This is a genomic window from Novosphingobium clariflavum (assembly GCF_026420865.1).
In the GTDB taxonomy this organism is placed as follows: domain Bacteria; phylum Pseudomonadota; class Alphaproteobacteria; order Sphingomonadales; family Sphingomonadaceae; genus Novosphingobium; species Novosphingobium clariflavum.
Genome location: NZ_JAPCWC010000011.1, coordinates 54,767 through 107,445, shown reverse-complemented (window position 1 = coordinate 107,445; position 52,679 = coordinate 54,767). Strand labels below are relative to the sequence as shown.

At 65.3% G+C, this 52,679-nt stretch carries 65 protein-coding genes and 1 tRNA gene (2 of these 66 running past the window's edge); 18 read left to right on the top strand and 48 right to left on the bottom strand.

Going from position 1 to position 52,679, the window contains the following annotated elements:
- From pepN to OKA11_RS15045, 7 genes are all read left to right on the top strand, one after another.
- Positions 1-2,524, top strand: partial view of an aminopeptidase N gene (gene pepN, locus OKA11_RS15075; RefSeq protein WP_267221787.1) — the 3' portion only. The gene continues 110 nt to the left of window position 1, outside the view; only the last 2,524 of its 2,634 coding nucleotides appear in the window; its start codon lies beyond the left edge, outside the window; it ends in the stop codon at positions 2,522-2,524.
- Positions 2,517-3,302, top strand: a complete 786-nt coding sequence (pgeF, locus tag OKA11_RS15070) for a peptidoglycan editing factor PgeF (protein ID WP_267221734.1) — start codon at positions 2,517-2,519, stop codon at positions 3,300-3,302. The genes pepN and pgeF overlap by 8 nt, the downstream gene beginning before the upstream one ends.
- 337 nt (positions 3,303-3,639) lie before the next feature.
- The gene (gene petA, locus OKA11_RS15065; RefSeq protein ID WP_142636768.1) at positions 3,640-4,173 is read left to right on the top strand and encodes a ubiquinol-cytochrome c reductase iron-sulfur subunit; all 534 of its coding nucleotides are present in this window, start codon (positions 3,640-3,642) and stop codon (positions 4,171-4,173) included.
- Positions 4,174-4,196: 23 nt separating this feature from the next.
- A complete protein-coding gene (locus OKA11_RS15060) occupies positions 4,197-5,489 on the top strand; it encodes a cytochrome b (RefSeq protein WP_267221731.1) in 1,293 nt (430 codons plus the stop codon).
- Between the two features lie 28 nt (positions 5,490-5,517).
- On the top strand, positions 5,518-6,330 hold the full coding sequence (locus OKA11_RS15055; protein ID WP_267221730.1) for a cytochrome c1: 813 nt from the start codon (positions 5,518-5,520) through the stop codon (positions 6,328-6,330).
- A 93-nt stretch (positions 6,331-6,423) separates the two neighbouring features.
- Positions 6,424-6,960 carry an adenine phosphoribosyltransferase gene (locus OKA11_RS15050; protein ID WP_267221728.1) on the top strand — a complete coding sequence of 179 codons (537 nt, stop codon included), beginning with the start codon at positions 6,424-6,426 and terminating at the stop codon, positions 6,958-6,960.
- A gap of 104 nt (positions 6,961-7,064) precedes the next feature.
- Positions 7,065-7,138, top strand: a tRNA-Gly gene (locus OKA11_RS15045).
- Here the strand turns inward: OKA11_RS15045 and OKA11_RS15040 are convergent.
- The 16 genes from OKA11_RS15040 to OKA11_RS14965 form a co-directional block, all read right to left on the bottom strand.
- Positions 7,107-8,723 carry a recombinase family protein gene (locus tag OKA11_RS15040; RefSeq protein ID WP_267221726.1) on the bottom strand — a complete coding sequence of 539 codons (1,617 nt, stop codon included), beginning with the start codon at positions 8,721-8,723 and terminating at the stop codon, positions 7,107-7,109. The genes OKA11_RS15045 and OKA11_RS15040 overlap by 32 nt on opposite strands.
- Positions 8,724-8,742: 19 nt before the next feature.
- Positions 8,743-8,892: a hypothetical protein gene (locus tag OKA11_RS15035; protein ID WP_267221724.1), complete on the bottom strand. Its 150-nt coding sequence runs from the start codon at positions 8,890-8,892 to the stop codon at positions 8,743-8,745.
- Positions 8,889-9,617 (bottom strand): DNA-methyltransferase, encoded by a 729-nt coding sequence (locus tag OKA11_RS15030; RefSeq protein ID WP_267221721.1) that lies wholly within the window; start codon positions 9,615-9,617, stop codon positions 8,889-8,891. The genes OKA11_RS15035 and OKA11_RS15030 overlap by 4 nt, the downstream gene beginning before the upstream one ends.
- Positions 9,617-9,889, bottom strand: a complete 273-nt coding sequence (locus OKA11_RS15025) for a hypothetical protein (protein ID WP_267221719.1) — start codon at positions 9,887-9,889, stop codon at positions 9,617-9,619. Before OKA11_RS15025 ends, OKA11_RS15030 begins: the two co-directional genes overlap by 1 nt.
- Positions 9,886-10,890, bottom strand: a complete 1,005-nt coding sequence (locus OKA11_RS15020; protein ID WP_267221718.1) for a hypothetical protein — start codon at positions 10,888-10,890, stop codon at positions 9,886-9,888. Before OKA11_RS15020 ends, OKA11_RS15025 begins: the two co-directional genes overlap by 4 nt.
- A gap of 115 nt (positions 10,891-11,005) precedes the next feature.
- Positions 11,006-11,311 (bottom strand): hypothetical protein, encoded by a 306-nt coding sequence (locus OKA11_RS15015; protein WP_267221717.1) that lies wholly within the window; start codon positions 11,309-11,311, stop codon positions 11,006-11,008.
- Positions 11,311-11,709 (bottom strand): hypothetical protein, encoded by a 399-nt coding sequence (locus tag OKA11_RS15010; RefSeq protein ID WP_267221715.1) that lies wholly within the window; start codon positions 11,707-11,709, stop codon positions 11,311-11,313. Before OKA11_RS15010 ends, OKA11_RS15015 begins: the two co-directional genes overlap by 1 nt.
- 26 nt (positions 11,710-11,735) lie before the next feature.
- Positions 11,736-12,089: a hypothetical protein gene (locus tag OKA11_RS15005; protein WP_267221713.1), complete on the bottom strand. Its 354-nt coding sequence runs from the start codon at positions 12,087-12,089 to the stop codon at positions 11,736-11,738.
- 2 nt (positions 12,090-12,091) lie between these two features.
- Positions 12,092-12,271, bottom strand: a complete 180-nt coding sequence (locus OKA11_RS15000; protein ID WP_267221711.1) for a hypothetical protein — start codon at positions 12,269-12,271, stop codon at positions 12,092-12,094.
- Positions 12,265-12,459: a hypothetical protein gene (locus tag OKA11_RS14995; RefSeq protein ID WP_267221709.1), complete on the bottom strand. Its 195-nt coding sequence runs from the start codon at positions 12,457-12,459 to the stop codon at positions 12,265-12,267. The genes OKA11_RS15000 and OKA11_RS14995 overlap by 7 nt, the downstream gene beginning before the upstream one ends.
- On the bottom strand, positions 12,459-12,638 hold the full coding sequence (locus tag OKA11_RS14990; RefSeq protein WP_267221707.1) for a hypothetical protein: 180 nt from the start codon (positions 12,636-12,638) through the stop codon (positions 12,459-12,461). Before OKA11_RS14990 ends, OKA11_RS14995 begins: the two co-directional genes overlap by 1 nt.
- On the bottom strand, positions 12,638-13,162 hold the full coding sequence (locus tag OKA11_RS14985; protein ID WP_267221705.1) for a hypothetical protein: 525 nt from the start codon (positions 13,160-13,162) through the stop codon (positions 12,638-12,640). Before OKA11_RS14985 ends, OKA11_RS14990 begins: the two co-directional genes overlap by 1 nt.
- Positions 13,159-15,804 carry a toprim domain-containing protein gene (locus OKA11_RS14980; RefSeq protein WP_267221702.1) on the bottom strand — a complete coding sequence of 882 codons (2,646 nt, stop codon included), beginning with the start codon at positions 15,802-15,804 and terminating at the stop codon, positions 13,159-13,161. The genes OKA11_RS14985 and OKA11_RS14980 overlap by 4 nt, the downstream gene beginning before the upstream one ends.
- 115 nt (positions 15,805-15,919) lie before the next feature.
- Positions 15,920-16,294, bottom strand: coding sequence for an ogr/Delta-like zinc finger family protein (locus tag OKA11_RS14975; protein ID WP_267221700.1), 375 nt, complete (start codon positions 16,292-16,294; stop codon positions 15,920-15,922).
- Entirely contained in the window at positions 16,291-16,749 is a 459-nt protein-coding gene (locus tag OKA11_RS14970; RefSeq protein WP_267221698.1) for a hypothetical protein, read from the bottom strand. The genes OKA11_RS14975 and OKA11_RS14970 overlap by 4 nt, the downstream gene beginning before the upstream one ends.
- Entirely contained in the window at positions 16,746-17,087 is a 342-nt protein-coding gene (locus OKA11_RS14965) for a YdaS family helix-turn-helix protein (RefSeq protein WP_267221696.1), read from the bottom strand. Before OKA11_RS14965 ends, OKA11_RS14970 begins: the two co-directional genes overlap by 4 nt.
- 85 nt (positions 17,088-17,172) lie before the next feature.
- Between OKA11_RS14965 and OKA11_RS14960 the strand changes: the two genes are divergently transcribed.
- Both OKA11_RS14960 and OKA11_RS14955 read left to right on the top strand, forming a co-directional pair.
- Positions 17,173-17,832, top strand: coding sequence for an XRE family transcriptional regulator (locus OKA11_RS14960; protein ID WP_267221693.1), 660 nt, complete (start codon positions 17,173-17,175; stop codon positions 17,830-17,832).
- Positions 17,833-18,693: a hypothetical protein gene (locus OKA11_RS14955; RefSeq protein WP_267221691.1), complete on the top strand. Its 861-nt coding sequence runs from the start codon at positions 17,833-17,835 to the stop codon at positions 18,691-18,693.
- An 18-nt stretch (positions 18,694-18,711) separates the two neighbouring features.
- Here OKA11_RS14955 and OKA11_RS14950 read toward each other — a convergent pair whose 3' ends face one another.
- From OKA11_RS14950 to OKA11_RS14915, 8 genes are all read right to left on the bottom strand, one after another.
- The gene (locus OKA11_RS14950; protein WP_267221689.1) at positions 18,712-19,707 is read right to left on the bottom strand and encodes a contractile injection system protein, VgrG/Pvc8 family; all 996 of its coding nucleotides are present in this window, start codon (positions 19,705-19,707) and stop codon (positions 18,712-18,714) included.
- Positions 19,707-20,111, bottom strand: a complete 405-nt coding sequence (locus tag OKA11_RS14945; protein ID WP_267221686.1) for a phage tail protein — start codon at positions 20,109-20,111, stop codon at positions 19,707-19,709. Before OKA11_RS14945 ends, OKA11_RS14950 begins: the two co-directional genes overlap by 1 nt.
- Positions 20,111-22,357 carry a phage tail tape measure protein gene (locus OKA11_RS14940; RefSeq protein ID WP_267221684.1) on the bottom strand — a complete coding sequence of 749 codons (2,247 nt, stop codon included), beginning with the start codon at positions 22,355-22,357 and terminating at the stop codon, positions 20,111-20,113. Before OKA11_RS14940 ends, OKA11_RS14945 begins: the two co-directional genes overlap by 1 nt.
- Positions 22,354-22,488 carry a GpE family phage tail protein gene (locus OKA11_RS14935; RefSeq protein ID WP_267221682.1) on the bottom strand — a complete coding sequence of 45 codons (135 nt, stop codon included), beginning with the start codon at positions 22,486-22,488 and terminating at the stop codon, positions 22,354-22,356. The genes OKA11_RS14940 and OKA11_RS14935 overlap by 4 nt, the downstream gene beginning before the upstream one ends.
- On the bottom strand, positions 22,488-22,844 hold the full coding sequence (locus OKA11_RS14930) for a phage tail assembly protein (protein ID WP_267221680.1): 357 nt from the start codon (positions 22,842-22,844) through the stop codon (positions 22,488-22,490). Before OKA11_RS14930 ends, OKA11_RS14935 begins: the two co-directional genes overlap by 1 nt.
- 135 nt (positions 22,845-22,979) lie before the next feature.
- A complete protein-coding gene (locus tag OKA11_RS14925) occupies positions 22,980-23,489 on the bottom strand; it encodes a phage major tail tube protein (RefSeq protein WP_267221678.1) in 510 nt (169 codons plus the stop codon).
- Positions 23,490-23,526: 37 nt separating this feature from the next.
- Positions 23,527-24,684, bottom strand: coding sequence for a phage tail sheath subtilisin-like domain-containing protein (locus OKA11_RS14920; RefSeq protein ID WP_267221676.1), 1,158 nt, complete (start codon positions 24,682-24,684; stop codon positions 23,527-23,529).
- Positions 24,684-25,046 carry a GPW/gp25 family protein gene (locus OKA11_RS14915; RefSeq protein ID WP_267221674.1) on the bottom strand — a complete coding sequence of 121 codons (363 nt, stop codon included), beginning with the start codon at positions 25,044-25,046 and terminating at the stop codon, positions 24,684-24,686. The genes OKA11_RS14920 and OKA11_RS14915 overlap by 1 nt, the downstream gene beginning before the upstream one ends.
- Positions 25,047-25,181: 135 nt before the next feature.
- Here OKA11_RS14915 and OKA11_RS14910 point away from each other — a divergent pair, with 135 nt between their 5' ends.
- Positions 25,182-25,730 (top strand): phage baseplate assembly protein V, encoded by a 549-nt coding sequence (locus OKA11_RS14910; protein WP_267221672.1) that lies wholly within the window; start codon positions 25,182-25,184, stop codon positions 25,728-25,730.
- A gap of 133 nt (positions 25,731-25,863) precedes the next feature.
- On the opposite strand, the gene OKA11_RS14905 is transcribed toward OKA11_RS14910, so the two are convergent.
- The 19 genes from OKA11_RS14905 to OKA11_RS14815 all read right to left on the bottom strand — a co-directional run bounded on the left by OKA11_RS14905 (position 25,864) and on the right by OKA11_RS14815 (position 38,420).
- Entirely contained in the window at positions 25,864-26,481 is a 618-nt protein-coding gene (locus OKA11_RS14905) for a hypothetical protein (RefSeq protein WP_267221669.1), read from the bottom strand.
- A complete protein-coding gene (locus tag OKA11_RS14900) occupies positions 26,481-26,954 on the bottom strand; it encodes a lysozyme (RefSeq protein ID WP_267221667.1) in 474 nt (157 codons plus the stop codon). Before OKA11_RS14900 ends, OKA11_RS14905 begins: the two co-directional genes overlap by 1 nt.
- Positions 26,947-27,120, bottom strand: a complete 174-nt coding sequence (locus tag OKA11_RS14895; RefSeq protein WP_267221664.1) for a hypothetical protein — start codon at positions 27,118-27,120, stop codon at positions 26,947-26,949. Before OKA11_RS14895 ends, OKA11_RS14900 begins: the two co-directional genes overlap by 8 nt.
- Positions 27,117-27,479, bottom strand: a complete 363-nt coding sequence (locus OKA11_RS14890; protein ID WP_267221662.1) for a hypothetical protein — start codon at positions 27,477-27,479, stop codon at positions 27,117-27,119. The genes OKA11_RS14895 and OKA11_RS14890 overlap by 4 nt, the downstream gene beginning before the upstream one ends.
- On the bottom strand, positions 27,476-27,811 hold the full coding sequence (locus OKA11_RS14885; protein WP_267221661.1) for a hypothetical protein: 336 nt from the start codon (positions 27,809-27,811) through the stop codon (positions 27,476-27,478). The genes OKA11_RS14890 and OKA11_RS14885 overlap by 4 nt, the downstream gene beginning before the upstream one ends.
- 40 nt (positions 27,812-27,851) lie before the next feature.
- Positions 27,852-30,062, bottom strand: a complete 2,211-nt coding sequence (locus tag OKA11_RS14880; protein WP_267221659.1) for a hypothetical protein — start codon at positions 30,060-30,062, stop codon at positions 27,852-27,854.
- Between the two features lie 36 nt (positions 30,063-30,098).
- Complete coding sequence (locus OKA11_RS14875) at positions 30,099-31,130, bottom strand: gp53-like domain-containing protein (protein ID WP_267221658.1); 1,032 nt, start codon at positions 31,128-31,130, stop codon at positions 30,099-30,101.
- Entirely contained in the window at positions 31,130-31,759 is a 630-nt protein-coding gene (locus OKA11_RS14870) for a phage tail protein I (RefSeq protein WP_267221656.1), read from the bottom strand. The genes OKA11_RS14875 and OKA11_RS14870 overlap by 1 nt, the downstream gene beginning before the upstream one ends.
- Positions 31,756-32,751 (bottom strand): baseplate assembly protein, encoded by a 996-nt coding sequence (locus tag OKA11_RS14865; protein WP_267221654.1) that lies wholly within the window; start codon positions 32,749-32,751, stop codon positions 31,756-31,758. Before OKA11_RS14865 ends, OKA11_RS14870 begins: the two co-directional genes overlap by 4 nt.
- Positions 32,752-32,890: 139 nt before the next feature.
- Positions 32,891-33,163, bottom strand: a complete 273-nt coding sequence (locus OKA11_RS14860; protein ID WP_267221652.1) for a BrnA antitoxin family protein — start codon at positions 33,161-33,163, stop codon at positions 32,891-32,893.
- Positions 33,160-33,405, bottom strand: coding sequence for a BrnT family toxin (locus tag OKA11_RS14855; RefSeq protein WP_267221651.1), 246 nt, complete (start codon positions 33,403-33,405; stop codon positions 33,160-33,162). Before OKA11_RS14855 ends, OKA11_RS14860 begins: the two co-directional genes overlap by 4 nt.
- A 59-nt stretch (positions 33,406-33,464) precedes the next feature.
- Entirely contained in the window at positions 33,465-33,944 is a 480-nt protein-coding gene (locus OKA11_RS14850; protein ID WP_267221649.1) for a phage virion morphogenesis protein, read from the bottom strand.
- A gap of 4 nt (positions 33,945-33,948) precedes the next feature.
- On the bottom strand, positions 33,949-34,437 hold the full coding sequence (locus OKA11_RS14845; RefSeq protein ID WP_267221647.1) for a phage tail protein: 489 nt from the start codon (positions 34,435-34,437) through the stop codon (positions 33,949-33,951).
- Positions 34,438-34,440: 3 nt separating this feature from the next.
- Positions 34,441-34,662: a tail protein X gene (locus tag OKA11_RS14840; protein WP_379489357.1), complete on the bottom strand. Its 222-nt coding sequence runs from the start codon at positions 34,660-34,662 to the stop codon at positions 34,441-34,443.
- The gene (locus OKA11_RS14835) at positions 34,653-34,871 is read right to left on the bottom strand and encodes a hypothetical protein (RefSeq protein ID WP_267221645.1); all 219 of its coding nucleotides are present in this window, start codon (positions 34,869-34,871) and stop codon (positions 34,653-34,655) included. Before OKA11_RS14835 ends, OKA11_RS14840 begins: the two co-directional genes overlap by 10 nt.
- Positions 34,871-35,365 carry a head completion/stabilization protein gene (locus OKA11_RS14830; RefSeq protein WP_267221644.1) on the bottom strand — a complete coding sequence of 165 codons (495 nt, stop codon included), beginning with the start codon at positions 35,363-35,365 and terminating at the stop codon, positions 34,871-34,873. Before OKA11_RS14830 ends, OKA11_RS14835 begins: the two co-directional genes overlap by 1 nt.
- 119 nt (positions 35,366-35,484) lie before the next feature.
- A complete protein-coding gene (gene gpM, locus OKA11_RS14825; protein ID WP_267221642.1) occupies positions 35,485-36,243 on the bottom strand; it encodes a phage terminase small subunit in 759 nt (252 codons plus the stop codon).
- 163 nt (positions 36,244-36,406) lie between these two features.
- Positions 36,407-37,528 (bottom strand): P2 family phage major capsid protein, encoded by a 1,122-nt coding sequence (locus OKA11_RS14820; protein ID WP_267221640.1) that lies wholly within the window; start codon positions 37,526-37,528, stop codon positions 36,407-36,409.
- A 49-nt stretch (positions 37,529-37,577) separates the two neighbouring features.
- Complete coding sequence (locus OKA11_RS14815) at positions 37,578-38,420, bottom strand: GPO family capsid scaffolding protein (RefSeq protein WP_267221639.1); 843 nt, start codon at positions 38,418-38,420, stop codon at positions 37,578-37,580.
- Between the two features lie 180 nt (positions 38,421-38,600).
- Between OKA11_RS14815 and OKA11_RS14810 the strand changes: the two genes are divergently transcribed.
- From OKA11_RS14810 to OKA11_RS14800, 3 genes are all read left to right on the top strand, one after another.
- Positions 38,601-40,535, top strand: coding sequence for a terminase large subunit domain-containing protein (locus OKA11_RS14810; protein WP_267221637.1), 1,935 nt, complete (start codon positions 38,601-38,603; stop codon positions 40,533-40,535).
- 11 nt (positions 40,536-40,546) lie between these two features.
- Positions 40,547-41,623: a phage portal protein gene (locus OKA11_RS14805; RefSeq protein ID WP_267221635.1), complete on the top strand. Its 1,077-nt coding sequence runs from the start codon at positions 40,547-40,549 to the stop codon at positions 41,621-41,623.
- 142 nt (positions 41,624-41,765) lie between these two features.
- The gene (locus OKA11_RS14800; RefSeq protein ID WP_267221633.1) at positions 41,766-42,578 is read left to right on the top strand and encodes a DNA adenine methylase; all 813 of its coding nucleotides are present in this window, start codon (positions 41,766-41,768) and stop codon (positions 42,576-42,578) included.
- Positions 42,579-43,398: 820 nt separating this feature from the next.
- Here the strand turns inward: OKA11_RS14800 and OKA11_RS14795 are convergent.
- Positions 43,399-43,584: a hypothetical protein gene (locus OKA11_RS14795; protein ID WP_267221631.1), complete on the bottom strand. Its 186-nt coding sequence runs from the start codon at positions 43,582-43,584 to the stop codon at positions 43,399-43,401.
- A 357-nt stretch (positions 43,585-43,941) separates the two neighbouring features.
- On the opposite strand from OKA11_RS14795, the gene OKA11_RS14790 reads away from it, so the two are divergent.
- A complete protein-coding gene (locus OKA11_RS14790) occupies positions 43,942-44,535 on the top strand; it encodes a peroxiredoxin (RefSeq protein WP_267221783.1) in 594 nt (197 codons plus the stop codon).
- A gap of 37 nt (positions 44,536-44,572) precedes the next feature.
- Positions 44,573-44,947, top strand: a complete 375-nt coding sequence (locus OKA11_RS14785; protein ID WP_267221629.1) for an ArsR/SmtB family transcription factor — start codon at positions 44,573-44,575, stop codon at positions 44,945-44,947.
- 28 nt (positions 44,948-44,975) lie between these two features.
- On the opposite strand, the gene OKA11_RS14780 is transcribed toward OKA11_RS14785, so the two are convergent.
- Together OKA11_RS14780 and OKA11_RS14775 are read right to left on the bottom strand one after the other, a co-directional pair.
- On the bottom strand, positions 44,976-46,571 hold the full coding sequence (locus OKA11_RS14780) for an amino acid ABC transporter ATP-binding/permease protein (RefSeq protein WP_267221628.1): 1,596 nt from the start codon (positions 46,569-46,571) through the stop codon (positions 44,976-44,978).
- Entirely contained in the window at positions 46,568-47,812 is a 1,245-nt protein-coding gene (locus tag OKA11_RS14775; RefSeq protein WP_267221626.1) for an ATP-binding cassette domain-containing protein, read from the bottom strand. The genes OKA11_RS14780 and OKA11_RS14775 overlap by 4 nt, the downstream gene beginning before the upstream one ends.
- Positions 47,813-48,247: 435 nt before the next feature.
- On the opposite strand from OKA11_RS14775, the gene OKA11_RS14770 reads away from it, so the two are divergent.
- From OKA11_RS14770 to cydX, 3 genes are read left to right on the top strand one after another with little or no spacing between them, the layout of a single operon-like run.
- Positions 48,248-49,834 carry a cytochrome ubiquinol oxidase subunit I gene (locus OKA11_RS14770; protein ID WP_267221623.1) on the top strand — a complete coding sequence of 529 codons (1,587 nt, stop codon included), beginning with the start codon at positions 48,248-48,250 and terminating at the stop codon, positions 49,832-49,834.
- A 13-nt stretch (positions 49,835-49,847) separates the two neighbouring features.
- Entirely contained in the window at positions 49,848-50,996 is a 1,149-nt protein-coding gene (gene cydB / locus OKA11_RS14765) for a cytochrome d ubiquinol oxidase subunit II (RefSeq protein WP_267221620.1), read from the top strand.
- A 10-nt stretch (positions 50,997-51,006) separates the two neighbouring features.
- Positions 51,007-51,123: a cytochrome bd-I oxidase subunit CydX gene (gene cydX, locus OKA11_RS14760; protein ID WP_267221618.1), complete on the top strand. Its 117-nt coding sequence runs from the start codon at positions 51,007-51,009 to the stop codon at positions 51,121-51,123.
- A 271-nt stretch (positions 51,124-51,394) separates the two neighbouring features.
- Here the strand turns inward: cydX and OKA11_RS14755 are convergent, their stop codons facing one another.
- The gene (locus OKA11_RS14755; protein ID WP_267221616.1) at positions 51,395-52,003 is read right to left on the bottom strand and encodes a hypothetical protein; all 609 of its coding nucleotides are present in this window, start codon (positions 52,001-52,003) and stop codon (positions 51,395-51,397) included.
- A 3-nt stretch (positions 52,004-52,006) separates the two neighbouring features.
- A protein-coding gene (locus OKA11_RS14750; RefSeq protein ID WP_267221615.1) for a sensor histidine kinase crosses the window boundary here: on the bottom strand, positions 52,007-52,679 show its 3' end. Its footprint extends 695 nt past the window's final position; only the last 673 of its 1,368 coding nucleotides appear in the window; its start codon lies off the right edge, out of view — the gene reads right to left on this strand; it ends in the stop codon at positions 52,007-52,009.

Sequence of the window (52,679 nt, the reverse complement as noted above, 5' to 3'; positions counted from 1 at the left end):
TGCGCTGGACTTCCGGCTGGGCATCGATGCCACGCATGTGACCGCGAAGCTCTCGGTAACGCGTAATCCGGCCGGCGAGGGCGGTTCGACCCTGCGCCTCAACGGCGATCAGATCGCCCCGCTCGCGGTGCGGGTCGACGGCGAGGCGGTGAACGACTGGCGGCTCGACGGCTCCGACCTGCTGGTGGCGCTTTCGGGCGAGGCGCACGAGGTCGAGGTCGAAACCGCGATGAACCCGGCGGGCAACAGCCAGCTCATGGGCCTCTATGCCTCGAACGGGATGCTCTGCACCCAGTGCGAGGCCGAGGGCTTCCGCCGCATCACCTTTTTCCCCGATCGCCCCGACGTGCTCTCGACGTATTCGGTGCGCATGGCGGGCGACAAGGCGCAGTTCCCGATCCTGCTGTCCAACGGCAACTGCACGGCCACGGGCGAGAATGCCGATGGCACGCACTGGGCGCAATGGCACGATCCCTGGCCCAAGCCGAGCTATCTCTTCGCGCTGGTGGCGGGCGACCTGGTGGCCAACCATGCGCAGTTCATCACGCAGTCCGGCCGCAAGGTCGATCTCAACATCTGGGTTCGTGCGGGCGACGAGCAGCGCACGCAGCATGCGATGGATTCGCTGATTGCCTCGATGAAGTGGGATGAGCAGGCCTTCGGGCGCGAGTACGACCTCGACCTGTTCAACGTGGTCGCCGTGTCGGACTTCAACATGGGGGCGATGGAGAACAAGGGCCTCAACGTCTTCAACACCCGCTACGTCCTCGCCGAACCGGAAACCGCCACCGATGCCGATTACGACGGGATCGAGAGCGTGATCGGCCACGAATACTTCCACAACTGGTCGGGCAACCGCGTGACTTGCCGCGACTGGTTCCAGCTTTCGCTCAAGGAAGGCTTCACGGTCCTGCGCGACCAGCTGTTCAGTGCCGACATGGGCAGCGAGCCGGTCAAGCGGATCGAGGATGTGCGCACCCTGCGCGGCGGCCAGTTCCCTGAGGATTCCGGCCCGCTCGCGCATCCGATCCGCCCGGATTCCTATCAGGAAATCAGCAATTTCTACACCGCGACCGTCTACAACAAGGGCGCCGAGGTGATCCGCATGATGCGGACGATGGCAGGCACTGAACGGTTCCGCCAGGGCACCGACCTCTACTTCGACCGCCACGACGGCGAGGCGGCGACCTGTGAGGACTTCGTCAAGGCGATCGAGCAGGGCACCGGGCTGGACCTCACGCAGTTCCGCCTCTGGTATTCGCAGGCGGGGACGCCGCAAGTCTCGGTCTCGCTCACCCACGAAGGCGATGTGGCGACGCTGACCCTGGCGCAGACCGTCCCCGCCACGCCGGATCAGGCGGACAAGCAGCCAATGCCGATCCCGCTGCGCATCGCGCTCTACGACCGCGATACCGGCTGCCATGCGGGCGAGCGGCTGATCGTGCTCGACAAGGCTAAGGAGAGCTTCGCGTTTGGTGGCTTCGCGCGCCTGCCGGTGCTGTCGATCAACCGCGGCTTCTCGGCCCCTGTCGCCATCGAGTTCGAGCGCGATGCCGAGGATCTGGTGTTCCTCGCCGCGCGCGATGACGATCCGTTCGCCCGCTACGAGGCCATGCAGAGCCTGGTCGTCCAGCACCTCGTCGCGGCGGTCGGCGGCGGGCTGGCCGATGCGGAGCGGGCCGCCGGGCGCGCGGCCATCGGCAAGGCCTTTGCCGCGATCATCGCCGACGAGGCGCTCGACGACCTGATGCGCGGCGAGCTGATGATGCTGCCGACCGTCGCCTATCTTGCCGAGCAGGTGCTGGTGGCCGATCCATACGCGATCCACGAGGAGCGCGAGGCGCTCAAGCACTGGCTGGGCGGCGAACTGGCAAGCGAACTCACGGCATTGCACGACCGCGTTTCGGCGGTGCCCTATGGCCGCGACGCGGCGGCACGCGGGGCCCGCAAGGCCAAGGCGCAGGCGCTGATTCTGATCGCCTCGGGGGATGCCGCCGAGGGCGCGGCCCGCGCCATCGCCCAGTACCGCGCGGCCGACAACATGACCGACCGCCAGTCGGCGCTCACCGTCCTGTGCAACCTCGAGGGGCCCGAGCGGGACGAGGCCCTCGCCGACTTCCACCAGCGTTATCAGGGCAATGCCCTGGTGATCGACAAGTGGTTCCAGCTTCAGGCAAGCTGCTTCCACCCGCAGGTCCTGAACCATGTGAAGGCCTTGGCCGGGCATCCCGATTTCACGCTGTCCAACCCCAACCGGGTGCGCGCGCTGTTCATGTCGCTGGCGCTCAATCCCAAGGGTTTCCATGATGTGAGCGGGGAGGGCTACCGCCTGATCGGTGACCTGATCCGCCGCCTCGACCCGCTCAACCCGCAGACGACGGCGCGGTTCGTGCCGCATCTCGGCCGCTGGCGCCGGATCGAGCCGGTGCGCGCGGCGATGATGCGCGCCGAGCTGGAAGCGATCATGGCGCAAGGCGAACTCTCGCGCGATGTGCGCGAACAGGTGGGCAAGAGCCTTGGTTGAGCCCGCCCCGTTCCAATCCGTCGAAGTCCATCGCGCCGGGCTGCTCGAAGGTCTGCCGCACGGTTTCCTCGGCCGCCGCGGCGGGGTGAGCCTCGGGGAGGTTTCCGGGCTCAACGTCGGCCTCGGCTCGGGTGACGATCCGCAGGCGATTGCCGAGAACCGCCGCCGTGCGGTTGGCGCGGTACTGCCGGGCGGGCGGCTGGCGAGCCTCTACCAGGTCCATTCGCCCGATTGCGTGGTGGTGGGCGCAGATCCGTGGAGCGATGCCGAGCGCCCACATGCCGATGCCCTCGTCACCGACCGTCCCGGCGTGGTGCTGGGGGTGCTGACCGCGGACTGCGCACCGGTCCTGCTGGCCGACCGCGAGGCGGGCGTGGTCGGTGCCGCCCACGCCGGCTGGAAAGGGGCGATCGCGGGGGTGACGGACCGGACCATTGCGGCGATGGTGGCGCTTGGCGCGGAACCGTCGCGCATCGTGGCCGCTGTCGGCCCCTGCATCGCTGCGGTTTCCTATGAGGTGGACGATGGGTTTCGTGCCCGTTTCCTGTCTGAGGCCGCTCGCAACGAGGCCTTTTTTGCCGAAGGGCGGGCCGGGCACTGGCAGTTCGATCTCGAGGCCTATGTCGCGGCGCGTCTGCGCGCTGCCGGAATCGCCGGGGTCGAGTGTCTTGGCCTCGATACTTATGCGCAGGTGGAGCGATTCTATTCGTTCCGCCGCGCGACGCACCGCCAAGAAGCGAGCTACGGGCGGCAGTTCTCGCTGATCGCGGCCGGCTGATCGCCCCGGGGATCGATGCCGCTTCCGCGCGGTTGCGGTGCGTTCCCCGAGTCGCCGGATTTTCGCGCCTGTTCGCTGCAGTGCCGATCGGCAGGCCCGGTTCGTGCCATCGTCGTGCCAAAAAGGCGATTGGCTTGCTGGATTTTCGTGTATATCAGCCCAATTAGGTCGGTATTCGATCCGGGGCAGGCACAGCGATGTGTCCGGATATCCAGACCCTTTGCGGGGGATACCAGACTAGAAAACAGAATGTGGTCAGGATCTGGGCTCGTTTTCCGGATTATGCCGGGGCGGGTTGTCGATAAGAACAAGTCAATAACGTAGGGCAAGGGCAAACATGGCTGAGGCAGACGGCGTGCGCCGGCGCGATTTCATCAATATCGCCGCAGTAAGCGCGGCGGGAGTTGCAGGCGTCGGGGTGGTCGTTCCGCTCGTCAGCCAGATGTCCGCTTCGGCAGACGTGCTTGCCGCAAGCTCGACGGAAGTCGACATTTCCTCGATCCAGCCGGGACAGGCGATCAAGGCGATCTTTCGCAAGCAGCCGGTCTTCGTGCGCAACCTCACCCCTCACGAGATCGAGGAAGCCAACAAGGTCGACGTCTCCAGTCTGCGCGATCCGCAGACGCTGGAAGAGCGGACCAAGGAAGGCAAGGAGAACTGGCTGATCACGATGGGGGTCTGCACCCATCTGGGCTGTGTGCCGCTGGGCGCCGGGGAGGGCGAGCCGCGCGGCGAATTCGGCGGCTACTTCTGCCCCTGCCACGGCTCTTCCTACGATACCGCCGCCCGTATCCGTAAGGGCCCTGCGCCCAAGAACCTCGAGGTTCCGGCATACGAATTCTCCACTGACACGGTCGTCAAGATCGGCTGAGGCGAAGCGAGAGGATAACGAAAATGAGCTTTCCCTGGGCCAAGCAGTACACGCCAAGCCACCCCTTCATGCAGTGGATGGATGAAAAGCTTCCCATCCCGCGCCTCGTCTACAACGCGGTCGGCGGTGGCTACGAGGTGCCACGCAACCTCAACTATTTCTGGAACTTCGGTTTCCTTGCGGGCCTCTGCCTCGTGCTGCAGATCGTCACCGGTGTCATCATGGCCATGCACTATGCGGCCAACACCGCCGTGGCCTTCGACACAATCGAACAGACCATGCGCGACGTGAACTGGGGCTGGCTGATGCGCTATGCCCATGCCAACGGCGCCTCCGCCTTCTTTGTGGTCATCTACATCCACATCTTCCGCGGCTTCTTCTACGGTTCGTACAAGGCCCCGCGCGAGATGGTGTGGCTCTTGGGCGTGGTGATCTTCCTCTTGATGATGGCCACCGCCTTTATGGGCTACGTGCTGCCGTGGGGCCAGATGAGCTTCTGGGGCGCCAAGGTCATCACCGGCCTGTTCAGCGCCATTCCGTTCATCGGCGAACCGCTCCAGCAGTGGCTGCTCGGCGGTTTCGCGCCGGACAACGCCGCGCTCAACCGCTTCTTCTCGCTGCACTTCCTGCTGCCCTTCGTGATCCTGGGCGTGGTGATCCTGCACATCTGGGCCCTGCACATCCCCGGCTCGTCAAATCCGACCGGCGTCGAGGTCAAGAGCGAGAGCGACACGGTTCCCTTCTATCCCTACTACGTCGCCAAGGACGGCTGGGCGATCGGCGCTTTCGCGATCCTGTTCTGCGCGGCGGTGTTCTTCTTCCCGAACTACCTCGGCCACCCGGACAACTACATTCCGGCCAACCCGATGAGCACGCCGGCACACATCGTCCCCGAATGGTACTTCTGGCCATTCTACGCGATCCTGCGCGCCTTCACCCAGGACTTCCTGTTCATCCCGGCCAAGCTGATGGGCGTGCTGGCGATGTTCGGCGCGATCATCGTGTGGTTCTTCCTGCCCTGGCTGGACAAGTCGCCGGTGCGTTCGGGCGCTTACCGCCCGCTCTATCGCAAGTTCTTCTGGATCCTGGTGCTGGACATGCTGGTGCTGTTCAAGTGCGGCGGCGCCCCGGCAGCCGAGCCCTACGTCATGATCAGCCAGCTTGCGGCGCTCTACTACTTCGCGCACTTCCTGATCATCATTCCGATCGTCTCGGCCATCGAGAAGCCGGATCCGCTGCCCTTCTCCATCACCGAGGCCGTTCTCGGCGCGGATGAAGAAGCCAAGCTCGCTCCCGCCGCCGCGCCGGAAGCCTGATCAACAGCTGGAACGAAAGACGAAAGACATGGCACGCATTCTCTCGATCCTCGTCGGGCTGTTCTTCACGGTGGCTCTGGCCTGGTCCTTCGGTGTGGGGTTCTACACCTGGGCCACCGAGCCGCCGGCGCCCACCGCCGAGCATGAATTCCACATCAAGCCCGAGGAATTCCACTTCGCCAGCGATGGGCCCTTCGGCAAGTTCGATCGCCAGCAGCTCCAGCGCGGCTTCCAGGTCTACAAGGAAGTCTGCTCGGTCTGCCACGCGCTGCGCCACGTTGCCTTCCGCGATCTTGCCGCGCTCGGCTACAACGAGGCGGAAGTGAAGGCGATCGCCAAGGGCTTCCAGGTTCCGGTCTACAACCCGGCGACTGGTGAAGTGGCGACGCGCGAAGGCGCGGCGACCGATTACTTCCCGCCGGTGGTCTATGGCGGCCAGGGCAGCCCGCCGGATCTCTCGCTGATCGCCAAGGCCCGCGAGGAAGGTCCGCAATATGTCCGCTCGCTGCTCAACGGCTATCGCGACCAGCCGGCCGAGCTTCTGAAGCAGTTCCCGGATTCCAAGACGCCGGACGGCCTGCACTACAACCCGTACTTCGCGAACCTCAATCTCGCGATGCCGCCGCCGCTCACCGCCGATGGGCAGGTGACCTATTCGGATGGTACCAAGGCGACCAAGGAGCAGATGGCAACCGACGTGGCCGCGTTCCTGATCTGGACCGCCGAACCCAAACTGGAAAAGCGCAAGCAAACCGGTTGGGCGGTGCTGGGCTTCCTGCTCTTTGCCACGGTGCTGGGGTACATGTCCTACCGGAACATCTGGGCCGGCAAGAAGCACTGACGGCCCGGCCGCGCCATGAAATCGAAGGCCCCGCCTCCTCTTGGGACGGCGGGGCCTTTTGTTTGTCACGTATAGGGGGTAGGGGCCGGGGCCATGACACTCGACGAGATCAAGGCGATCGTCCGCACCGTTCCGGACTTTCCCAAGCCCGGCATCCTGTTCCGCGACGTGACTACGCTGGTCGGCAACGGTCCGGGTTTTGCTGCTGCGGTCGAACTGATGGCCGAGCGGGCCCGCGCCGTCGGGGCCGAGGCCATTGCCGGGATCGAGGCGCGGGGCTTCATCTTCGGCGCTGCGATTGCCTCACGTCTGGGCCTGGGCTTTGTTTCGGTGCGCAAGCCGGGCAAGCTGCCGGTGCCGGTGCTCGCCATCGATTACGCGCTGGAATACGGTACCGACACGCTGGAGGTCGATCCCGAGGCGGTGGCCGAGGGGCAGCATGTCGTCCTGGTCGACGATCTGCTGGCAACCGGGGGCACGGCGCTGGCGGCAGTCGAACTGCTGCGCAGGGCCGGCGCACGGGTTGACCATGCGCTGTTCGCCATCGATCTGTTTGAGCTGGGCGGCGGCGAACGGCTGAAGCGAGCAGGTGTGGCGGCCGATGGGCTGCTCGCCTTCGAGGGCCACTGACCCTCATTCACGAATTTTCACAAGAGAAGCGTTGACGAGCCGCCGCTTCTCGTGGCAAGCGCCTGCCTCTGGCGGCGCAAGCCCCATCGGCAGGTTCCGAGCGGGCGGGTATAGCTTAGTGGTAAAGCTCCAGCCTTCCAAGCTGGCTATGCGGGTTCGATTCCCGCTACCCGCTCCAACTTCACAGTCACATCGCCGGTGACCTTCTTTCCCGTAGCCAGAGCGACGATTGCCGCGAGGCGGCCTTCCACTTCGATCTCGATGCCGCGCTCGCCCTTTGCGGGGCGCAGGACGATGCGGTCGATCAACTGGCGAATCGCCGGCACCGCGCCGTCGCGGGCAGAGGGATCAGCGATCGCGGCGGTCAGTTCTTGGATTTGCCGCCGATACTCGTCCACCACTGCGGGGTGCAGGGTGATGACGGGCAGGGCCTCAAGCTCAGCGAGCTGGGCGGCGGCGCTGTCGCGATCGGCCTTGGCGCTGGTCAGCGCTTCGCGGATTTCCTGAAACTCGCCGGCGCCGCCCGCGATCGCTTCGACCAGGCGCTGCACCTTGGCGGCCGATTCGTTGAGCTTGCGTTCCAAGGTGCGGCGTTCACGCGTCATTTCGGCCGTGCGGCGGGTTCGCTCTTCGTGGAATTCCTTCACCCAGATCGCGACCAGGCGCGGATCCAGCATGTGGCGCTGCAGCCCTTCCAGCACGCGCGCCTCATAGTCTGATGTTTTCACGGTGCGGTTGTTGGAGCAATTGTTGCCCTCGCGGCGGCCGGTGCAGGCCCAATACTCGCGGGTGCGGACGACATATGCGCTTCCGCACTCCCCGCAGAAACCTAGGCCGGAAAGCATGTGGCGCGCGCGCCGGGCCTTGTGAGCGGGCACACCCTCAAGGCGTTGCAGGCCGCGCTGCACGTCGTCCCACAGTTCCTGCCCGATGATTCGCAGGTGTGGGACTTCCTCTATGATCCATTGTTCGGGCGGGTTAGGGCGAATGCGCTTCGTGCGCGTTACCGGCTCTTCCACCTTGGACGTTCGGTTGTGGATGATGCGGCCGATGTAGAGCTGGTTTTGCAGCAAGCCGTTGCCGCGCGTGCGATCCGGCCGGAGAGTCGTGGCGCGCCAGCGGTCACCGCGCGGGCCGGGAATGTTCTCGGCATTCAGGCGCTGCGCGATTGCAACGGGGCTGATGCCTGCCGCGTAGTCGCTGAAAATCCGGCGGACGACTTCGGCCTGTTCTTCGTCGATCTCGCGCAGGCCGCGCACGGGGCGGCCATTCGCATCGATGCGGTTGGCGGTGCGGTAGCCATAGGCAATGCCGGCGGGCGAGCGGCCCTGTGCAACGGTATCGCGCTGGCCGCGCTTGATGTTGTGGCGCAGCTCGACGCGCTGCTGTTCGTCCAGGAGGCCCTTGATCGCGCCCTTGAAGCGGTCGATCTCGCCATCGCCGAGCGTGAAAAGTCGCGCGCCCCAGAAGTTGAGGCGGTCGCGGATATGGTGGCTGTCGCCTTGATTGCGGGCGATGCGGCTCGTTGTATCTACAAGAACCTGCTCGATATCGCCCTCTTCGACGCGAGCGAGCATGGCCGCCAGCCCCGGACGCTGGGCGTCTCCGGTGCCGGCGCCGCCGCCGATCGCGTAGTCGGTGAAGATATCCACCACGGTCCAGCCTTCGCGCAGCGCGCGTTCCTGACAGACCTCGACCTGTTGGTCGATCGAGCGGCTGCTTTGCAGGTGGCTGGAATACCGTGCGTAGATGAGAGTGCGCATTTGAAGCGGAGAACCGTGGTTAGATGTGGGTGTCGTTGCTCGCCCCGGCGGTGCGGGGCGAATCCTTGGACCGCAGACGTGCAATGTCCTTCGCGGCGGCAGACCGTGCAAGGGCCTTCACCAGCTCGACAATCGCCGGGTCTAGATCGGGGAGGGGAGCGGGCTTCATTGGCCGTATTGCTCCCACGCTGCCGTGATCCGGGTGACGGCGGTGGCGAAGTGCTTCGGGTTCTTCTCGATCCCGGTGAAGATCTTGCCTTGGCGGATCGCGGCAACGCCGGTGGAGCCGGTGCCCATGAACGGGTCAATCACGGTGCAGCCCGACAGGTTGCGCATGATCTTGTCCATTACGTCCAGCGGCTTGACCGTGGGGTGGCCAAAGACCTTCGCCGGCATGGTGCCCGACGTAACCCAGCGGTGCATGTCGTGATGCTCGCCCACGGGGTGGAAGCCGGGGTTCCAAGCGTGAACGAACGGCTCCACGTCCGCGAGATAGTGCTTGTTCCGCATGGGGCTGGGGTTCTTCTTGATCCAGCCCAGCATGCAGAACCGCGTGTATCGCGGATTGAGGTAGCCGAGCAGCTCGGGAAGTTGATCGTTATGGCAGAAGATCACGATGGAACCTGCGAGCAGCGGGTTGATGATCGACATTTCGAAGCCCTGGTCGAGCTGCTCCTGCACGATCATTTCCGCACCCGTCCGGCTTTTGCGGAAGGTGCCCCCGCCCCGATTGTCGAATAGGTACGGCGGATCCATGAACTCGGCGTCGAACCGACCGAGGCTTTCCCGGATCCAGTATGCGTCGGCGCAGTACAGCGTGTGCGGGCCGATCTTGACGACAGTCCTATCGTCGCCCGGCGCGCCGGGATCGAAGCCGATGAAGGAAGCCTGCATCAGAACCTCCGCGTCCGCTCGAGGAAATCCTCAAGCTTGTCGGGGTGCGTGATCGACGTGCCGTCCTGATTGGCGAAGAAGTAGCCGGGAAGCTCCGAGCCATTCGGCCGCCCGCCTTGGATCCAGCCAAGTTTGCGCTTTTCCAGACTACGAGCGGTGCGCCAGTTGCGTGCGCTCATCATCTGCACGCCGAAGCCGCAGCCGTCCTTCCAGTCGAAACCGGAAGTGCGGAGCATGGTCAGCTGGTCGAAGGAGAGTTTGTTGGGCTTCATGCCGCTACTCCCATGCAGCCGCAGCCACTTTCACCGGGAGCGAACTCAAATTGCCGCCCCGGTTCGGCGAGCAGGCGATCCGCAAAGGCATCGAGCGACATAGGCTTCTTGTCGCCTCCGCGCCGATCTGTGAGCATCGCCACGTCGGAGCCGAGATATGCGATGAGCTTGCGTTCCATCATGGCGTCGTAAGCGTAGCGCTCAGGCTGGACGCGAAAGCGGTTTGCCCAATGGGCTTGCCCTGCTTTGCAGCAGAATCCCCCGCAATTGTTGTGCAGGTAGGCGAGCAGATAAAGGCGCGCGCGCTCCAAGCCGAAATCGCTCAGAGGTGCGAGCATCAGCCGAAGAACATCATCGGCCACATGCTCACCGCGTAGCAGCGCCTCGTTGAGCGCGATCAGCGGCGCTTCGTAGATCCACCCGTCCGCTGCATTCGCGCGGAGAATCCCGATGCCTTTGTGGTCGCCGTAGAAGCGGTGGGCTTCATGCTCGCCGATGCCGACGGTGAACACGTCCGGGGGGCCGAACAATTCTCCTTCACGGTGGCAGTTGGCCGATCGCCACTTCGCAAGCGCAAGGCGCTTCAAAGCTTCGGAGCAAGGATCGACGCCGCTATTGCCAATAAAGCTACGGTCCCGGAAAACTTCCCATGGGTCTCGTCCTTCGACGATCCAGACTAGCTCGGGCATCGCATCCATGGCGCGGGCACGCAGGTCAGCGAGAAAGGCGCGCCACTCCGGGTTGCCCCGGTATTCCTCGATAGGAGTATCCTCCGGCACGCGGTAATCGGGAAAATCTTCCGCTCGGATCGACCAATTGAGCTGGCGATCCAAAACGTGAGCGGCACCTTCGATCAGGAAGCGATAGGCGTCGGCGTCCTCATAAAGCGTGTCCGTGAAGAGCAAGCGGTGCTGGGCATCAGGATGAAGGCGCTTGTCGATCATCGCAGCTCGCCAAGAGCCTTCTCCGGCGGAGAACAGGTGGTTGCGATGGCCGGTCATGAGCGCACACTCCGCCCAGCGGGGCAGCGCACCGTGGCGCCGACGATCAGGGCGGCCCCGATTGTCGCGCCGAAGCGGCGACAACCAAGGACGGTGAAGCGGTAAAAGCTGATTATCACGCCGCTTCTCCCAGCAGTTGGGCCGGGGTCGGCCAGTTCCAGAAGCCCTGCGCGCCGCGCATCGGGACGGGGGAGGCCCATTCTTCGACCTCAAGCATCGGCCATCCGAAGAGGGCGTGTTCCTTGCGGTCGCTGTCGTTGACGTAGGGGACGCCGAATTCCTCCGCGATCTCGGCGGCCGGGCGGGGCTCGCCGAGGATGGCGGTGCCGATGCCGGCGGCGATCGGCAGGCGGTCCTGGTACGGCATCCACGCGCGGCGCAGAACACCGGATCGCTCGCATCCAATCAATACGCGGCCCATTATTGCCCCTCCCCGCTGTAGCGGATCCGGTGGCGGGCAAGCATCTGCAGGGCGCCGTCATCGTCGAGGATTCCGGTCGTGGCCATGTAGGCGGCCCGTTCCGGGGAATAGCCCTGCAGGACAAGCGCCCGGCCAAACTCGACACGATCCTCGATCGAAATGGGAACCATCATGGTGGTTGAGGCCATTTCGGCGAGGCCGCAGGCAGTCAGGTGACTTGTGTGGCCTTCCAGCTCGCGCAGGTGGGTGCGGGTTTCGATCTTGCTGGTGGAGATCTTGGGCAAGGCCCGCATGGAGCCGCCATTGCGCGGTATCGTGAAGGTGATGTCGATCTCGGTGTTATGCTCTTTGAGCATCTCGTTGAAATTCGAGTGGCAGCTGCATTCTTGGTGGGTCATTTGCGGGGCACTCCTGGTTGGAAAAGTCAGTCGGCGCCGGCCGCGAGTTCGCGGTCGATGCGTTCGATTTCGGAGAGGCAGAGCGCGGCGGCCTGAATGGCCTTGCGGCGCACGCGGGTGAGTTCGGCCGGGCCGGGGCGGCGGCTGAGCAGGTCGGCCGCATCGAGAAGGAAGACATGGCCGAGGCGCAGCAGGTGCTGGCGCGGGGCGGCATCGTCTGCCTCGGCCGAGTGGCCGTAGCGGGTGACTTGGCGCAGCCGCTCATCGGCAACGGCCAGCGCAGCTCGCGATAGTGCGACGGGGTTCGGCACCAATTCATGCCGAGTGGTCAGCCGCTTCGGATTATCGGTAGCGGCGAGCGGCGGGACGGGGCTGTCCATGGTCAGGCCCCCACCCGCATCAGATCGGCCAGCGCCAGTTCAGCGCGGCGGCGGCCCATGTCCCAATAGATGTGCGACCGCGTGGTCTTCGCGTAGGGGTTGGTGGGCTCGGCGCCGCCATGGAAACGGGCGGCGATCACAGCCTCGCGGGCCTCGCGCTGGGCTTTGCGGATGATCAGCATCGGCCGATCCACTTCACAAGCTGGGCGACGGCCACGACCAGTCCAAGGGACGCGGTGGCGGTCAGCAGGACGGGGAGCACGAGGCGCTCGGCGCGGTGCGCAAAGCGGCGCAGGCGGGCGTTGGCGAGGGCGAGTTCCATCGCTTCCCGCTCAACCTCGGCCGCATCGTAGACTATGATCGGGCCCATCACAGCGCAGACCAGGCGTGAAAGGCGGCAATTCCGCAGCGGATGCCCGCGGCGATCAGCGCTGCGCCCGTCATGAACAGGGCGGCACGAAAGCCGCGCGTCGGCCGGAAATCGTGCGGATGGGGCGGTGCGCAAAGCAGGCAGGCGCAGTGGCTGGAATGGATACGGCTGTTCGTCATCAGGCTGCACTCCTGAGGTCGGCCGGCGTTTCGCCGGTCGGTTCGGTGGGCTTGGCGGAAACCTGGGCGACAGCCGCCGCGAGCCGGTGCGTGGCGGCGGCGGCGGCGTGGGTCTGGCGCTGGGGCTCAAGGTGCCAGCGCATCGCGATCACATGCTGCGTTTGCAGGGCGAGTTCGCGGGAGAAGCGGCCGCCATTCTCGCGCACGATCTCTCCGATCGTGTCGAGGCTGGCGTCGAGCGCGGCCTGGCGCGCGGCCAGCGTGGACAGGTGGGCGCGCGCCCCCTCTCCCGTCTGGATCCAGCGCCAGTCGGCGACGATCGCGGCGAAGGTGGCCAGTTCGGCCGCTGCCGCTTCCGCCGTCATCTTCCCGGCCGCGACCAGCGCGGGGAAGCGCTTTTCACGGGCGGCGAGCATGGATTCGGCCATGGCCAGCAGATCGGGGTAGTCAGAGGCCGCCCATGGCGGATCCTGCGCCTCGATGCCGCGCCAGATGCGGGTGGGGCCGTCGAAGAAGGGCGTCATATGATGCGCTCCGCCTTCTTGGGCTGATCGAAGACCCAGCAGGACAGCACGCGGCCCGCCGGATTGTTGACGTTCTTGGTCGCGATCCACTTGCGCGACTTCGAGTTGCGCAGCAGCTTCTTGAGCTGATCCATGTTCGGCGGGGCGATGCCGGCGTTGCGGCAGCGGGCTTCGAAATCGACCAGGTTGATCGCGATGTGGTTTTCACGGTCGCGGTGCTGGTTGACCGATTTGCCTTCGGGATGATCATCGAGCTTTTCGCGCTCGAGCAGGTACTGGACCTTGTCCCAGAAGTCCGAGACGGTGGGATGATCGCCCCCGCATGAGTTCTGGCGATCGAGCGCCATGGCATCGACCACCTGCAGGGTTTCCGCGATCCATTCCGGCCGCACGCTGGGGAACAGGTAAGACAGCGCCTCCACCCCGGCGGCAAGCTGGCTGTGGCACTTGATGGGGCGGGTGTTGGTGAGCCCTTCCACCCGCTTGCCCATGTCCTGGTCGTGGTGGGCGAAGCGTTCGAAGTAGAACTTGAGGTACGCGGCCTCGTTGCGGATGACGTGGACGATCGTTCCCGAGACTTCCTCGATCGGCCAGTTTTCCAGCCTTTGCGCAGCAACCTTCGTGGCGGGCGACCAGCGCGACTTGTCGATGTCCATCGACATGAGGCGCTCCAGAACCGCTGGGATCGCGTCGATCCGCTCATTCTGCATGAGGTAGATGGAGCCGAGGAACGGGGGCTCGGACGTTTCGAAACCGCCGCTTCTCTGGCCGGTGCCGCGCGGGGAGCGACCGTTGTAAAGGACGAGCAATTCGTTGTAGTCGAACTGCTTGTATCCCTTGCCCTTATCGTCATCGCGGCCGCCTTCGATCAGGCCGACCGGCAGGTTGGCGACCTTCATCAGATTGCGGGCGAGAAAGGCGACGGTGCCCTTGTTCGGGTCGAAACCTTCGTATCCGGAGCGCCCGGTCGTCTTCCAGAGGAACTCGATCAGGGTGGTCTTGCCTGAGCCCGGCAGGCCGGTGATTTCGAGGAAGCCGAGCGACTTCTGCTTTTCCCGGATCTGCACCGCGAAGAACGACATGGTGAAGAAGGCGAGCGCGATCAGCCCCTTCGGCCCGTAGGCCGTCCAGAGGTCCGCAACCCATTCGAACGCGATCTTGTCCGCATCGTACTCGATATCGAGGATGCGTTCGGCGCTGCGCAGCTTCACGGCCTGCTTGCCGAAATCGAAGTAGTTCTCCGAATTCAGCTTCACGGTGCGGCCCTGGCGCACGGCTATGTCGCCCAGCAGCCATGCGCCGTGGGCAGCGGAATAGCCGGTGAACGGGATCGGCTCGACCACCTTAAGGAGGCGCGTCTGGTTGCGCATCAGCCGGTCAAGCTGTTCGCCGCTGCCGCTCCACATCCCGGCGAAGGCCATGAGGCGCTTCTTGAATTCGCCCGAATTGGCGCAAGCCGACGCGGAGAAGCGTTCCTTTACCGTGCGCTGGGATCCGGGGAAGTCGATCTGCAGGAAGTAATTGGTTTCGTCCGCGATATCGTCGCGCTCACGGTAGAGAAGGCGGAACGCGCAGTTGGCGATCTCGTCCACATCGCGGTGCGGCTTGTTCTCTTGGTCGTAGCGGATCTTGCACCACCACAGGCGGTTATCGTGGCGGAAGTCGAACGATCCGAGCGCCTTATGCTCATGGATCAGCTTGGCCTTGTCGCGCGCGGTCTTCGCCAGCGTGACTTCGCCATTCCAGAGATATTCGTCGATCATCTCGTCGGAGAGCGGGGCCTTGCGGCCCTCGCCCTTCCAACTGACATGGCGCAGGAGCAGGTCGTTCCAGTCGAGCTTGGAACCTTCGCCATCGGGGCGTACCTGGGCGGCGGTGGCTTCCCAGCCTTCCTTGCGCGCCTGGTCCACGAATTTGCGTGTGAACGCGACGCCGGCGTTGCCAACGTCGAAGGCAAAGATCAGTCGGGGACGATCGCGGCGCTTCTTGGCCTCGCAGGCGGCGCGGATCTCGGCGAGGAAGTGCTCGGGCCAGACGCTGACCGACATGGCCGACACGGCGGGACGGTCAACCTGGCACAGGGCCACGGCATCGAAGATGCCCTCGGTAATCCAGATGTCGGCCCCGGCGGCCAGCTCTTCCACCGTCAGGCGGGGCGGCACCCAGCAGTGCCCCGCCCAACTTCCGCCCGCCCGGAAATGGGCCTTCTTTGCGAACCGGCCGGGCCGATCGATGATCCGTTCCCATGTGGTATCGCCCACCTTGAAGCGGACGGTGGCGCCGGTCGCCCCGGTCTTGTGGCAGCGGTAAAGCTCCTGCGTGTAGGAGCCGCGCAGAAGGCGCATATCGAGGCCGCGCTCATGCGACAGGTAGGCGTCGGCGGCGGCGTTCGGGTTTTCTTCGGTAGGCGGGAAGCGCTTCGACCAGTCTTCGAAGAGGTCCGGCAGCAGGTTGCGGACGCTGTCTTCCCATCCGCACTTTTCGCGGCGGCCGCACTGGACGATCTTGGGGTCTTCCGACGCGCAGAACGCCTCTAACCGGCCACAGTCCGGGCACTTGCCCTCCTGCAACCAGCGTCCCTTGGTCTTCCGGAATCCGAATTGGGCCTGCAGGCCCTTCATGATCTCTGCTGCGAGGCTCACTGGATGAGGCCCTCGGGCTGATTGGCGCGGATCGTAGACAAAACTTCCCCCTCGGCCGGAGCGCGGCCGTTCAAAATCTCGGGTTGTGGGATGGGTGGGCCGGGCTGGCGGCCGACTAGGTGCCGAACATGCTCAGCTGGTCAGGATCGGTGTCACTGCTGTCCCGCGTCGGGGGCAGCACCTGCGGGATCTGGTCGGCCGGGCACTGCGGCAGGTCCAGCCCATCCCGCTTGATCAGGCTTGGGTTGAACACATGCACGAAGACGATTTCCGACATGTACGTCATGCCGCAGCCGGTGTTCGTGCAATGGCAGTGGATGTGCTTCACCGTGGAGGTAACCCGCACGCTGCGGCGGATGAAGGACGGGGCCTCGCATACCGGGCAGATGATCAGGGCGCTGTCCTTGGCCAGCGAACCGCCAGAGCGCAGGCGGAATTCCAGCGGTGCATAGATCAGCGGTTTGCTGAGGAGGATGCCTTCGCCGCTCATACGTTGTCCCCTTGTTCGGCGCGGTCCAGAGAGGCGAGCCCATCGGTCAGGCTGTCGATCGCCTCGTGAATTTCCTTGCGGGCCTTCCGGCGGGTGCGCGGGTGGCTGCAATTGCTGGCCTCGATCAGAGCGGCCACGGCCTCGCCGGTTTCCTTCGCCGCGGTTCCGGCCAGAACGGCAAGATCGCGGTCAGGGGCTTCGCGGTTGGCAATATCGAGGCGAAGGGCATGGAGGCGATGGAAGGGCGCGTGGTCGCCGCCATAGTCCATGTAGGCCCGGTCAAGCCGCTCGGCGTCGATCAGGCGGATTTCCGTTTCGCAATCCGGGTCTGACCAGTTGCGCACGGTACGGTCGGAACGCACGCCGCAGATGGCTGCGCAGCGGTCCCATCCGATCAGCGCGGCGATGTCGGTAAGCACCGCCTGATAGGTGAGAGGTTCGCGAACCTTGGTCATGCGCGGGCGCCCTTCGAAATATCGTTGTTTTTGAAAGAGACGCGCTTGGTGCGTCGGTCTACGCCACAGGTGCGAACGGAGGGGCGCTGGTCGATGCCGGTCCAACGCGGGGCCGGAGGCATGTCGAGCGGGTAGATATCGGGACGGAGATGATGACGAGACACGCCGGTCGCGGTTTCCACACGCAACACATACTCTGCGGGCAGCCGCTTCGAGCTTTGCAGCCACTTCCACACAGCAGGCTGTCCGACGCTGCAGATGCGGGCCAGAGCGGACTGCGACCCGGCGATTTTCACCGTCTGAAGAAGGGCTTCGTAAGGGCTTGGTGCGTCGGTCATAGGCGTATCAATAACAATATCTATTCCATGAGCAATAGATAAATTGAACTACCATCCTATTCCAATGGTTATAGGGTCGCGGCCAATGGGGCTTGGCGAACGCATCCGAGAACGGCTTGAGGCCAAAGGCATGTCGCAGGCAGAGCTTGCGCGGCGGGTTGGCGTGTCTCAGCCCAGCATCAATCATTTGATCCGGCGCGGGGCCAGCGGCTCGTCCCATCTGCACAAAATCGCAGCAGTGTTGGAAACAACGCCAGCCTATCTGTCGGGCCAAACTGATGATCCGAATGAAGGCTTTGTAGCCGGGCCAACGACAGAAGAGGTCGCGGCCGAGCTAGGGCTGGTTCCCGTGCGCGAGCTGGACCTGACGCTGGGCATGGGGGCGACGTTCCTGGACGTGCCCGTGACGGAGACGATCCGGCATTTCCCGATCGACTTTCTGCGCGCCTATACGCGCTCAGCACCGGACAAGCTGTTCTTCGCTCAGGGCATGGGCGATTCGATGGAGCCGACGCTACGCGACACCGACCTTCTGCTGATCGACAGTTCGCAGCGCTCCATCAATATGGCCGAAAAGGTCTGGGCTATCACCTATGCCGGGTTCGGCGCGATCAAGCGTCTGCGCCCGCTACCGAGCGGCGGTGTGGAGATGATGGCCGACAATCCGCACGTCCCCAACGCAACCGCTTACGACGGGGAAATGCAAATCATGGGCCGCGTGGTCGCAGTGATCAGAAAGGTCTGAATGTCCTGGACTTCGACAATCCTGCTCTGGGCAGCGTTTTTTCTACTCTGCGCCGGGATAGTGGGATTACTGAGGCCCGCCACCCTCAGGCTCAAATCTCGCTGGCAGGCATTACCTGTGGCGCTAGGCTGCATAGCAGCTATCGGCCTTGCGCAGATCCTGATGCCGGATCCTCTAGGCAGCCCGATTATAGAAACTCAACTTCGCGGACTGAGCAAAGTCGTGTTCTGGGCGGTCGCGTGCTGGTTTTGCCTATCGAAGGCAAAGAGAAGCGCTCCAGTCGAAGCTGCAACCGACACGCAGAAGCCTGATCGAACTCCGGAAGAAGTTGATGCCATTCGGCGTGATCTGAGGCGTGCAAGGCTTGATCCGCAGGCTGTTCAGGACTTGCCGCCTTCATCCCGTCCATCGTTGAAATCGGCAGGCGAAAGCCTTTCGCTTCAGTTTGATCGCTACAAAGCCGGACAAGTATCGCTTGAGGAATATCAGGCTTTTATCGTCGAGGAGGCCGACGCCCTGCAGGCGCAGCGGGAGAATCTGCGGGGCGAGCGCTCTTCCTGGGATCCTGATGACTACGCCGATGAACTGACCCGCATCGATGAAGAAGGCGAGGAAATCGCTTGGCGTCAGGATTGGGTCCGGAAGCGCATCAAGGATCAATCCCTCCGCGAAATCCGACCAGAAGTAGCCGATCGCGGCAAGTGGGCCCGGTTCGAATACGTCGATAATGACGGCGTGGTCACGAAACGCGAGGTCGTGAATTGGGAAGTCTCTGGCCGCTATGTTCGCGGATACTGCAAGATGCGGAAGGAGGAACGGAGTTTCCGCATCGACCGCATTAGCGAGTGGGTTTCACGCTAAAGACTTGACGTACCCACCTTAAGCGCTCTCCAGCGATATCCGCTGCCTGATCCCCTTGTCATCCGACGTGGTGTCGATCGAGGATAGCAGCCAATTGATCCCGTCGATGGTCGTGTTCCAGCCCGACAGCTTCACCTGCTGATTGGGCTGGAGCGCGGTATCCGCAAAGGCCAGATCGTATTCGAACTGGTAGCCGCCGCGCTTGCGTTTGGCCGCTTCGGCCTTGGCCGCCTGTTTCGCATCGGCTTCGCTGGCATAGGAGCGTTTGAGGCGCTTGCGCCTGGTGCCGCCGGTCGAAGTGGTCTTTTTCTTCCCGCTGTCCTGGTCATGCCATGATGCCTCCGCGCCATCGTACTCGTCGCGCTGGGCGCGGGTGAAGCGCCAGGACCATCCGTCCCGCTTGGTGAGGGTCTTCGCGGCCAGCGTTTTCCCGCCCGCCGTGGTGGCGCTGCCCACGGGCATGAAGATCAGCTTGCGGTCCTTCCACGTCGCGACGGCATCGTACCGGCTGCCCAAATCCTTGACCAAGAGCATGTCGCTCTTGCCGTGCTGATCGAGCGCGGCGATCGGCTTGCTGGCGAGATCGGGATGGACCTGCGCGCTGACGCCGTGGCGGCTTGCGATCTCGCCCAGGACCGCGCCGACGGTGGTGTCCTTCCACGATTGCGTGCGGCGCTTGCGATAATTGCCGTTGAGGTCTGCCGATCGGGCCGTGAGGCGGATCACGTCCGGCGGTCCGGAGGCTTCCACTTCGTCCACGGTGAACCGGCCCTTTTCCACCAGGCCGATCGTCACGTCCGTGCCCGAGGCCCAGCCCAGCGCCAGCGTGATGACCTTGCCCGGTGCCGGCAGCGCCATCTTGCCATCGGCGTTGTGCAACGTGAGCGTCAGTTCATCCGCACTGCCGTCGCGCTTTTCCGACAGGGACAGCTCGATGAAGCGCGGGTCGATCTTGTCGGCAAGGTCTACGCCGTCCAGCGTGAGGCGCACCGCCGAGATATTGGCATCCGCCATCAGTCCACCCGCGTGAGTTCGAGCGAGAAATCGATGGCGCGGGGGATGCCGCCGGCCAGAACCATGCGATGGTCCCGATTGAGCCTGTCGATACGGTAGTGCCCCAGCACGAGGCCGGTGCCATCGATCAGCGGCCAGTTGCCGCCGGTGTCCGCCATCTCCACCAGGCTTTCCAGCGCGCCGTAGCTGCCGGCGATTTCCGGCACGAGTAGACCGGCCAGCGTGATCACGTCCTCGCCCGGGCCGGTGAACTGGCTGGCAGGGCGCGCCATGTGGCGATCGCTGCCTTCATGCCGCCACCCCTGCGAGCGCTGGAATTCCGAATAGGCGGCCGTGTCCATGCCGAAGACGAACATGCCCAGCGAGAGCAGCTTGGCGGGGGAAAGGATGGGGGCGGAAGCCATCAGCGGTCCTCGTAGCGGCTGCGGCCCTGCTGGGCCTGCGCGCGCTGCAGCTCGCGGCCGACTTCGCGCGCCAGTTCCTGCACGTTCATGCCCGGCGCGGCGTTGATGTGAATCGTGATCGGGGCGGCGCCGGCACCGCCCGCGGCACCTTGGGCCGGGCGCGCGGCGGCGGCCATGGGGGTGAGCGAGATCGCGCCGGCAGCGGCAACGCCCGTGGCCATGCGGCGCACGGCGCGCGTGGGTCCGTGGCGGCTCTTGTCGATGCCTTTCTCAAGCCCGGCCGACAGATGGCCGCCCATTGTCATGAACAGGCGCGACGGGGACTTGATGCCGAAATACTGCTTGAAGGCGGTGACGCCGTTCTTCGCCAATTCCACCAGCTTCCACGCCAGCGCCATCGGGTTGATCGCCATGAGCAGGCCCTGCATCATCATGCTGCCGATGGACTTGAGCCAATCCGGCAGTCCCTGCAGGGACGATTTCACCCAAGCCACGCCCTTCATGAACGCGCCGCTGATCTGGCCCCAGTGCGTGTAAACGAGGTACGCGGCACCCGCGAGCGCAGCGACGATCAGGGTGATGACCAGGACGATCGGGTTGGCCATCATCATCATGCCTGCGCGCATCACGCCCTGGGCAAGGAACATGGCCGCCACGCGCAACATGCCGAAAGCACGCACGGCAAGACCAGCGCTCTTGATGGCGACATTGGCGAACCGGCCCAGCAACGCCCCAGCGCGCGATGCGCCGTCCACCTTGCGGAAAAAGGGGATGATCTTGGCAAACGGCCCCAGCAGCCCGCCCAGCGCGAACTGCGCGGCGCCGAGGCCGACACGGAAGGCGACCAGGCTGGTCAGCACCGTCGTAATGCCGGAGGCGAGCTGCGGGTGAGCTTTCGACCAGGCGCGCACCGAATTCGCGATCGAGACGATCCGCGTGGACGCGGCCATGACCGTGGGCAGCAGCTGCTGACCCAGCGTGATGTTGAGCGCCTTCAAGGCGTTCATGGCAAGGCCGGTAGCGCCCTCGGTCGTGGCGATGCGGGCCATGTATTCGGCCTGCATGGACCCGGCATATTGCGCCTGATCGCCGACCAGCTTGAGGTTCGTCTGCAGCTTGCCGAGGTTGGTGAGCATCGGCGCGATGGCGCCCACCGATTCGGAGCCAAACAGGTTCGTCAGAATACCCGCCTGCTGGGCCTTGGGCACCTTGGCGAGCCGCTGCAGCACGTCCGTGATCGCGCCGCCGGCATCCTTCTGCATGCGTTCGGCAAGGTCCGTGGCCTTGAGCCCCAGCGCATCGAGCGCGGTGGTCTGGCTCTTGGTGGCAGATTCGCCCTTGGTCAGCGCCAGCATCATGTTCTTGATGCCGGTGGCGGCAACTTCCTCTTCCACGCCCACGCTGTTGAGCAGCTGGGCCATGGCGGCCACCTGCGGCGCGGTGACGCCTGCTACTTCGCCCAGCGCGCCGATGCGGGTGACGATGCCGGACACGTCGGTGGCGTTACCGCCATAGGCGTTGGTGAGCGCGTTGATCTGGTCTGCCAGGCGCGTCACATCCGTCTGCCCCATGGAGAAGGCAGTGCGCCACTTCGCCATCATGCTGCCAGCTTCATCGCCGGTGATGTCGAAGGCAACGCCCATCTTGGCCGCGTCTTGCGCGAAACCGAGCAGTTCCTTGCGGGGAATGTTGGCGCGGCCGGCGGCGGCGACGATGGCCGCGATGCCCTCGGCCGACATCGGGATCTGGGTACTGAGGTTCAGCACATCGTCGGACATCTGGGCGAAGGCTTTGGGCGTCGGGAAGTTCACGACCTTGCGCACATCGGCCATGGCGCTTTCGAAGGTCATGGCCTGCTTGGTGGCCATGACCAGGGGCAGTGACATCGCCGCGCCCGCGATCACGTTGTCCCTGCCCTTGTTCTTCCATTCCTGCGCCTTGCCCAGCATCGCCATGCGATCGGCATTGATCACGGCGAGGCGGCGCTGATTGCGCAATTGCTCGTTGGTGCCGGCGATCTGGCGTTCCAGCGTGCGCTCCCGGATCGTGAGTTCGGTGATGTTTCCGGTGGCGCTGCCCAGTTCGCGGCGAACCTTGGCGAGTTCGCGCTCGAGCTTCTTGGATTCGCCCGTCAGCGAGCGGATCGATTTGGAGCCCTTGTTGCCCAGACCGACGATGTTGCGCAGGGCACCGGACATCTTGTCCACGCCGAGGAAGTTCACGATCAGGGAAAGCTTGTTGCTCATTCCTCGGCTTCCTTGCCCTGCATCTGGTTCCAGATCCGCACGGCGCGATCACGCCAATCGAACAGTTCTTCTATCGAGAGGGCATCAAGTTCGCTGAGCGGCCAGTGAAAGACGGCTGCGATCTCACCCATCAGGTCTTCGGGGAGTGTTCCGCGAGCATCGCGTCGACCGCCATCCGCTCCATCTTCGTGATAAAAAAACCACGGATGACGCCGGCCAGCTCGGCAAAGTCCTCCGAAGTCAGGTTGTCCGCCTCTTCCGGCGTCAGCGAGGGTTCGGAGACACGCGGGATCAAACGGAGCATCGCCGCGACGTCCGTGGTCAAGATGTCCTGCATGCTGGTGCCGCGCAGCTCGCCCGCCTTGGGCTTGCGGATGTTGAGGCTTTCGATGGTCCTGGGACCGCGCACGATCGGCTCAACCAGGACAACCCGTTCGAAGTGGTTCTTCGGTGCGGTGACGGCGGAAATTTCGGGCTGCTCGGCCATGTGCGGGGCTCCTGCGTTGCGGTGGATCGGGCGGGGCAATCAGGGCCGGAGAGGGGGAAAGAGATTACCGGTCCTCCCCGGCCCACCACCGTGACGGCGCCCCGCAAAAGGACCGCCCGGTGGATCTCGAATGGATCAGCCGTTGAGGATGGCCATGATCTCGGCGTAGCGGTCGAAACCATCGACCAGGAACACGCCGTTCAGCATGTCGATTTCCACCTCGACCACGCCGTCGACGTCGCGGCGGTAGTAGACCGAGGGCAAGGTGTACTTGTGTTCGGTGGCGTCACCGGCCTTGGCCTTGCCCTCGTCGATCTCGGTGAAGCGGCCGCCAAGGTAGATTTCGACGGCCTGCGCGGCGGTGCCATCGTCCGCCCGGTAGCTTCCCACCAGGCGCAGCTGCACGCCGTCGATCGCGGTGGTGCCGAACTTGCGGATCAACGCGGCGACGTGGCCGGCCATCGTCATGGTCGCTTCCAGAGGCTCAAGCCCCATGTCGAGCTTGACGGTGCCGAGCATGCCGCCGGCCCGATGGTCTTCGGTGGCGATGGCCAGCTTGGGCTGTTCGAATTCAGACACGATGCCGAGGTATCCCTCGCCATCGACGAAGGCGTTCATGTTGATGAGCTTGCGCGGCAGGCCCATGGCCGGATCCTTTCAGAAAGAGGGGATGGGCTCGGGCTCAGACCAGCTGGTCGGCGAAGTCCGAGTAGTAATAGTCGGTGATCTGCAGATCGATGGTGGGGTTCTCCATCGGTGCGCAGGGGGTGTAGCGGAACGTGAAGTTGGGCCTGCCTGCGGCGAGCATGGCGGACGTGTTCTTGCTGCGATCGAACAGGAACTTGCAGCCCACGACCTTGCCAGCGGAGACCAGCGCGCGGCCGGCGGCGTTCATCTTTTCCAGCAGGTTCTTGATCATGCCCACGGTCATGGGCTTGTCCACGAAGGGCTGGATGGTGGTGGCGATCAGGTCCTGCAGGGCGAAGCTGGTGCGCACGGCGCTTTCGAAGGCGAAGTCCGGCTGATCATCGCCTGCCGTGGTGCGGTTGCCCCAGGGGCGATAGCCGTCCGTGCGAACGAACGTGGTCACCGGGGCATCGTTCAGAACGCCGGCATCGGTGGACGAATCCAGCAGATCGAAGTGGACGTCCTTCGTGATCGCCAGCACGCCGTCCATCGCCACGTTCGAAATCGTCTTGTGCCACCCGATCTCTTCGTCGATCCGGGCACGCAGGCCGAGAACGCGGGCGACGGCATCGCCGGTCCAGTCGTTGGTGTCCGGCCAGAACAGCATCAGCTCTCGCGCCGAGAAATTGTCGCGATAGGTGACGGCGGCGGCCACGGTATCGCCGATCGCGCGGGCATAGGCCATGCCGCGCAGGTTCCTGGCCACAATCGCCAGTTCCGTGGTGACCGCCTGCGTATCGAGCCCCGGTGCACCAAGGATGCGCGGGGCGACCCCGAGCAGCGCCTTGGCGGCCAGCAGGGCCTGCATGCCGGTCTTCTGCCCGGTGGCGGTGGTGGTGCCGATCACGTTGGCGTCGGTTTCCGCCTGGTCCGCGCCCTCTTCGACGCGGACGACGACGACGATCGGGCTTGACTGATCGCCGATGGCTTCCAGCGCCTTTTTCAGCGTGCCGAGGCTTCCCGCCTTGCCCGCCGCGATATCGACGCTGGTGACCAGGACCGGCGTGTCGAGCGGGAAGGCGGCATCGATATCGGCGGCAACGTCCCCGGCGCCGGCCATGCTGGTGGCGATCAGGCCGATCACCGCCATGCTGGCGGGCGAAGCCGAGACGGTGCTGTCGGACGATTCGGTAATGGTCAGGCCGTGGGTCATCAGGGCTTCCTCAAATTCGCGATGGGGATGGAAAGGGTGACCTTCGAATTCGGCCCGGCCACATCAGTGCGCTTGCCCGAGATCGAGATCGTCAGATTGCCCGCCGCAAAGGTGCCCGAAACGCCGACCTTGCTGATGGCGATGCGGGGTTCCCACTGGCGCAGAGCGACGGCCGTGGCCGCGCGCAGCAGCATGACCGTGGCGGCGTTGATGGGGCGGTCGATCAGGTCGAACAGCATCGAGCCGAAGTCACGGCGCATGGTGCGCGTGCCCAGCGGCGTGCCAAGGATCTTGCCGATGGACTGCTCGAGATGAGCCGTGCCGTCGAGCGCTTTCCCGGTGGTGTCGTTCATCCCGATCATGGGAGCGACCAAGCCCTCTCGCGGGCGCGAATTCCAGAGTGTGGCGGGGTAGAGGGCGGCGTTACCTGACGCCCGGCGCGCCTGGCCCTGCAGGCCGGTTTAGGCAGGTTCGAAACCACCTTCGAAAGCGCACCGATGACCCCGCAGGAAGACATCCCCGCCGACGTTTCCGAGCTGATCCGCCTTGGCACGATCGCCAGCGTCACCTTCAGCCCGCCCCGCTGCACGGTGGCCTATGGCGACGATGAGGATGGAGAGGCGCAAACGCCGCCTATCCGGTGGCTGATGCCGCGTGCCGGCGATACGCAGCACTGGTCGCCGCCCACGGTGGGCGAGCAGGTGGTGCTGCTGGTGCCGGACGGGCAGATCGCGGCGGCCGTGGCGCTGCTGGGTCTTGTCCAGGACGACTTCCCGCCGGCGGGCGACGGGCTGACCGAAGTGCTGAGGTTCAAGGACGGGGCCCAGATCTCTTACGATCCGGAAGCGCATGCGCTGTCAGCGACCTTGCCCGATGGCGGAACCGCCGAAATCATCGCACCGGGTGGGCTGACCATTCGGGGCGACGTGACCGTGCAAGGCAAGGTGACCGTTAGCGAGGATGTGGTGGCGGACGGGATCAGCCTGAAGAGCCACAAGCACACGGGCGTGGCGGCAGGTTCGGCGCAGAGTGGCGGGCCGGTCTGAATGCAAAGGCCGCCCTTGCGAGGCGGCCTTTTCTTGAGAGGCTGGCTTGGCTGGGGGATTATCCAAGCCGTTTGGATCGCTTGCTTCTGCGGGCAGTTGCACGATGAACGACGAATTGCCGGACTTGTTCCTTCTACGGCGCCGGCGCGCCGATTTTTGCCGAGAGGCGCTCCACGGCGAGGATCAGCGCATCGAGCTGGGCCGCCTGCTCGGCCGCGATCAGCCGTTCGGTGGGGCTGAGGCATTCTCCAGCGGCGCCAGCCAATCGTATGTCGGCCGCACCAGCAGTTCCGCCGGGGGCAGCGGGTAGGCCGGGCACTGCGACATTTCCGGTCGCACCGCCAGCGGCGCTTCCGGGCTGGGCGTTCCCGAGCAGGCGCTGATAGCGAGCACGCAGATCGGCCAAGCGCTGCGCATAGTCCTTCGAAGCGGCATCGTTGATCTCCTGCTGACGCGCCTTCTCGCGCGTGATCCGTTCGGCATCAAGCCGGGCCGCCGCTGCCTGGGCCGCCCGGTAATCGTCCTTGGTCTTGCGATGGGCCGCGATCTCGGTGGCGGTGGCGGCATTGGCGGCGGCCAGCGCGGCGCGCGCCGTGTCCCGCTGCTGGAGGGCGTCCTGCCTGCCGCTCCAGAGCCACCAGACGAGCGCGGCAGCGGCGAGGTATGGCAAGAGGCGCGAGTGCTTCCTGATCGCGCCCCACGCCCAGGGCAGCACCTTTTTGGCGACGCCCACGATGGCAAGCACTTCCATCACTTGGCCCCGTAAAGCGCAGCCTCGTCGGCGCGGCGCTTCCTCAGGCCATCCATGACCTTCCCGTCGTTGTAGATCCACTTGCCGAACTGCGCCTGCGCATCGGCGAACCTGCCCGCCTTGTGCAGCTTGCCCAGCGTCGAAGAAGCAATGGCCCCGGTGTTGTAGTGGAACGAGACCAGCGCATCGAACTGGTTCGGGGTGGTGGGCGCAGCGGCGATGAACCGCGCCACCTCGTTGACGAAGCGCGCAATGTCCCGGTCGAACCGGGCATCGCACTGCGCCTGCGTCCAGATCGTGCCCCTGGCGATGTCCGGCCCGGTGGAGCCCCAACCGATGGTCCACGGCTTGCCGTCCTTGCTGCCGGGATCGGGATAGGCATCGAAGCGGCCATCGGCGCGCCTGCGGGCGCAGCCCTCCCATTTGTGGATCAGCGCGGTGCCGGCGGCGCCGAGCGTGCGGGCATCAGTCATGACGGGTTTCCTTTCGGTGGGAGAGGTAGTCGAGCGGATGGGTGGCCGGGCAGCGCGCCTGCGGGTCGATGTCGACGATGCGCCGGTGCAGGCGGGACGCGCGCCAGTAGGCAAAGCCCGAGATGCCGGCGAACAGCACCACCAGGGCGATGAGCACCCCGGTCACGGTGCTTCGTCCGGCAGCGGCGCCTCGGCCATGCCCATCCGCTTGCGCACCAGCGTCTGCAGGGCGTCGAGGAAGAAGGCGAAGCCCAGCGCGCCCAGCACCATGGAGAGCAGCACCACGCCCTCCACCGGCCATTCCCGGAGGCGGCCGATCAGGACCGAGATCAGCGCGAAGGCCGGCAGCGCCGCGAATTCCGAGATCATGAGCCACCGGCGCTTACGCTCCCACAGGACCAGCGCGGCGGCATCCTCCGGCGGCGTGCTGGCGATGCCGAAGAGCAGCCAGGCGATGCGCGCACCGCACATCGCCGCCGCGCCGAACAGCGACAGCAGGAACAGGAGCAGGTCTTCCAGCTTCATTCCGCCACCTCGCCGCCCTCAAGGTCACTGGGCGCGGTGCTGGCGGGGGTATCGACCGCGTAGCCAAGATCGGTGGCGAGCTGGCCGGGCGAGATGCCCAGCGCCGTCGCCGTGCTTTCATCGCAGCCGAGGCGTTCGGCGACGAACGGCAGCAGGGTGTGATAGTCCTCCACCAGCGCGCGCGCCTCGGCGACCACGGCCAGGAGCGCCGCCGTTTCTCCGGGCCCCACGTCCCAGCTGCGGACGACGTCCCCGGCCGCCAGCCTGTCCCGGAATTGCAGGCTTCCTTCGGGCAGCAGCACCACGTCGAACCCGTTTTCACTTACGGCCATTGGCTGGCTCCTTGCGATCTCTGGAAAATGGAAGGGGCCATCAGCCGACCCCGATGACTTGCATGCGCGCATTGAGCGCGCCGACGGGGGTGAAGGTGATCGTGACCCGGTTGGTGTCGGCGTCGTAGCTGATCGCCTGGGCGGCGACGTTGGCCGCGTTGAGCGCGCCGCTGACCACGGTGAGGCGGTAGTACGAGTTGCCGACCGCCACATAATCGATACCGGCCGTGCCGGTGGGCACCGAATAGGTGACGTCGCCCGAGATCGTGACGTCCGCCCGCTTGGAATAGTCCGATTGCCGCGTGGCCAGCCAGGTGCAGCGAAGGACGCGGCTTGGCTTGAGGATGACGGCGAGCGTTTCGTCCGCCGCGATCACGGTGGATTCGCTCCCCGAGATGCCCGCTGCGCCTTCGGCATAAACGCCGCCTTCGAGGTCCATCTGGTAGGTCTTGCCGGACAGGACGAGCGTCGGCGGCTCGGCCGCCTTCACACCGTCCAGCAGGTTGCCTCGGATGCGGCGCTGGGCGGCGGTCAGCTTGGTGTAGTTGAACGGCGCGGTGATCGCGGCGCCGCGCTTCCACATGTGGACGCCTTCGATCTCGGCAATATCGAGGTTCGGCGCGGCGTCGTTGAACAGGAAGACGTTCTTCGCATCCGGCGCATCGGCGCAGACACCCTCGATCGTGAGGTCGCGAACCCTGAGGTAACCCGCCAGCGAGCCCACGGTGGTGATGAACTGGCCGCCGATGTTGGCAAAGCGGCCGCCCCGGATCTGGATGTTCTTGCCGCCCAGCGCAAACGCGCGCGGGTGATAGCTGGAACTGACACGAAGGTCCTGCATGTCGATGTTCAGCGCATCGAGCCCGATGGCGTAATCGTCGAACGTCACGCCCGCGCGGATGCCCGCGCCGCAACCGCGGATCTTGGGCGCCATCAGCACGATATCCTCGACCGTGTTGGTCAGCACTTCGCCGCTGGGGGTGGTGAGCGAGCCCGAGCGCCCGTTGCAGTGGATCGCGCCCTGGGAGATGCCCGTGCGCGACACCGCGTTCTTGACGGTGCCGCCGATCACGCCGCAATTGCGCACGCCGTAAGTGCCGTAGGAGCTTTCGGACGAGAAATAGATGCCTGCGCATTCGGTCTCGTCGATGTCCGGCTGCATGAACCAGACGTCGCGGCCGCCGACCACGGTCATGCCGCGCATCTTGCCCTGGCGAATGCGGGCGCCGTAGACGCGGATATTCTCGCACAGTTCGCTGCCGCCATAAGTGACGACCGCAAAGCCATCGTCCCCGGGGCGGATGGCGGTGTGCCCGTAGACCGATCCGTCGCGCGTGCCGTTGGTGCAGTGGAAGGCATCGGCCCTGGTATCCATCACCAGCGTGCCGCGCGTTTCGAAGCGCTGCACGTTGTCGAGCGCGATCCCGGCATTGGCGCCGCTGTCGATGATGATGTTTTCCAGCAGCAGGTCGGTGGCGTCACGGACAAGCACGCCGATGGCGTTGTAGGCGCTGGTGCGGCCGGTGACGCCCAGCGACGACTTGCGCAGGTTGCGCAGGATCGGCCGCGCCCCGGTCAGCTGGATGCGCGCCCGCGCCGGATCGAGCGCCTGGAAGTTGCAGCCCTGCCCGTCGAACTCGACCCCATCGAACGCCAGCATGTCGCCGTGCTTGTAGATCGCGTGCGGCTCGGCCACGAGGTTGAGCATGTCCTCGCTGGCGATGGTCAGCGCATTCATCAGCGCGGTCTGCTGGTCGGCGGTGCTGGCGTAGTTCACGCCCATCTGCTTGAGGGTGTAGCGCTTGCGCGGCAGGGCATCCTGCACGCTGCTGCCATCGGGCAGGCCGATCAGCGCGGCGCCCTTCACCGGATCGGACGAGCGCAGGGCGGCGGCGGTGTTCTCGGAATAGAGCAGGTCCGATCCGCTGGCGGTGCGCTGGCGCACTTCGGCGGTGCCTGCCGCGCTGAGCACCAGCTTGAAGAAGGTGCCCGCCGTCACGGCAGCTTCGGCCGTCGCCAGGGCAACGTCGACGAAGATGTTCTCGGGCTTTACCAGGTCGGTGATCTGGTCCCGCGTGAGTTCGGCCGCGAACGATGCCGCCTCGGCCGCATCGACGAAGGGCTGCGCGGCCGGGGCGATGAAATCGCCGACCGGGGCCGCCATCGTGGTGCCCGCGCGGACAACCGGCAGCAGTTCGGTGCCGTCCGCTTCGCCGGGCGCGATGCGGGGGAGTGCGGAAATCTTCGCCATGTCAGGCAGCGTCCTTGTTGCGGGGCCTTGCGGGCATCACCAGCCCACCGCGATGAAGCAGGTGACGTCGTTGGAATCGTCGGCGCTGAAGACGGAAAAGCCGGTCTTGGTGATGGTGGAGGCGACGACGACGGGCGGGTTGTCCTTGGAGTCCATGCCGCCGGAGACACCGCCGCTGGCCACCACGGAAAAGCAGGCCGTGGGGAACGCCTGCACAAAGACCACGGCCGTGTTGTCGTTCGCGGTGGCCGAGAAGCGGCCCCAGACCATCTGGAACCCGAAGAAGCGGATGAAGCCGTTCTGCGCGAGTGCCATGGTAATCGGGCCGAGGCGGCGCGGGGTGACGACCTTGTCGGCAGCGGTGCCCGCCGTGATCTCGGCGGCGCTCGCCTCGGTGACGGTGATCGTGCGGTCAGCCGACAGGTCCCCGCCGCCGGTAGCGAGGCCGCCCGCACTGATCTTGCGGGCGGTCAGCGCGGCGATGGAGGCGGTGAGCACGCTCACCGAGGCCGTGATGGCCCCGTTGAACGCGGCGGCCATGGCGGCAAGGCGATTGCCCAGCGTGAGCGGTGTGACGATGCTCTGGCCCTCGGCGCCCTCGTCCACCTCGCCCTGCGTGGCCAGGCGGGCGATGCCGCGCGTTTCCTCGGTCGCGGGCGGCCAGACGAAGTTCGTATCGCCAAAGCTGATGTTGGCCACGAGGTCGGCGTTGATCGCAATATCGAAGGCCATCAGCGCAAAGGCGAGGCCTGCCTTGCTCAGCACGGTTTCCTCGCCGCTATAGGCCCCGAACAGCGTGCCATCGTCGAGGAACAGGCCGAAGCCGGTCGCGTCCCATACTTCGGCCGACTGGTCGTAGGCGGTCAGGTGGATGACGTTGGGCGCCGGGGCCACGCCGGACAGGATCGCGATCTGCTTGAACTGGCCCGGCAGCGCGGTGAGCGTGGGCGCCGGGACAAAGGGCGTGTTGGTGAGGCCCAGCGTGGCGATCACCGTCTTGCTGGTGCCCGACGCGGCGCGCACGGCGGCAAGCCCCGCGTCCGTCAGCGAAAGGACGAAGTCTGCCATCAATTGGTCTCCAGAAAATCGGCGGCCTCGCCATTGGCGATGGGCTCGCCGTCCTCGGTCTGCAGGAGGATCGACCAGTCGCGGCTGTCATCGCGCGCGGCGGCATAGTCGGCGCGCAGCGCGGTGCCGCTCTTGCCGCCCGCCGCCACGAACATGCCGGACGTGAGGCCGATGTTCTGGACGAAGTCGAAATGGTCACGCAGCGACTTGGCGGCCGCCACGTCGCGGATGATCGCCTCGGCCCGGTCCTGCGTGAGAAAGCTGGCCGGGATCTCGGCAGCGGGCGCGCGGACTTCGAAGGTGAAGGGGCTGCGCCGGGGATTGGCCTCGTGCCAGACGACCACATCCAGCGCGCCGTGATGGCGAGCCAGCACCTCTTCCACAGCGGCGCGGGTGCCCTTGATCTTGTGGAAGGCGGTGGCGTCCGCGACCGCCTGGCGCTTCTCGGCCTCGCTCCACGCCGTGTCCCAGTGGCTGATCGAGAGTTCGGAGGCGAGAACCGGCAGCACTTCGGCCGGGCACGTCCAGGGATTGCGCAGGGTGGGCACGCTGGACAGGTCGATCCGCGCGAGCATCGCGTCTTCAAGCGCGCGCTCCGCGGTCGTGGCGTTGGGGGGCAGAATGCTCACAGCTCGGTCCCCGCGACGGTGACCGAGATCGAGGTGGGCTGCGGGAACTGGAACCAGTCGATCGGGATATCCGCAGGCGGCGAGATCAGTTTGACCCGCTGGACATTGCCCACATGCAGCGCGGCCGTGTGCGCAGAACAGGCAACATCACGGCCCAGCTTGCGGTTGGCGGCAAGGAAGGTGTCGAGGCTGTCCTTTGCCGTCGTCAGGATGAGGTCCGCATCAGGACCGGCGAAGGGGTAGATCTCCGCGACGATGTCGTACCCGACAGGCTGTGCCGCCTGCACAGTGACGAAGTCCGTCATCGGCCGCACGCCCTGCAGGGCGGCATCGACCACTTCCAGAACATTGCCGGGTGGAACGCCGGTACCGCTGACGGACTGGACGGCAACCTGAATAGCGCCGGGCCACGCAGCCGTTTCCAGCATGGCCGTCATCGCCGCGACCAGCTCGGCCGAGGCGGCATGGTCGGCAAGCACGGCCAGCACTTTGGCTTTGATGTCATCGGGCTGCGGAGAGTAGGCCACTGCATCGGCGACATCGCCATGTGCCGAGCGGGCGTGAAACTTGTAGGCCAGGTCAGGGCCAGCGACCGAGAAGGCGTGCCGCGAAAGCTGGATGCGCTGGCGGTACGCGGCGTCCTTTTCCATGACGGCATCGGCCGTCGCGGTGGCGGCGGTTACGACAAGGCGAGGCACATCGTTGAGCGCGCCCAGGACATCGAGATTATCGCCCTCGGCATAAGGCAGCAGCAGCCCGTTTGCCTTGTCGTTGAAGTCCTGCGCGCTGACCTGTTCGTCGTAGCTGTCCGCCTCCAGCAGAACCATTGCCGGATCGCTTTCGAGCAGGGCGTCGAACTGGCCTTCGGTGAGTTCGACGAAGCGGGCCTGCTTGGCGGCGAGGCGCGTCTCGAAATCCGGCTGCTCTACCAGCACCGGAGGGGGAAGCGCCGAAAGGTCGACGGCGGGGGATGAGGCGATTGATCCGACCATGCCCCACGGCATGGGGCACAATCACGCGCGCGCGGTAGCGTGTGCGGGGGTAGAGGGAGGCGTTACCTTGCGGCCCGGCCGAGACAACATGCGCCGGCAGGCTTACGGACCGGGGCTCTCCCGATCACCGCGTGAAAACTCAGTGCTTGGCGACCAGGTCGCGCAGGGCGTCATCGATGCGCGATTGCCAGCCCGGGCCGCCCTTCTTGAAGAAGTCCACGACCTCGGGCGAGAGCCGGATCGTGGTGCTGACCTTCTTCGGCGCCTTCTGCGCGCCGCGTACGCGCATGGTCTTTGCCAGATGCGGGAACGCTTCGGCGAAAGGCACGGCGCTACGGATCTGCTCTTCGGTCAGTTCCGGGTTGTCGCTGACCGCGTCGATATCGGCTTGGGTGATCTTAGGTTCGCTCATTCCAGAGCCCTCCGTTCCTTCTTGTTCGCCGGGCGGGCGGAAATGATCGAGACGCCTTCGGTGCCCAGCACCGCGAAGATCACCACGATCACGCCGTTCATCTCGCCGATGGCGAAGTGGCGGCCTGCCTTGGCTTCACCGACCACCGCAGTGGCGAAGAATTCCTCGCGGATATCGGCGAAGTCAATGCCGTGCTTGGCAAGGTTCGCGATGCGCTTCGGTTCGTCCCAAACGATGATCATGGTTTTTTGTAGTTACGATTTGAGTTACCGTCAAGCGAATATCGTAACTACAATTTGCGTTAGGCATCCGGTTCGATCAGGGATGCGGCGACTTCCAGCGCAATGCGTTCGTCATCGGGGCCGAAGCCCAGCAGGCGGCGGACAGGGTAGCGGGCACGGATCGGGGAGTGGTTCGGGCGGTAGCCGATCGTTGTGGTTTCGCCGAACTGGCTGACCGATGCGACCCGGTCGACGTTGCCGGATGCGGGCCGGATCTCGACGCCTTCCGCGTCCGCGTCGATCTTCCAGTTTCTCAGGCGGCGCAGGCCCTTGAACATCTTGCCCGTCTGGCGCCTGCGAAGACGGCCGCGCTTGTCCTTGCGGGGCTTGCGCGGCTCCATGGGACGGCCATCCGGCTCCACGTTTTCGGCAATGCGCTTCATGTTCGCGCGGCGCAGGGCCTGCCCCAGCTTGTGGGAGCCGCGCCGCATCTGTGCTGGTTCCAGCCCTGACAGGATGCGGCCAAACCACTCGTTGAACTGGTTCAGGTCTTCGGCCACGGGCTCAATCGTCCCACGGCGGCAGGTCTTCGGTCGCGTCGAAGCCGGTCAGCACCGGGGGCGGTTCCATGCCGGTAATGCTGAGCAGGTCTGTGAAGAGCGGATCGGGCTCGCCGCGATAGTCCAGCGCAACGCTGCCATCGGCGTTGGGAGTGGCGACCACCACCTGATCAAGCTGGAGCTGGATCAGAACGTCGGCCGTCTGGTTGTCCAGGATATCCGCGTCGAAGGTGAAACCCTCGGCATTGGGCACCATCAGTTCCGGTTGATTGGTGCGCAGCCACATGAACACGGCCAGCGCGAGGACGGCAAGATCGGTGGCCATCTCCACGACCAGGACATTGAGCTGGAAAGCAAAGCACATGCCGCGGTTCTCGGTCAGCGTGGATTTCACCGTGCCGCGTTCGATCCAGATGCGGATGCGGTCAGTATCGCGCTTCAGTTCGGGCAGCGCGCCATAGATGGCATCGCGCAGGGTTTCGATCTTGCGCATGGGTCAGTCCCAGAGCTTCACGGTTTCGAGGATGGCGGGCGCGGCGGTGGCGACATCGGGCAATTGGACCACGGTGCCCACTGGCAGGCGTGTGCCGAGCGCGGCTAGGCCTGGGTTGAGCGCCAGCACCTGTTCGGTAACGCCGCGCGTGCGGCCCAGCTCGCGCCAGCAGATGGCGTCCACGGTGTCACCGTCGAGTGCGGTGGCGGTGGTGGTCACGTCCACCTGCTCAGAAATTCGAGCAAGCCCTTCTCGATCGCGTAACCGTCGCTACCATCCGGTGCGTTCTCGGGCCCCAGATTGATTTGCTTGCCGTTCCGCATGGAGATGCAGAGGGCAGGCCCCCCAATCGCGAGATCGGCAACCCACCAGTGTGAGATTTCCTCGGTTACGACCGCCGTCGAGCCGACGCGGAAGATTCGCATGGTCTGCATCAGATCAGCTCCACCCGGTTGCGCGGCACCGGCTTGTCGGCGCCGATGCTACGGAGGTCCGCGACGGCGGCGAGCGCCAGCGCGCGCTGATCGTCGGCGGCGGTGTCCTTCTCGGCCGCGCGGTCGAGGCCATCGTCGGTGGCCGATATGTCGCGGTACTGGTCGAAGAGTTCGGCCCCGGCGAAGTAGCGCACCACGCGCTCCCACAGGACCACGGCGATGTTGCGCCCGTTGATCGTGTCGGTGGTGACAACGTCCAGCGAGGCGGCCCCCTCGGCGGCGCGGGCGCTGCGCCAGTCGGACAATTCGCGGAAGGCGTGCAGCATCCCGCCTTCGATTGCGGCGGTAAGCCGGGGCTCGGGCACGGTGCCGTCGCCAATGCGGATCACATCGCGCACGGCCGCGAGCTTGACCGGGGGGAACCAGCCATCGGCCACGACCTGTGCGTCGGGCGCATCGGCTTCGGGGGCGGGATAGGCGATCAGGCCGGTCATGAGCGATCCTTTGATATGGGCGAGAACGGTTTTCGGGGGGTGGGGACGGTTTGGATCGGCATGGCCGCAAGCGGATCCCGATCAGACCGTCCGCCCCCCGAGCGCCGTGGGGCGGTCCGTTATTCGGCGGGGGTATCGGCGGGCTCCAGCTTCCTGAGCTGGGCGTCGAGGCGCTTGATATCGGTTTTCACGCCGACGCCCGGATCCAGCACGCGGGCACGGTTGAGATGGACGAGCGCTTCCGTGACGAAAGCCGCCTTGCCGCCGGCGGGGGCGTTATCGGCGGCCGGATCGAGATCCTCGGCCTTTCGGTCGTAGGCGCGGCCGATGGCCTTGTGCAGCTTGGCCTTGGCCTGGTCGGGCATGTCGGCGCCGTCCACGAGTGCCAAGAGCTGCAAAAGCTGCTCAAGCGAGACGAGTTCGTGTTGCTCCAGCGCGGTCTCCGCGATGTTTTCGGCGAGGAAGCACGCGGGGGTGCGCTTGAAGCGTTCCGGCAGGACGAGGCCGAACTTGACGACGTGGGCACCGATCCGCAGCGCATAATCGTAGTCGTGGTAATCCAGCGCCCAGATCATGTTGGTCACGAGGATTTCGTCCTGCGCGGCCAGCCCCTGTTCGCCGGCAGCGAGGACGCCTTCGATCCAGTCCGCGAACGTCTTGGCGAACTCGGCCTTCATCGGGTTGCGCGCTTCGACCGAATCGATGTCATGCATCGTGCGGATGTTGTCGTGCAGCACGACGCGCAAGGTCGCGTATTCGAGACCGGCCTCGGTGTCCGGCTTGGGTTCGGCAGGGGCGGCGCGGTGGCTGACGTGATTGGGGCCCGCGCTCTTGAGGCCACGGACCATCTGCTGATGGCGACGGAAGGGGCTGACCATGCGGGGCTCTCCTATGATCTGGGGAAATGGCCGCATATCCGGCGGCGGCCGACCGGGGCAGGCAGGAAGGTGCGAAACCATCTGCCCCGGCCCATGTTCTGGGCTCCTGCGGATGCCGGCCCGGATGCCAGCATTCCGCCATCAATGCCCTCTCCGGGTGGTATTACGGGCGGTCGCCGAAGGTGATGTTCTCGGCTATCACGGCGAAGTCGGTGTCTTCGATCACGTAGCCTTCGTTGACCGAGTTGTAGTCGACCAGGGCCGCCATGTTTTCCGGTTCGTCCTTGATGTACCGGCGGCGCGATTCCTCCTGGTAGTACATCGACAGGTTCGAGCTGTTCTCCGCATTGGGCTTGCCCAGCGGGGTGATCAGCATCGTGCCTTCGGGGAAGAAAGGCGCGATGGCCGCCGGGCGGCCGCCGATCTGCTTGGACGACATGACGATGTCGGAAACGGTCTGGTCGCTGGTGGACTTGCCGCCGTCGATCGTCTCCGCAAGCGGGCGGTTGACCATCGGGAAGTACTTCTCGTCCACCAGATCCTGGCTGACGATGACGACGTGGTCGGTCGACTGGCGCGCGTAGCTCGGCATGCCCGCGATCAGGTCATAGGCGAGCGCGTCGATGTTCTTGTAGTCGCCGTCCGCCGTGTCCGAGTTCTTGCCGATGTAGATCGGCTTGGCCGCGCCGGTCGCGGTGGTCGCCTCGCCGACGGTCACGGTTTCGCGGCCCATGACGTGGCTGGCCTTTTCGAGGCGCAGCTTCTGCAGCCACCCGATGTTGAGGTCTTCGCCCAGCGGGTTCGCATCGGGATCGGAATCCGTCGCCGCTTCGACGCCGTTCCAACCGACCATGATGCGGGTGAGGCCGATGGAAGTGGCGACGTGCTTGGCATAGCGCTGGGCGAAATCGGGGAACTTCGACCAGGCGTCGATGACTTCCCACGGCAGGTACGTGTCGAACAGCGTGCTGTAGAGCTTGTATTCGCGGTCCTGCAGGTTGCCCACGTAGGCGGCCTTGCGCGGCAGGTTCGGACGCGAAATGCGGCGGCCGACCATGTTGTGGGTGCCGAGGCCGAGAACTTCGCCGATCAGATCGCGGCGCGGCATGATGTTGATGCGCGACAGGAAGCCGACGCTTTCGCGCTGCAGATCCTCGAGGCGCTGTTCGCTGGTGGGCGAAAGGGAGAACTGACGGCTGATGTTGGTGACGCCGTTGGCCTGCCCGATGGCATTGAAAAGGCCGTCCAGGCGCTCGCGGCCGCGATCGGAGAGAGTGTAACCCATGGTCTATGGTCCTGTTTGAAAAATGCGGGGCGGCGGTGGATGGATCGGCTCAGAAGACGCCGGCGAAATCGCCAGCGCCACCGTCACTCGCGGGGCGGCGGGTGAAGCTCTTGGACGGGGTTTCGTCCTGCACCTTCTCGACCTTGCTCAGCTTCACGCCGATCGCGTCGACCTCGGTGCGCAGTTCGGTGCGCAGGGCGCCGATCTCGTCCGAGAAGGACTTGCCGAGTTCGGCGAACAGCGGCTTGAACTGGCTGAAATCGAACGCGGCCGGTGCGGCGGGCTCGGCTTCCTTGGGCGGGGTGGCCTCGGTCTTCGCCGGGGTGAACTTGGCCGAGAAGCTATCGAGCATGGCGCCGAACTTGGTCAGGAAGCTGTCGCCGGTGGCGGTGGCGCTGCCGCCTTCGTCGGCGAACTCGATGACGGCGGCGGTGTCGCGCGAATAGACCTCGGTGCCGGGCAGCTGGCGGTTGAACTGCAGGCGTTCGGTGGCGATCGAGGCGGGGCTGTCGGTGAGCGCGCAGCCCATCAGGTAGGCGAAGCCCTTTCCCGCGAAGTTGGGCTCGATCTCGATCGAGGGATAGACCTTCTGGCCGGCATCGTTGAGCGCCTTGGCGTCCTCGTTGATGTCGAACACGCCGTAGAGGCCGGTGCGCTTTTCCTTCTTTCCGTTGAAATCGACCTCGACCTCGGCCGTGGAAAGTTCGGTCACGTCGCCGAATGCGCGGAACGGGGCCTGCCCGGTGGCACCGCGGATATGCTCGATGTTGAGCCGCGCGCCGTAGGTCTTCGGATTGTAGCTTTCGGCCATTTCGGTGAGCAGCTTGGGCTCGATGTTGCGGCCGTCCACGGTCGGGCCGGAAGTGGCGAGAAGGAAGGCTTTGGTCTTCATGGTTCGGGCTCCGCGTTCGGTCCTGCTCTGGGCGATTACGGCGCCCTGGGATTTGGTGTGCGTTCGATGAGGACTTGAAGCCCGACCGCCTGCCTTCTCGCAACGCGCGGGCGCGGTGATGCCGCGCTCTACCCGCGCAACCCATGCCCGAGCGGGGCGGTGCCGGTGCATGGCATGGTCATGCCCAATGCCCGCCCTGCCAAAAGCGCGAAGAACGCCGCGACGGTTAGCCGTCAGGTGGGGCGTGCCCTGCGCCGGGAAGCACGCTCGCTATTCTGGCGCGGATGGCAACTGACCCAGATCGAGGAGGAGCTGGGGGTCAATTACAACACGCTGGCGAGCTGGTCGCGCCGGGATGGGTGGGAAACCCATCCGGCGGTGGACATCATCGACGACCGGATCGAGGTGAAGGTCGCCAACCTGCTCGACAAGGAACCCCTGACCGAAGGGGACATGAAGCGCATCGACTTCCTGACGCGCCAGCTCGAGCGGACGGCGCGGATCCGCAAGTACAACGAGACCGGACGGGAGGGCGATCTCAACCCCAAGGTCGGCAATCGGAACAACGACCAGGCCAAGGCCAAGCGCGCGGAGAAGCGCAAGAACTTCCTGACGCTGGAGCAGTGGCAGGCGCTTCTCGACGACTTCCACAAGCGCAATTTCGAATACCAGGAGCTATGGTGGGAGCAGCGGGCCCAGCGCACCCGCAAGATCCGAAAGAGCCGTCAGGTCGGCGCAACGTGGTATTTCGCCCGCGAGGCCCTCGCCAAGGTGGCCGAGGCAGTGCTTGCCGGTGTAGGCCGGGAAGAGCTTTCGCTCGAAGAAGCCCCCCGCAACCAGATCTTCCTGTCCGCGTCCGAGCGGCAGGCCCTCAAGTTCCGGCGCGAGATCGCGGGATGGGTTCGCCGCGTCACCGGGGTGGAACTCAAGGGCAAGATCATCACCCTCGATTTTGCCGGGCAGTACCCGGAAGACGAGGATGGCGACGCCACCGGCCCCACGCTCGATCAGGTCGGGTTCTACTTCCTCTCGACCAATTCGGCGACGGCGCAGGGCGAGAGCGGCGACCTCTACTTCGACGAATACGCATGGGTGCATGGCTTCACGGAATTGAACCGTGTGGCCAGCGGCATGACCACGCACAAGATCTACAAGGAAACGTACTTCTCGACGCCGTCTACCAAGACGCACGCGAGTTACGCCTGGTGGTCTGGCGAGGAGTGGAACGCAGGCCGCGACCGCCGCGCGCAAAAGCCGTTCGACATCAGCCTGAAGAACCTGCGGCGCGGCGCCATCATGCCCGATGGAAGCTGGCAGCAGATCCTGACGATCCACGATGCCTGCAAGATGGGCTTGGCCAAACTGGTCGATGTGGAAATGCAGCGGGCCAAGTACTCGGAGGAGGCATTCCGCAACCTCTACGAGTGCGAGGACGTAGACGATTCCGAGAGCAGCTTCCCGTTCAACCGGATCGCCCCGGCGCGCGTGGACAGTTTCTACAGGTGGCGCGACTTCAAGCCTGCGCTGATCGAGATTCCGGGCGGACGCCCATTTGGCGATCTGCCGGTCTGGATCGGGTACGACCCGAACAAACAGGGCCGCGACGATGCGGCGCTGATCGTGCTCGCGCCGCCCGAACAGGCGGGCAAGGGCAAGTTCCGCGTGCTGGAAAAGCACCGGCTCAACGGGCTCGATTTCTCGGGACAGGCCGAATTCATCAAGAAGGTGGCCCAGCGCTACCGCGTGACGGACATCGCGATCGACACGACCGGCCACGGTCTGGCGGTGTGGGAGATCGTGTCCAAGTGGTTCCCGATGGCGCGCAAGATCGAATATTCGGTCGCCATCAAATCCGCGCTGGTCATGAAGGGCCAGCACATCTTCCGCAATCAGCGCATCGAGTTCGACCACGAGTGGACGGACCTGATGGCCGCGCTGATGGCGATCCGCCCGGCGCTGACCGGGAGCCAAAAGGGCGTCACTTACGTCGCCAAGCGCAATGGCGAGATCGGCCACGCCGACGTCGCATGGGCGCTGCTCAACGCACTTTCCAACGAGCCGCTGGACGTTGCCACTGCCGGTGAAGGCAGCGGCGGGCGCGTGGTCCCCTTCTGACAGGAGTTTTCATGACCGAGACCACCGATATCGTCGCAGTCGATCAGGCCGCAAAGGCCAGCCCGACCGTGACCGCCTTCCGCTTCGGCGATCCCGAGAGCGTGATCGATAGCCGCGAGCTGAGCCAGTATTTCGAAATGTGGCACAACGGCCGCTGGTACGAGCCGCCGCTGCCGATGGGCAAGCTGGCCCAGACCTTCAACATGAGCCCCTATCACCGCAGCGCGATCGCGCTGAAAGTGAACATTCTGGTTGCCCAGCAGACGCCGTCGCGCTGGCTGGTATCCGATGCTTTCGAGCGGTTCGCGCTCGACTTCCTGCAGATGGGCAACGGCTATCTGGAGTTTGTGCCAAACATGGCGGGCGGGCTCGCGCGGGCCGATCATGCCCCGGCGCTGCACACGCGGCCCGGCATCGAGGCGGGCAAGTACTGGTTCGTGAACGGACCGATGGGAGACATCCACGAATTCCAGATCGGCCGCGTCTTCCACCTGCAGCAGCCGGATGTGGCGCAGGAAATCTTCGGGATGCCGGAGTGGCTGTCGGCGCTGCAATCGGGCCTGCTCAACGAGAACGCCACGCTATTCCGCCGGAAATACTACCTCAACGGGGCGCACGCGGGCTTCGTGTTCTACCTGTCCGAGCCGCTGGCCGACACGAAGATGGCGGACGCGATCACCGAACAGCTCAAGAGCGCCAAGGGTCGGGGCAACTTCCGCAACCTGTTCATGCACATTCCGGGCGGAAAGAAGGACGGCGTGCAGATCGTGCCGCTCTCCGACGTGACCGCAAAGGATGAGTTCACCAATATCAAGACCATGAGCCGCGACGACATGCTCGCCGCGCACCGCACGCCCCCGCAGCTTATCGGCATCGTGCCCACGAACAGCAGCGGGTTCGGCAAGGTGAGCGATGCTCGAGATGCCTATTACGAGACCGAGATCGTTCCGATCGCGCGGCGCATGCTGCGCATGAACGACTGGTTCGGCGTGCAGGTGCTGGCCTTCGCCGATTACGTCCTCTCGGATGGCTCGATCATCCGGCAGGTGGGCAACGGTTTTCAGAAGGTGGCCGCCGGCACGCGCTGAGTTTGCCCTGCCGAGAGGCGGGGGACAGGGGCGCGGCAACGCCCAAGTCCGACGAGACATGTTCGTCATGATCCAGATCGGTCCCGCCTCGGGACCATCCCGCCTGCCGACTCGGCAGGCGAACAAATAAGGAACATGATTGATGTTGTCGAATCCCGCGCTCGCGCTTTCCCCCGTGGATCCCGTGCGGCCGCTCGCGCCCTACATCGGCGGCAAGCGCGCGCTGGCAAAGCGCCTGGTCTCGCTGATCAACTCCATCGAGCATCGCACCTATGCCGAGGTGTTCGTGGGCATGGGCGGGGTATTCCTGCGCCGCGACCAGAAGCCCAAGGCCGAGATCATCAACGACTGGTCGGAGGACGTGGCTACGTTCTTCCGCGTGATCCAGCACCATTATCTCGCCTTCCTCGACATGCTGCGCTGGCAAATCACGAGCCGCGCCGGCTTCGAGAAGCTGCTGGCTCTGGAGCCCAGCTCGCTCACCGACATGCAGCGCGCGGCCCGGTTCCTCTATCTCCAACGCCTGGCGTTCGGCGGAAAGGTGCGGGGCAAGTCGTTCGGCGTGATCGTCGATGGCGGGGCGCGGTTCGATGTGACCAAGCTCGCGCCCATGATCGAGGCGGTGCATGAGCGGCTTGCCGGGGTCGTGATCGAGCGCTTGCCCTGGTCGGACTTCATCACCCGCTACGATCGGCCGGGGACGCTCTTCTACCTCGACCCGCCCTACTACGGCAGCGAGGGCGACTATGGCCGCGATCTGTTCGACCGCAGCCAGTTCGAACAGATGGCCGAGCAGCTGCGCGGGGTGCGCGGGCGGTTCATCCTGTCCCTCAACGATCATCCCGAGGTGCGCCGCATCTTCGCAGGCTTCGACTTCCGGGAGGAGGAGCTGGCTTACACGGTGGGCGGCGGGGGCAATGCCAAAGCCGTGCGCGAGGTCATCATTACCAACTGACCGGCACGCGCCGCGTCGGAGCCCAGCAGGGGCCGGGGAGCGATCCTCGTCCCCTTTCGCATGCCCGGTCGCCGCGCCTCAACGTAACAATATTGCGCGACGGCGCAACGGAGGGCGAACGGGGCGAGGAAGCCCCGGCCCAGCGCCCAAACGCCCTCGCCCCCACGCCTCGCTTTCGCCTTCTTCAACGAAAATTGTGCATTTGGCCGCCCCCGCCGTGCAGGCAAGGTCCCCCCCCATCTGTCGCAAGGGCCTAACATTCCTAACCTGCTCGGATTTTGCCTCTGAAAGGCGCGGAAATCTGCCGTTTTTAAGGTTAGGGCGGCGACCTAATCGGACATAATATTTTCCTGCTTCCAACCTTATATCATTGAAAACGAACAGTTTTATGGAGCCCAGATATTACCCTTCATTCATATAATTTCGTTATATCAATATTATAGGTTTATTATGTCGTAACGCTTTGAAAAACATAGATTGTTAGGAATGTTAGGCGGTTGCGGCGCATACCCTACACCCTCAGAGTTCCCACGGTAGGCTGCGGCTTTCGCGCTTGGATTGCAGTCAGCCTCACATGCTGCCGGCAGGACCGGGGCGCTGTGCAGATCTGTGCGCAGGGATGTTTTTGCGGGCACCGCTCCCATGGACGGGCGCCAGACGCGAAAATGCCGCGCTGACCGATGGCCGCGCGGCATTTCGAGGGGGCTAGGTAGTCTGAGTTGCTGGTGCGTGGGAGCGCGTCAGACGCGCGCTCGGAGCCAGTTACGATAAAGGCCGGTTCCCTCTACCCGCTCCAGCCGCCCTTCACGACATCCTGGTTTTACTCCCTCGGCAGGGTCGCGGCAGTGACCACCATGCGCCCGAGGAAAACCGGCTTGTCCGCGCCGACCACGATAGGCTGGCCGGGCGGCGGGAGTGCGGCCTTGTGCTCGAGGCCGGGGGCGATGCCGTAAGCCAGCGAAGAGGATGCGGCGATGGCGGCGGCGGTCTGGAGCAGGCGGAACATCCGGAAAAGCCCTTTGCGAACTGGCGACGTCTTTCCTTGTGAGGGGCAGCTGTCGCAGGGCTATGTTCGGTCCGCATCACTTTGTGTAAAAGTGTCTTCGTCTCGCGACCATGGCGAAAGCGCCTCGCAGTTTCAGTCGGCCCACAGGCGATCATGCGTTGTGGTGCGACTTTCATTTACGAAACTGGGCATAGTGACGGGATGAATTCCAGCGCCTGGGCGGAATTCCGTGCGAATGCACGAAGTGTCGTTTTCCGATTGAGCATAATCCTGTAAGCGTTCGTTCCGTAAATCGTGTGGAGGATCGCCTTGGACAGTCAGGAGCCGCTTTTGCAGCCGCTGCGTATCGGTGAAAGGATGCCGCGCTTCGTGGCTCGCAGCACGCAAGGGCCCTTCGATCTTGATGCCTATCGCGGAGAGTGGCTGATCCTGTTTTCCCACCCCGCCGACTTCACCCCTGTCTGCACCAGCGAAGTGCTGGCGCTTGCGCGTGCGGCCCCGCAATTCGAGGCGCTGGGCTGTCGTCTGGCCGGGCTTTCTGTCGATAGCCTCTATTCGCATCTCGCCTGGATTCGCCTCATGCGAGACACGACGGGAGTGGCGATCAATTTCCCCATCATCGAGGATCCGACGATGGAGATCGCCCGGGGGTTCGGCATGGTCGGGGCAGGCGCGCATGATTCCGCGACGGTTCGGATGACCTATTTCATCGATCCGGACGGGGTGCTGCAGGCGCTCAACAGCTATCCACTGACCGTGGGGCGTTCGATCCCGGAAATGCTGCGGCTGCTGACCGCGCTGCAAGGCGTGGGCGAGGGCGCGGGGCTGGCGCCGGCGGACTGGCAGCCGGGAGACGCCTTGTGGCCGGTTCCCGCCGAGACGGCGGAAGCGGCGCTGGCCAGCGCAGGGCCCGCAGCCTGGTTCTACGCCCCTCAGGGCAAGGAGGGCTGACATGGAGCCGGAAGGCGTACCCCCTGGCGGGGAGAGAATGGCGATCGAGCACATCGCCGAATTGCTGAGGGCGCTTGCCCATCCCCTGCGTTTGCAGATTTTGGACGCGGTGTGCGCAGCGGAACTGTCGGTGGGGGAGATCGAGGAGGTCACGGGCATTGGCCAGCCGGGCCTCTCGCAGCAGTTGGCCGTGCTGCGAAAGGCGGAGCTGGTGGTGACCCAGCGGACCGGCAAGCAGGTGTTCTACCGCGTTGATGGTGAACGCATGCAGGTGCTCGCGCACTATCTCGGTGGGCGGCTGGGAGGCGCCGGCCCGGCGCTTCCTGCCGGTGGCGGCGACTCGGCGGCGGCGGGCGAGACGGCGGTCACCGTGAGGGGCGGCGCGGCAGGCTTTGCGCGGGTCCTGAGGTGATCTGGACGGCGGATAACCCGTTTACGACCTAGCTGAGTGCGCGAACGTCGATCCGCGAATCGCACAGGACAAGTGGTGCAGGGCGGTGCGAAACGAGGACGAGGCCCGTATCCGACTGTGCCAGCCAAGTGGACAGGGCAGTTACCAGCGCCGCTTCCGTCTGCCCGTCAAGCCCTTCGGTGGGTTCGTCCAGCAGCAGCCAGGGGCGATTTGCCAGCAGCGCGCGCGCGAGCGACAGGCGTTTGCGTTCGCCGCCTGACAGGATTCCGCCTGCCTCGCCAATGGGGGTGGCAAGGCCGTGTTCACTGCGTGCGATGCGGTCCTTGAGCTGGACCACTTCCAGCGCGGCCCACATTTCCACCTCGCTCACGCCTGGGCGGGCCAGTCGCAGGTTGTCGGCGACCGTGCCGATCAGGAGCGGTGCATCCTGCGGCGCCAGCACGAACTGGGCGGAGAGGCGGCGCGCCGTGCACTGGTCGACCGGGGTGCCGGCCACGGTCAGCGGTACGGTTGACGCGCGCATTCCTGCCAGGGCCAGCAGCACCCGGGTCTTGCCCGAGCCGGAAGGGCCCGTGAGGGCGATTCGCGAGCGTGCAGGAAAGTCGTGATGGCCGATGCCGAGCACTGCGGGCGGTGCCGATTCCTGCGGAGACAGCATCGGGTCGAGCGCGATGATCGCGGCAATCCGGTCCAGTCCGGCGTGGAGCGAGGCGCGGCGCAGCAGGCTGCGGGCGAAGCCTCCCATGGCCTCGACAGCAGCGGCGGTTGCCAGCATGGCCAGTGCGACAATCGGGGCAGGCGCTGCTGCGAGCAGCAGGAGACCTGCCATCGCGAGGGCGCCGTAGACTGTCATAAGCCCGCCTTGCAGCGCTTCGGCGCGGAACAGGGCGCTGCGGGCGCGATCGAGCTTGCGGGCCAGCGGCTCCAGCTCTCCGAACGCTCTTTCCGCGAGCCCGTAAGCGGTGATTTCGGCGCGCGAGGCGGCAAGGTCGATGTATCGGCTGCGCAAGTCGCCAAGCGCTTCGGCGGCCTGTTGTGCCGGAGCCCGGGTGAGCGCCGCAGAGATGCGGCCGAACAGCAGCGGCAGCAGGCCCAGCGCGGCCAGGAGGAACAGCAGGGCGGGAAGTCCGGCAAGGCTTGCCGCGACGAGCCCCACGGCCGCCGACACCAGCGCCGCGTGGCGCGCCGGCTCGCGGATGACGAGGTCTTCCAGCGCGGCGACATCGTCGATGAGGCGGGAGGCGGCCTCGCCAGGAGAACTGTCGGCAGCCTTGCGGCTGTCTTGTGCGGCCAGCTTGTCGAACAGCGATCCGCGCAGGTCCGCCATGCTTTCCAGGGCGACTTTGTGCGAGAGCAGCCGCTCTCCATAACGGGCCAGCGTGCGCACGATCGCCATCAGGCGAATGAGGGCGCTCGGGATCAGGTAGTTGAAGGCGGCCACGGTGATGGCGCCTGCCGACCCGGCCAGGGCCGCTCCGGTCAGGAACCACCCCGAAACCCCCAGGAGGCCGATCGCCGCCACGGTCGCAAACCCGGCGCAGAGGCTGGCGAAGAGCAGTCGCCGGCGGGGCAGGCCGGCAATGGCGAGGGGATTGTCGGACGGGGCGGAAGCGGAGGCGTTCACAGCGCGATCTCCTGCCGGGCGGCGGCCGTCATGGCGGGATCATGGGTGGCCACTAGGATGCAGCGGCGGCGCGACAGGTCGCGCAGCAAGGCGACGATGGCGGCGGCGGAGGCGGTGTCGAGGTCGGCGGTCGGCTCGTCGCAGAGCAGCAGTGGACGACCCGAGAGGATCGCGCGGGCGAGGCCGATGCGCCGCCGTTCGCCGCCCGAGAGACCTGAGCCGCCATGGTCGATCGCCATGTCGAGGCCGCCGCGCCGGGCCAGCATGGGGCCGAGGTCGACACGATCGGCGACCGCGAGGATCTCCTCGCGGGGGGCATCGGGGGCTGCCAGCGCCAGGTTTTCGCCCAGCGTTCCCGTCAGCAGCAGCGGCCGCTGGGCGGCCCAGGCGATCTGGCTGCTGACCAGCGGGGCACCGACCAGGTCGCATATCTGGCCGGAGATGGGGGCGACTTGTCCGGCGATGGCGGCCAGCGTGCTGGTCTTGCCGCTGCCGGTGGGGCCGGTCAGCGCGACAAGGTCGTGACGGGACAGGCTGAAATCGAGTGGGCCGACGCTGATGCCGGGGAAGGCCAATGTCAGGTCGGCGACGCGCAGGCCGCTGAAAGGGGGGAGGGCGTTTGCCGGAAGCGGGCTGGCCGGCAAGGCATCGCGCAGCGGCTCAAGCGCCGTTTCGGCGGCCTCGCCCAGTTGCTTCTCGTGATAGGCGGCGGCGAGGCGGCGCATCGGCAGGTAGAATTCCGGGGCCATGGCCAGAACAAAGAAGGCGGGCACCAGCGTCAACGTTTCCGGCGCGCGGAACGGCAGCAGGCCGAGCAGCGAGAAACCGCAATAGACCGCCACCAGCGCGATCGAGAGCGCGGAGAAGAACTCCAGCACGGCGTTGGAGAGGAAGGCGGCGCGCAGGACAGAAACCGTGCGATTCGCAACTTCGTGGGTGGCATCGCGGACCTGGCGCGAGATGCGGGCTTCGGCGCCGAAATGGCGGATCAGCGGGAGATGCGTGAGACGGTCGACAAACAGGCCGGACAGTGCGGCCAGGGCTGCCAATTGCCGCTCGGACGCCCGGCGCGCGGCAGTGCCGGCAAGGATCGAGCCCAGCACGAAGGGCAGCAGCGTTGCCAGCATGATCAGCGCGGCGACCCAGCTCGCCGGTGCGACGATTGCCGCCACCACCAGCGGGCCGATCACGGCATTGAGGCGTACGGGCGAAAAGCGGACATCGCGATTCTCGATCGCCATGGTATGGTCCAAGGCAAGTGTGGTGCTTTCTCCGATGCTTAGCGGCTTCGAAAGGCGCGATCCAAGGAGGGAAGTCCACAAGCCGCGGCGTCGCTCGCGGCTGTTTGCCTGCGCGGCAGCCACGGCGTGGCGGTCAAGAGCGAAGGCGGAAATGGCGCGCAGGCACGCTCCTCCCAGGATGAGCGCGGCCGGTGCGAGCAGCGGGGCCTGCGTCGCGACGTGTCCAACGCCGCTGGCGAGCCCCCAGGAGAGGACGGCGGCCCCGGCAATATCAAGCAGCCAGGGTACAGTCAATTTGACATAGATCAAATTAAAGAAACCATGTAAGTATCGTTTGACAGCCCTCTTGGGCGGGCCTAACGCGACCCTACGAAACCAACCTGCCCGAGGCAACCTCTCTCTCCCTCTCGGGCCGCTAAAAAGGCGGGATTCGACATGATCGACATGGCAGTTGTTGAATTGTCCCGGTTGCAGTTCGCCCTCACGGCACTGTACCATTTTCTCTTTGTACCCCTGACCCTTGGCCTTTCCTTCATTCTCGTAATTATGGAAAGTGTTTATGTGATCACGGATCGCCCCATCTGGCGGGATGTGACCCGCTTCTGGGGCAAGCTTTTCGGTATCAATTTTGTCCTCGGCGTGGCCACCGGCCTCACCATGGAGTTCGAGTTCGGCACCAACTGGGCCTACTACTCGCACTACGTCGGCGACATCTTCGGCGCTCCGCTGGCGATCGAGGGCCTGATGGCCTTCTTCCTCGAGGCGACTTTCGTGGGCCTGATGTTCTTCGGCTGGGACCGGCTTTCCAAGCGCGGCCACTTGCTGACGACCTTCATGGTCGCGCTCGGCTCGAACCTGTCGGCGCTGTGGATTCTGGTCGCCAACGGCTGGATGCAGCACCCCGCCGGTGCGGTGTTCAACCCCGAGACGATGCGCATGGAAGTCTCGAACTTCAAGGACGTGATCTTCAATCCGGTCGCGCAGGCGAAGTTCGTGCATACCGTGAGCGCAGGTTACGTCTGCGCCAGCCTCTTCGTGCTGGGTGTTTCGGCCTATTATCTGCTGCGTGGACGTCATCTGGAGCTTGCCAAGCGCAGCTTCACGGTGGCGGCGGCCTTCGGCCTTGCCTCCTCGCTCTCGGTCGTCGTGCTGGGTGACGAAAGCGGTTATGCGGTTTCCGACAACCAGAAGATGAAGATGGCGGCGATGGAAGCCATGTGGGAGACCGAAAAGGCTCCTGCCGGGCTCACGCTGGTCGGCTTGCCGTCCAACGAGAAGCACCAGACCGCTTACGAGATCCAGGTCCCCTATGTTCTCGGCCTGATCGCCACCCGCAGCCTGTCGGGCGAAGTGACCGGCATCATCCCGCTGGTCGAGCGCGCCGAACAGCGCATGCGCACCGGTATCGTTGCCTATGACGCGGTCGAGAAGCTCAAGGTCAACCGTAACGACCTTGCCGCGCGCGAAGCATGGGAGCGCAACAAGGACGATCTCGGTTACGCCCTGCTGCTCAAGCGCTTTGTCGCCGATCCGCGCCAGGCTGATGCCGCGACCATCACCAAGGCGGCCTGGACCACTGTTCCCAACGTGCCCGCGCTGTTCTGGATGTTCCGCGTGATGGCGGGGCTGGGCTTCTTCTTCATCGCCTTCTTCGCCACCGCCTTCGCCTTCTCGGTCCGCCGCCGCTTCAACGCCAGGTGGTTCCTGCGCGCCGCGGTGCTGGTGATGCCGTTGCCGTGGATCGCGATCGAAGTGGGCTGGCTGGTTGCCGAACTCGGGCGTCAGCCCTGGGCGGTGGACGGCGTGCTGCCGACCTTCCTGGCCGCATCGAGCCTGACCGTGCCGCAGATCTGGACCACCATCATCGGGTTCACGCTGCTCTATGGCACTATGGCGGTGATCGAGGTGAAGCTGATGCTGGCGACGATCCGCAAGGGTCCGGAAGTCTACGAGGGCCATGAAGGCGCGCCGGTTCGCGAACGCGCACCTGCCAGCACCTTCACTGCCATCCCGGCCGAGTAAGCAGGAGGCAAGAATGTCCATTCCCTTCGACTATGAAACGATGCGGGTGATCTGGTGGCTGCTGATGGGCGTGCTGCTCATCGGCTTCGCCCTCACCGACGGTTTCGACCTGGGCTCGGCCTCGCTCCTGCCCTTCGTCGGCCGCAGCGATGCCGAGCGCCGCATGGTGATCAATGCCATCGGTCCGACCTGGGAAGGCAACCAGGTCTGGTTCATCCTGGGCGGCGGCGCGATCTTCGCGGCATGGCCTTACGTCTATGCCGTCAGCTTCTCGGGCTTCTACATCGCGATGTTCCTGGTGCTGGCGGCCTTCATCCTGCGGCCCGTGGGCTTCAAGTATCGTTCGAAGAAGTCCGATCCGGCCTGGCGTTCGCGCTGGGACTGGGCGCTGTTCGTCGGCGGTTTCCTGCCCTCGCTGGTGTTTGGTGTGGCGGTCGGCAACGTGCTGCTGGGCGTGCCCTTCCGGCTCGATAGCGACATGCGCAGCTTCTACGAAGGCACGCTGCTGGGCCTGTTCACGCCCTTCGCGCTGCTCTGCGGCGTGGTGTCGGTGGCGATGATCGTGCTGCACGGTGCCGGCTGGCTGACGCTCAAGCTCGAGCAGGGGCCGGCACGTGACCGTGCGCAGCGTTATGGCCAGGTCGCGGCGCTGGTGGCCTTTGTGCTTTACGCCCTTGGCGGCGTCTGGCTGGCGATGGGCGATCTTGGCTACCAGTTGATCGGCAACGTCGATCCGCAGGGGCCGTCGAACCCGCGCTTTGCCGAAAGCGCCCACGTTGCCGGAGCATGGCTGGCCAACTACGGCGCGCATCCCTGGATGATCCTGGCCCCGGCGCTGGGCCTGGCCGGGCCGCTGGTGGCACTGGCGGGCATTCGCGGGCGCAAGGACACGCTGGTCTTCGCCGGTTCCTCGCTGGCGAACCTGGGCATCATCGCCTCGGTCGGCCTATCGATGTTCCCGTACATCCTGCCCAGCTCGATCGATGCGCGCTCCAGCCTGCTGGTGTGGAACGCTTCGTCCAGCCACACGACGCTGTTCATCATGCTGCTGGTGACGGTGATCTTCCTGCCGCTGGTGCTGACCTACACGGCTTGGGCCTACAAGGTCATGTTCGGCCGCGTGACCGAGCGTGAAGTGGGCATGAACCCCGACTTCTATTGAGGAAGCGACTATGTGGTACTTTTCCTGGATCCTTGGCGTCGGCCTGGCGGTCGGCTTCGGTATCATCAACGGGGTGTGGCACGAGTTCCACACCGATCCGGCCGACGAGAAGACGGTCCTCGACTGACGTCATGACAGCGGCGGCGCTCCACCAGGGAGTGCCGCCGTTTTCCTGTGGGCCTCCCCTCATGCACGGCGACGTGGATGGCAACCTCGGGGCCGACCGCGCGGTCGCTTCAGTGGCGCTGCGAATAGCGCTCCATTCCCATGATCATGCCGTCTTCGGCCACTTCGGCGCTACCCGCGCAAGGGATGGTGTTCGGCCTGGCCGCGGACCTCACGGGAAATCGGGAGACCGTCATCGATCAGTTCGCTTCGCGGCGACCCGGTTCCCGTCGTCAATCGACCACGAGGTAGTAGTTGGCCAGATACTGGCCGCCGTTGTGGACCTCGATCCGGTAGCGCTGGGTAAACAGTGGCACCCAGTTGCAGGCCGGTCCGTCCCTGCCGGACTGGCAGACGATGCGCTTGTCGCCGTCGGTTACGCGCAGGCTGACGGGCTTGCCGCCTTGCGTGGCGACCGAGACGCTGGCCTTGCGGCCGGAGAGGAACACCTGCTCGAAACTCTCGCTCTGGCCGGCCGGGACTTTGCCGAGCCGGTAGCCGGGGCCGAGCGGGCTACCGCGCAGCGGCGAACCGGCGGGGGCGACGGTGCTGCGCCACTCGGGCACGGGGTCGGCGCCGGTCCAGCCATCCAGCGGATGGGCGCCGGACCGATCGATCACGCCGAGCGCGCGGGCCAGGGTCTCGCTGTCGCCGCCGTCGCGGGCGGCCTGCGCCTGGGCAAGTGCCTCCGCCACGCGCTGTCCGGAAGTGAGGGCGGCGGCATGGGCGCTGGGTGCTAGTGACGTCATGGCGGCAACGCTGCCGACCAGGCTAGCGGCCAAACAACCGGCCAGACAACCGGCAACGGGCAGGCAGAAACGCAGGTAACCAGTCTTGCTCACGGGCTATCGCCTGGCTTGCGGGGCAACCTTGAAGCAGGCGCCGCGCGTGGAGGGCAGGAGGGTGATTTCAAGCTGGTGACGCTCGGCAATCGCCCGGCACAGCGCCAGCCCGAGGCCCGCGCCGTCCTGCGTTCCGGGCTCGCTGCCGCGGGCGAATTTGTCAAATATCTTTTCGCGATCGGCCAGGGGGACGCCGGGACCGTCGTCGCAGACCGTCAGGCTGGGGCCGGGCGCGAGCCGAAGTTCGACGGTGCCGCCGACCGGCACGAACTTGAAGGCATTGTCGAGCAGGTTGGTGATGAGGCGGGTAAGCTGCATTTCCTCCCCCTCGACCATGACGTCGGGGGCGATCGCCAGTTTCAGGGTATGGCCCGATTCCTCCGCGCTGTCGGCGTAGAGTTCGCCAAGCCGGAGCGCGAGGGCGCTGAGGTCGACGGGGGCAAGGCCGTGGCGGTCGCCGCGGCGGGCCTGGCTGGCGGCAATGTCCAGCAGCGATTCGAGCATGCGCACGATGTGGCGGATTTCCAGCCTGGCATCGGCGATCCGCGCCGCGGTTTCCGCTTCCGGTGCGGCGGCCAGCGCCTTTACCAGCCGGTTGTCCAGATGCATCAGCGGGGTGCGCATCTCGTGGGCAAGCTGATCGGTCGTCTCGCGCTGGGCGCCCGCGAGGCGGCCC

What these genes read in the sequence shown, in the direction of transcription:
- OKA11_RS14960 (WP_267221693.1), top strand. Translation starts at nt 17,173, where the DNA reads ATGGGGCTTGGCGAACGCATCCGAGAACGGCTTGAGGCCAAAGGCATG.
- OKA11_RS14920 (WP_267221676.1), bottom strand. Translation starts at nt 24,684, where the DNA reads ATGACCCACGGCCTGACCATTACCGAATCGTCCGACAGCACCGTCTCG.
- OKA11_RS15005 (WP_267221713.1), bottom strand. Translation starts at nt 12,089, where the DNA reads ATGGACAGCCCCGTCCCGCCGCTCGCCGCTACCGATAATCCGAAGCGG.
- OKA11_RS14950 (WP_267221689.1), bottom strand. Translation starts at nt 19,707, where the DNA reads ATGGCGGATGCCAATATCTCGGCGGTGCGCCTCACGCTGGACGGCGTA.
- gpM (WP_267221642.1), bottom strand. Translation starts at nt 36,243, where the DNA reads ATGGTCAGCCCCTTCCGTCGCCATCAGCAGATGGTCCGTGGCCTCAAG.
- OKA11_RS14795 (WP_267221631.1), bottom strand. Translation starts at nt 43,584, where the DNA reads ATGTTCCGCCTGCTCCAGACCGCCGCCGCCATCGCCGCATCCTCTTCG.
- OKA11_RS14925 (WP_267221678.1), bottom strand. Translation starts at nt 23,489, where the DNA reads ATGGGCCTGCCGCGCAAGCTCATCAACATGAACGCCTTCGTCGATGGC.
- OKA11_RS15055 (WP_267221730.1), top strand. Translation starts at nt 5,518, where the DNA reads ATGGCACGCATTCTCTCGATCCTCGTCGGGCTGTTCTTCACGGTGGCT.
- OKA11_RS14990 (WP_267221707.1), bottom strand. Translation starts at nt 12,638, where the DNA reads ATGACGAACAGCCGTATCCATTCCAGCCACTGCGCCTGCCTGCTTTGC.
- OKA11_RS15030 (WP_267221721.1), bottom strand. Translation starts at nt 9,617, where the DNA reads ATGCAGGCTTCCTTCATCGGCTTCGATCCCGGCGCGCCGGGCGACGAT.
- OKA11_RS14810 (WP_267221637.1), top strand. Translation starts at nt 38,601, where the DNA reads ATGCCCAATGCCCGCCCTGCCAAAAGCGCGAAGAACGCCGCGACGGTT.
- OKA11_RS14955 (WP_267221691.1), top strand. Translation starts at nt 17,833, where the DNA reads ATGTCCTGGACTTCGACAATCCTGCTCTGGGCAGCGTTTTTTCTACTC.
- OKA11_RS15020 (WP_267221718.1), bottom strand. Translation starts at nt 10,890, where the DNA reads ATGACCGGCCATCGCAACCACCTGTTCTCCGCCGGAGAAGGCTCTTGG.
- OKA11_RS14915 (WP_267221674.1), bottom strand. Translation starts at nt 25,046, where the DNA reads ATGATCGGGATGAACGACACCACCGGGAAAGCGCTCGACGGCACGGCT.
- OKA11_RS14820 (WP_267221640.1), bottom strand. Translation starts at nt 37,528, where the DNA reads ATGGGTTACACTCTCTCCGATCGCGGCCGCGAGCGCCTGGACGGCCTT.
- OKA11_RS15035 (WP_267221724.1), bottom strand. Translation starts at nt 8,892, where the DNA reads ATGAAGCCCGCTCCCCTCCCCGATCTAGACCCGGCGATTGTCGAGCTG.
- OKA11_RS14790 (WP_267221783.1), top strand. Translation starts at nt 43,942, where the DNA reads ATGCCGCGCTTCGTGGCTCGCAGCACGCAAGGGCCCTTCGATCTTGAT.
- OKA11_RS15000 (WP_267221711.1), bottom strand. Translation starts at nt 12,271, where the DNA reads ATGCTGATCATCCGCAAAGCCCAGCGCGAGGCCCGCGAGGCTGTGATC.
- OKA11_RS14905 (WP_267221669.1), bottom strand. Translation starts at nt 26,481, where the DNA reads ATGGAAGTGCTTGCCATCGTGGGCGTCGCCAAAAAGGTGCTGCCCTGG.
- OKA11_RS15060 (WP_267221731.1), top strand. Translation starts at nt 4,197, where the DNA reads ATGAGCTTTCCCTGGGCCAAGCAGTACACGCCAAGCCACCCCTTCATG.
- OKA11_RS14880 (WP_267221659.1), bottom strand. Translation starts at nt 30,062, where the DNA reads ATGGCGAAGATTTCCGCACTCCCCCGCATCGCGCCCGGCGAAGCGGAC.
- OKA11_RS15010 (WP_267221715.1), bottom strand. Translation starts at nt 11,709, where the DNA reads ATGACCCACCAAGAATGCAGCTGCCACTCGAATTTCAACGAGATGCTC.
- OKA11_RS15015 (WP_267221717.1), bottom strand. Translation starts at nt 11,311, where the DNA reads ATGGGCCGCGTATTGATTGGATGCGAGCGATCCGGTGTTCTGCGCCGC.
- OKA11_RS14885 (WP_267221661.1), bottom strand. Translation starts at nt 27,811, where the DNA reads ATGGCCGTAAGTGAAAACGGGTTCGACGTGGTGCTGCTGCCCGAAGGA.
- cydX (WP_267221618.1), top strand. Translation starts at nt 51,007, where the DNA reads ATGTGGTACTTTTCCTGGATCCTTGGCGTCGGCCTGGCGGTCGGCTTC.
- OKA11_RS14770 (WP_267221623.1), top strand. Translation starts at nt 48,248, where the DNA reads ATGATCGACATGGCAGTTGTTGAATTGTCCCGGTTGCAGTTCGCCCTC.
- OKA11_RS14935 (WP_267221682.1), bottom strand. Translation starts at nt 22,488, where the DNA reads ATGGGTGAGATCGCAGCCGTCTTTCACTGGCCGCTCAGCGAACTTGAT.
- OKA11_RS14875 (WP_267221658.1), bottom strand. Translation starts at nt 31,130, where the DNA reads ATGGCAGACTTCGTCCTTTCGCTGACGGACGCGGGGCTTGCCGCCGTG.
- OKA11_RS14890 (WP_267221662.1), bottom strand. Translation starts at nt 27,479, where the DNA reads ATGAAGCTGGAAGACCTGCTCCTGTTCCTGCTGTCGCTGTTCGGCGCG.
- OKA11_RS14970 (WP_267221698.1), bottom strand. Translation starts at nt 16,749, where the DNA reads ATGACCAAGGTTCGCGAACCTCTCACCTATCAGGCGGTGCTTACCGAC.
- OKA11_RS14855 (WP_267221651.1), bottom strand. Translation starts at nt 33,405, where the DNA reads ATGATCATCGTTTGGGACGAACCGAAGCGCATCGCGAACCTTGCCAAG.
- OKA11_RS14835 (WP_267221645.1), bottom strand. Translation starts at nt 34,871, where the DNA reads ATGCAGACCATGCGAATCTTCCGCGTCGGCTCGACGGCGGTCGTAACC.
- OKA11_RS14860 (WP_267221652.1), bottom strand. Translation starts at nt 33,163, where the DNA reads ATGAGCGAACCTAAGATCACCCAAGCCGATATCGACGCGGTCAGCGAC.
- OKA11_RS14800 (WP_267221633.1), top strand. Translation starts at nt 41,766, where the DNA reads ATGTTGTCGAATCCCGCGCTCGCGCTTTCCCCCGTGGATCCCGTGCGG.
- OKA11_RS14975 (WP_267221700.1), bottom strand. Translation starts at nt 16,294, where the DNA reads ATGAGCGGCGAAGGCATCCTCCTCAGCAAACCGCTGATCTATGCACCG.
- OKA11_RS14940 (WP_267221684.1), bottom strand. Translation starts at nt 22,357, where the DNA reads ATGAGCAACAAGCTTTCCCTGATCGTGAACTTCCTCGGCGTGGACAAG.
- OKA11_RS14930 (WP_267221680.1), bottom strand. Translation starts at nt 22,844, where the DNA reads ATGGCCGAGCAGCCCGAAATTTCCGCCGTCACCGCACCGAAGAACCAC.
- OKA11_RS14910 (WP_267221672.1), top strand. Translation starts at nt 25,182, where the DNA reads ATGACCCCGCAGGAAGACATCCCCGCCGACGTTTCCGAGCTGATCCGC.
- OKA11_RS14865 (WP_267221654.1), bottom strand. Translation starts at nt 32,751, where the DNA reads ATGGTCGGATCAATCGCCTCATCCCCCGCCGTCGACCTTTCGGCGCTT.
- OKA11_RS14830 (WP_267221644.1), bottom strand. Translation starts at nt 35,365, where the DNA reads ATGACCGGCCTGATCGCCTATCCCGCCCCCGAAGCCGATGCGCCCGAC.
- OKA11_RS14785 (WP_267221629.1), top strand. Translation starts at nt 44,573, where the DNA reads ATGGCGATCGAGCACATCGCCGAATTGCTGAGGGCGCTTGCCCATCCC.
- OKA11_RS14805 (WP_267221635.1), top strand. Translation starts at nt 40,547, where the DNA reads ATGACCGAGACCACCGATATCGTCGCAGTCGATCAGGCCGCAAAGGCC.
- OKA11_RS14965 (WP_267221696.1), bottom strand. Translation starts at nt 17,087, where the DNA reads ATGACCGACGCACCAAGCCCTTACGAAGCCCTTCTTCAGACGGTGAAA.
- OKA11_RS15040 (WP_267221726.1), bottom strand. Translation starts at nt 8,723, where the DNA reads ATGCGCACTCTCATCTACGCACGGTATTCCAGCCACCTGCAAAGCAGC.
- cydB (WP_267221620.1), top strand. Translation starts at nt 49,848, where the DNA reads ATGTCCATTCCCTTCGACTATGAAACGATGCGGGTGATCTGGTGGCTG.
- OKA11_RS15025 (WP_267221719.1), bottom strand. Translation starts at nt 9,889, where the DNA reads ATGAAGCCCAACAAACTCTCCTTCGACCAGCTGACCATGCTCCGCACT.
- OKA11_RS15050 (WP_267221728.1), top strand. Translation starts at nt 6,424, where the DNA reads ATGACACTCGACGAGATCAAGGCGATCGTCCGCACCGTTCCGGACTTT.
- OKA11_RS14945 (WP_267221686.1), bottom strand. Translation starts at nt 20,111, where the DNA reads ATGGCTTCCGCCCCCATCCTTTCCCCCGCCAAGCTGCTCTCGCTGGGC.
- OKA11_RS14995 (WP_267221709.1), bottom strand. Translation starts at nt 12,459, where the DNA reads ATGGGCCCGATCATAGTCTACGATGCGGCCGAGGTTGAGCGGGAAGCG.
- OKA11_RS14775 (WP_267221626.1), bottom strand. Translation starts at nt 47,812, where the DNA reads ATGGCGATCGAGAATCGCGATGTCCGCTTTTCGCCCGTACGCCTCAAT.
- OKA11_RS14815 (WP_267221639.1), bottom strand. Translation starts at nt 38,420, where the DNA reads ATGAAGACCAAAGCCTTCCTTCTCGCCACTTCCGGCCCGACCGTGGAC.
- OKA11_RS14985 (WP_267221705.1), bottom strand. Translation starts at nt 13,162, where the DNA reads ATGACGCCCTTCTTCGACGGCCCCACCCGCATCTGGCGCGGCATCGAG.
- petA (WP_142636768.1), top strand. Translation starts at nt 3,640, where the DNA reads ATGGCTGAGGCAGACGGCGTGCGCCGGCGCGATTTCATCAATATCGCC.
- OKA11_RS14900 (WP_267221667.1), bottom strand. Translation starts at nt 26,954, where the DNA reads ATGACTGATGCCCGCACGCTCGGCGCCGCCGGCACCGCGCTGATCCAC.
- OKA11_RS14845 (WP_267221647.1), bottom strand. Translation starts at nt 34,437, where the DNA reads ATGCGCAAGATCGAAACCCTGCGCGATGCCATCTATGGCGCGCTGCCC.